The sequence below is a fragment of the uncultured Methylovirgula sp. genome, assembly GCF_947646745.1.
Taxonomy (GTDB): Bacteria; Pseudomonadota; Alphaproteobacteria; order Rhizobiales; family Beijerinckiaceae; genus Methylovirgula.
Map to the genome: position 1 here is coordinate 1 of NZ_CANSHK010000022.1, position 52117 is coordinate 52117.

Here is a 52117-nt window from a genome sequence, read left to right on the forward strand (position 1 = left end):
CCGTCGCCGCTGCCGCAGGTCAATCTATCGGCGCGCGTGGTGATCGTCGAAAACGACAAGTCGGTCGCTGCGGGCATGATCACCTTATTGCGCCAATGGGGATGTGAGACGAAAGCCGTCCGCAACTTCAGCGAAGCCAGCGATCTTACCGGCGGCCCGGCGCCGGATATCGTGCTGGCCGACTATCATCTCGACAATGGCGAAACGGGGCTGAAGTCCGTGCGGCTGATGCGCAGGGTCTTCGGCGCCAAGCTGCCGGTCATCGTCTTGACCGCGGACCGGACGCGCGACGTCGCCGCAGCCGCGCAAGAGGCCCGCTGCGAATTCATGCTCAAGCCCGTCAAGCCGGCTGAGCTGCGATCGCTCATGGTGCATCTCTTGCGCAAGACCTGAGAGCAAAATCCGGCGCTTTCGCCTGGGCGGAAATGGCCGAAAGTCCAATGGCGGCCGGAATGGCGGCTTCTATGATCGGCCAACGTCAGCGCGGCCAAATCCCGCCTCCCGGCGCCGCCTTTCTAGACAGGATTGCCTTTAATGCCCGCGACCGATGCCACATATCTCGAGGCCAAACGATTGGGACGCACGATGCTGGAACGATTTCTGATCGTCGACGATCATCCGCTGTTCCGCGAGGCACTGCAAAACGCCATCCATCTGGCTTTTCCGGTCGCCGAGATCCTCGAGGCAAGCTCCATCGAGGCGGCGCAAAAAACCCTCGACACGGAAGAAAATATCGATCTGCTTCTGCTCGATCTCTCGATGCCGGGCACGCGGGGGTTCGAAGGCCTACTGGCTTTGCGGCGGCAGCGTCCGCGACTGCCGGTCGTGGTTGTTTCGGGGCTCGAAGACAGCCGCATCGTCGCCGAGGCTTTGGCTTGCGGCGTCGCCGGGTTCATTCCGAAATCCGTACGCAAGCCGGAACTTGCCTCCGCCATCCGCAATATCATGAATGGTATGGTCTATGTGCCGGATTGGTATACGCCGGACGCGGCGGTGCCGGCCAATGATGTCACAGGCGTTGCGGCGCGCTTGAAGACGTTGACGCCGCAGCAGTTGCGCGTGCTCGAAATGTTACGGCAAGGCAAGCTCAACAAGCAGATCGCGCATGAACTCAGCGTCGGCGAGACGACGGTGAAGGCGCATATCACCGAGATTTTTCGCAAGCTCAATGTGCACAGCCGAACCATGGCGGCGATGCAGCTGGCAAACGTCGATTTCGCCGCGATCTTGGCGGATGCGGGCATTAAGCGCCCGCGCCCGGCGTCGGACGCTTAAGCGAATAAAAGCAAGAGCTTAGCGGCGGACCAATTGCGCCTGCAGGCCGGGGCGATAATCGCGATAGCAGGCAACCCAGATGCGGTGGCGCTCGACTTGCGAGATGCCGAGCCGCTGCGCCCAATAGTTCTGCTCGGCCGTGCTGAGGCCACGAACGTCATCGCAAGTAAAAGCCATCGCTGAGGATGACAAAACACAAGCGGACAGGGCCAAAGCGCCGGCGAAGGCGAGATAATTGACGATATTCTTCTTAAACGGACGGATCGTTGACGACATCATTTCTCCTCTGCGGCCGGAGGGGTCGAATCTAGCCTTCCAAAAGATTCACGAAAACGTGTGATTAACCGGCAAATTGCCGCTAAACAAGGCTCAAATTTGTCAGGAAAGGCCAATTTGCTCTTTGCCCACCATTTATGGACCAAGACCCCCTTATCGCGCTTGCCCCGGCGCTCCTGGAATAACCTTGCAATAACAGCGTGTTGACTGATTAGGCTGTCGGCACGCGGGTGGCAAATCGTCTCGTTTGGATAAGGTCGCGGTCCGTTCCGAGCGGCCCCTGCTTTCGCAGTGCGAAACCTTTCAGGCTGCGTTTGGTTAAACAATCATCCAAAGCGGAGGTGCCGAATGAAAAAACTGCGCATTCTCATTGTTGAGGACGATGTCATGGCCAGGATGGCGCTGGAGACTATTCTGACGGACATAGCGCCGGTGGCCGTGATTGCCCAACGTTCGGTGCGCGACGCGACTGGCATCCTCGGCGAAAGATTCGATTTCGCCTTCCTCGACACCGAGGTCGCCGATGGCGAGACATTCGGCCTGGCTTATGCGCTCGCGGCGCGGGGCGTGCCCTTCGCGTTCATGACTGACCGGCGCCGGGATGAGTTGCCGTGGGCTTGGCTCAGCCATCCCGTCATCGCGAAGCCGCCGCGCCGCGCCGCCGTGCGCCAAGCCCTGCTGCACGCCGAAGATTATCCTTTGGTCGCCTAATCACAGCGCCATCGCCGCGGCCCGTTCTCGCGATCGGGCTGCGTGCCGCTGATGAGCCTCATCGCATCGACCTCATCGCACTTGCGCCTCGGCGGCAGCTTTCCCTCATTTTTTCTTATGGTCAGCGGGTGTCCCGACGCTGGTTTCCGGCTGGGTCTGGGATGGCGGATCGCTGGCCGGAAAAGATTCCTCCAGCGCTTCGTTGAGGTCTCTATCCTCATCTTCGGCTTTGTTACCCGGGAGTTTGCTGTCGGGCGCTTTATGCTGCGGCTTGTTCGTCGGTTGAGAAAGTTTCGAATCTTTCATCGGAACACCTCCACGCCTGTTCAATGCTCGGACAGAGCCAAGGTTGCGGGGTCTGCATTCGAATATCGTTAGCGCCGCACGTGCCGGATGGCGAGCGTTCAAACCATATAACCCACTCCCGTTTGGTACCGCAGCGATCCTGCAATGGTGGTCCTCTGTCAGAGTGCTCCAGCGCACCGCGCACGCGTGGCGTCGCATGACAACGTGTCATCCAATGCCGCGCGGTTCATGCGTCACAATAACGAAATGATCTGCTGCGCAGAGTCTTACACCTTGAACACGCCATGTAATTGGCGCGACGATCTTCGATGCTTTTAAATACATTGCTTGATAACGATCTTGGTCGAATGAAAAGCCTTTAGGAAAATTATTGAAAACACCGGGCTCTCGCAGTTGCGAGACCTTTCATCGCAAATAAGGCCGCGAGAAAATTGCTGGCGTGCCGCGCTTTATCGGAATAGGTTCAACGCGGCTGTTGAATGTTGATACCTCGATATTTCAGGAGGTGAACATGAAACCCAATGCTTTCACACTCGCTCTCGCGTTCTGTGCGGCGACGATGCTGATCGCGCCTGACGCGCAAGCTTTCCGCGGCGGAGGTGGCCGTGGATTTCACGGCGGCGGTTTCCATGGCGGCGGTCGTTGGGCTGGCGGCGGTGGCCGCTGGCATGGCGGTGGCGGCCGTTGGGCCGGCGGCGGCCATTGGCATGGTGGATATTGGCGAGGCGGGCGTTGGTACGGCGGCGGATATGGATGGGGCGCGGCTGCGGTCGGCGCGGCTGCCGGTGCGGCCGCCGTCGGCGCCGCGGCCTACGGCTCGTGCTATCGCCAGCAGACCTTCTGGAACGGCTATCAATATGTCACGCAATGGGTGAGGGTTTGCTAAGGCGCCACCAACAGGTGCGCCGGCGGATCGTTTCGGTTTCTCCATAGCTTCGATTGCGGAGCTGGAACGTGGGGACGATATCCGATGTCCGAGCCAATCGCCGGATGTGACGTAGAAAGCTGCGCCGCCCCGCCCGGCATGATCTTCATTCCGGGCGGAACGTTTCGCATGGGCTCGGATCGTCATTACCCGGAAGAAGCGCCGGTCCACCGCGTCACTGTCGATGGATTTTGGATCGATGCAAAACCCGTCACCAATCTGCAATTTGACGCGTTCGTTCGTGCCACCGGTCACGTCACCTTCGCCGAGATTCCGCCGGATCCCAAGGATTATCCGGGCGCGCTGCCGCACATGCTCTATGCGGGCTCGCTTGTCTTCACGCCGCCGTCTCACTCCGTCGATCTCCGCCATTGGGGCGAATGGTGGCGGTTCCTGAAAGCTGCCGACTGGCGTCATCCATATGGGCCGCAAAGCCACATCGATGGTCTCGACGATCATCCTGTCGTTCATGTCGCGCATAGTGACGCGCTCGCTTATGCCAAATGGGCGGCTAAGGACCTGCCGACGGAAGCGGAGTGGGAATTCGCGGCGCGCGGCGGGCTCGATGGCGCCGAATATGCCTGGGGCGACGAATTCAACCCCAGCGGAAAATTCATGGCCAACACTTGGTACGGGGAATTTCCGCGCGAGAACCTCAAGCTCGATGGCTACGAACGCACGTCCCCGGCTGGAGCCTTTCCGCCCAACGGCTATGGCCTCTACGATATGATCGGCAATGTCTGGGAATGGACCGATGATTGGTTCTCCCAGAAACATCGGCCGGATGCGCAGAAGGCCTGTTGCATTCCGCAAAATCCCCGCGGCGCACGCTTGGAAGACAGTTTCGATCCGAGCCAGCCGGAGATCAAAATCCCGCGCAAGGTGATCAAGGGCGGCTCTCACCTTTGCGCGCCGAACTATTGCCGTCGCTATCGGCCGGCGGCCCGCCACGCGGAGCCCGTCGATACATCGACGAGCCATCTCGGGTTCCGGTGCGTTGTGCGAAGGGGAGCTGAATCATGAGTTCCAGCGAGGAGAAATCGGGTCGCGCCAGAAAGCAGCACGAAGGGCCAAGCCGCCGCAGCCTCTTGATGTCGGGAACGGCGCTCGCCGCGGCCACGGCGATGGGGCCGGGCACGACCGTCGCGCAGGCCCAGCAACAGACGGCGCCGTCACCGAGCGGCAAACAACCGAACATTCTCGTCATCATGGGCGACGACGTCGGCTGGTTCAACATCGGCGCCTATCATCAGGGCATCATGTCCGGAAAGACGCCGAATCTCGACAAGCTTGCCGCCGATGGCATGCGGTTCACGGATTATTACGCCGAAGCGAGTTGCACGGCGGGCCGCGCGAATTTTATCACCGGCCAGATTCCATTGCGGACAGGTATGACGACGGTCGGGCAGGCGGGCGCCGATATCGGCTTGCCGGACCAATCCGTCACCATCGCGACGGTTCTCAAATCCATGGGTTACGCGACCGGGCAGTTCGGCAAGAACCACCTGGGCGACAAGAACAAATATCTGCCGACGCTGCATGGCTTCGACGAGTTCTTCGGCTATTTGTATCATCTCGACGCGATGTCCGACCCTTATTGGTTCGACTATCCGCAGGATTGGATCGACAAATATGGGCCACGCAATCTGGTCCATTGCTTCGCTACGGACACCGATGACCCGACGGACATGCCGCGCTGGGGCAAAGTCGGGAAACAGCGAATTACGGACGAAGGCCCGCTGGCGCCTTTCCCCCAGATGGGCGGTGACCGGCAATATTGGCAAAAGGGCCGCCCGGCCAAATACGATATGGAGACTTTCGACCAAGTGCTCGTCGAGCACGCGAACGGGTTCATGGACAAGGCGAAACAAGACGGCAAACCGTTTTTCATCTGGCACAATACGACACGCATGCATGTCTTTACTTATTTGCCTGAAAAATATCAGGCGATGATGAACTACCAGAGCAATTACAATGTCTATGAAGCCGGCATGGCACAGATGGACGATTGCATCGGCGCCTTGCTGAAGCATCTCGAGGAGATCGGCGAAGCCGACAATACGATCGTGATCTTCACCACCGATAACGGCGCCGAAGTTTTCACGTGGCCCGACGGCGGCATGACGCCCTTCCGCGCAACGAAGGGAACGGTGTTCGAAGGCGGTTTCCGGGTCCCGGCGATCATCCGTTGGCCGGGAAAGGTCAAGCCCGGCTCGGTCGAGAACGGTATTTTCTCGGGCCTCGATTGGTTGCCGACGCTCGCTGCCGCGGCCGGCAATCCGAACATCACGGAGCAGCTTTTGAGCGGGGTGAAACTTGGTGAGCGCACCTACAAAAACCATTTGGACGGGTACAACCAACTGGACCTGTTGACCGGAAACGGAGCCTCGGCGCGGCACGAGATCTTCTACTTCGGCGAGGCGCAACTCGGCGCGATCCGGATCGACGACTTTAAATTCCAATTCATTCAGCAGCCCTACGGCTGGCCCGGCGAGAAGGTCACGACGGATATGCCGACGATCGTCAACCTACGCCAGGATCCGTTCGAGCGGACGCCTTCAGTTCGCGGCGAATCGCTTAATGATGCGGGCGGAGGCTATGTCAACGACTTCCTGGCCCGCGAATTCTGGCGCTTCGTGGAGGTTCAGCAGAAGGTCGCGGCCTTGGCGCAGACGGCGATCGAATATCCGCCGATGCAAGCTCCTGCGTCCTTCAATCTTCAGGCGGTCAAGGCAAAGATCGAGGCCGTGATCAAGAGTCGCGAAGGACAATGAGGCTCGCTCGTCCGCTGGCGCGCGACCGAAGACGGGAACAAACCGTGGCGCCGAGATTAGGAACCTATGCGCTCGTGATCGCTCTCTTCCTCGGCGCTGCAAGCGGCCGGGCGCTCGCCGCGTCGCGCTTTGTCTGTAAGGATGCAGGCCCCTGCTTCTGTCTGTCTTCGACAATGCAATATTTTTCGCAGTCGAATGGCCCGTTGACCATCACCTGCATCAACAGCCGCACCTATAGCCGCACGTATTATGACTCAGTCAGCCAAGCGGAATGGCTGGCGGCGCGGGCAGCCGGTCCGCCTTAAGCTTTCACTTTTCGCGGCTTGCCAGCGCCGAAGTTCCGTGGAATCTTTCCTGTGCAAAGAATTTCCATGGGAGGAAATCTAATGAAAAAACTGATCTTGGCGCTCGTCTTTACCACCGCGGTTGCGGCTCCGGCGCTCGCCGATGACACTTATAGCCTCGTGAAGGATACGGTCGGCAATTGTTCGGCGGCCGTTACGTCGACGGAATATCCGGGAATGACCATCGTCGGCGATAAAACCTACTCGTCGCTGCAAGATGCTAATAAAGCCCTTGACGATGTGAAGGACTGCGCCGGCTTGGTTCGCTAAGAAGGTGGCTTGTCGCGCCAGCCTCGCCTGAGGCTGGCGCGTTTTTTGGAAGGTTCTGTCGCGGTTCCTGCGTCCCCTCTCGGTTGAGCGCGCCTGCTCCTGAGGGGTGGTATTTTTATTGTTCGGACCGCCCGGACCGCGATGCCGCGCGGAGGCGCCCGCGATCCCGCGATCAAATCAGCCGCGCCGCTGCGCCAGCCAAGAATTTGACGCTTTTCGGGGTCAGCTTGCGGCCAAGCTTATTGCGCATGGGGCCAATATGAACAGATTCAAGGTGAAATTGTTCAGCAGCGGTCTTTGGAAGAAGCAGGACTACGTCAGCGTGGAAGCGCCAGATCCAAAGACGGCAGCGGAATTTTTGAGCGGATTGAAGCTCATCGACAAGGGGCCGCCGGGCCGTTTGGTTGCGCTTGTCAGGCCGGATTTCGTCCTCTCGGGGGCCTCGGCGATGGCGTTTTACGCAGCCGCTTAAGTAGGCCGCTTCACTCTGCCTCCGGCACTGTCGGAGCATCATCGCGGACGCCGGTGCGAATTGATCCGCCGATCGCCGCTCGCGCCAAGTTCGATCCGCCGCGGAACGCAATTGGTTGGCTTCGATCTCGGTTGACCTGCGTTCAATGTCGAACTGCCGCGATAGGGCCAGCCTCGCTGGGTGATACGGCAGTAATCCAACGCCTCGGCTCAGTTACGATCAACGTGCAAAGCACGGTCAGCGGTTGACGACGGCGCCTGCGCTCCCAGATGTTCGCCAGGGTTGGCTGGCCTTCGCCGTCGAAGCATGATCGATCGCAGCCGGAGGGGAGATGATTGCATGTCGAAAGTCAGCACATGTCTCTGGTTCAATAACGATGCCGAGGAAGCCGTAGCCTTCTACATTTCACTGCTGCCCAATTCCCGCATCGATCACATCCTGCACGCACCGGGTCCTTGGCCGGGAGGGAAGGCCGGCGAAATCATTCTGATAAAATTCGTCCTCAACGGGCAAAACTACCAAGCCCTCAACGGTGGAACGGCCGCAGATTATGGCACGGCGGCGTCGATTGCCGTGGAATGCGCCGATCAGGCAGAGATTGACCGGCTTTGGGCGGCCTTGAGCATGAACGGCGGTGCGGGAATCGCCTGCGGCTGGCTTCGCGACCGCTGGGGCGTGCCGGGGCAGATCGTGCCCGAGGTTCTCCCGCGCCTCCTCGCCGATCCCGACCCGGCTGTATCGAGCAGGGCCTTCACTGCGATGCAGAGCATGATCAAGCTTGACGCTGCCGCCCTGCAAAACGCGGCTTTAGGGTGAGCCGACGCGAGGACCAGAGTCGATCGAGGGCTTTTAATCTCAACGGGATCGGCGCGTCTCGTCTTTGCCCGGCGCGCGCCAAAGAAATAACCGGCAACGTCGCATCAAGGCGCGAACGAAACGTCGTCGGCGCGCTTGCAATAACTTTCGTGAAAGATGCAACAAGCCGGCGTGGCTCGCATTCCGTTCGATCCCTGCATTCGAAAGGAAGCGACCATGCAAAACACCTTGAAGAAAGCGATCATCGCAGGCGCGACGGCGCTCATCATCGTTGGCGGCGCCGCAACGGTGCCGGGGGCGGCATTCGCCGTTGGCAAAGGCACGAGCACGTTTGGCGATGGCTTTTATGGCAGTGGCTACGGCTGGAGCGGCTATGCGCAGGACGGCTATGCGGAGGTCGGCAGTTACGGCGCGTGTGGCCCCTACGGTTATGGCTATGGCGAAGGCTATCGCGATGGCTACGCGCCGGGAAACTGGGACGGCTGCGGCGAAGCGCCGTACGGATATTACAGATGAGACCACGAAAGCGGCTCCCCGGAGCCGCTTTCCGCTTTGCAAACAAAAATGCGATGCGGGCCAGATTCCGTGCTCTCATGAGCGCCCTATGACGAGGGGCTCGATGATCCGCTTGCACCCGAACTCCCAACCGCCGCGCCGGAGGTTCCCGCCTGTGCAAAGGCTGCGCTGGCGGAGCCAAAGGAAAGCGCCACGATCAACGCCACCATCTTCCGGATTTCATCGGAATTCTCCTGCCTTCAGAGTATTCCGCGCTTAATCGGGCGATCCGTCGCTTGTTCCTCTCTCGTCAAGAAACTAATTCTCGCGATAGGATGAAACCTTCCAGCGTCGGTTCCGTTGCGTTTGGCGTGCGTCCCGTACTTCGCACAGGAAAGCCCCGCTCAGCCCTTCCTCCCGCTGGCGGGGCTTTTTTGCGAGTCGGTGACTCGTCCCCTGTGAAGGGCGCTCGGCCGACGGCACCCCCTTGCTGCCGCCAAAAAAACGTGCATTTTGCCCGCTTGATAAGCATGTGTTCCGGAGCATGCGAAGAGCGGGGGCAGGATGATCGACGGCGGGGATACGGCATGGCTTCTAACTTCCAGCGCCCTCGTTCTTCTTATGACGCTTCCAGCGCTTGGCCTTTTCTATGCCGGCTTGGTCCAAGCGAAGAACATACTCTCCGTCCTGATTCAGTGCATTGCGCTGACGGCTTTGATTTCTCTGCTGTGGTATGCTGGCGTCTATAGCGAGGCCTTTTCCGGCCATGGCGCGCTGATCGGCGATATGAACGCCGCGATGCTGGGACATCTCAGTCGCAGCGCAGTCCATCCGGGCACGCGCATTCCAGAATCCGTTTTTGTAATGTTTCAAATGACCTTCGCCGTCATCACGCCCGCGTTGATGATCGGCGCTTATGCGGAGCGCATGCGATTTGGCCCCGTGCTGATTTTCTCCGGCCTTTGGCTCGTCTTCGTCTATGCGCCCGTGACGCATTGGGTGTGGGGCGGCGGGTGGCTTGCCGCGCGCGGCGTGATGGATTTTGCCGGCGGCATCGTCGTGCATGTCACGGCAGGCGTATCGGCGCTCATGATCGCCTGGATGCTCGGGCCGCGGGAAGGATATCCTAGCGCCTTGCGTCCGCCGCACGCGCCCTGGATGGTTATGGTCGGCGCTTCGCTCTTGTGGGTTGGCTGGTTTGGCTTCAATGCCGGAAGCGCGCTGGCGGCGGGTGCCGACGCCGGCATGACAATGCTTGCAACGCATCTGTCCGCCGCGACGGCAACGCTGACCTGGATTGTCATCGAGCGCGTCAACTTTGGAAAATCGAGCCTCGTCGGAGCTGTCACGGGTTCGGTGGCCGGTCTCGCAGCCATTACACCGGCGGCCGGCTATGTCGGCCCGACGGCGGCGATCGTGATAGGCCTCACAGCCTCGCTTGTCTGTTACGGCGCCGTTCTTATCGTAAAGCGTCGGCTGCGCGTTGATGATGCTCTCGACGTTCTCGGCGTGCATGGGGTCGGCGGCGCGCTCGGCACCCTTTTGCTTCCCTTTCTGGTCTCCTTTGGCCCAGGTGGCGTTTCGTTATCGCGCCCGGTCTTCGCCCAATTTCTGGTACAGCTCGAGGGCGTGTTGAGCGTCGCCGTCTGGTCGGCGCTCGCAACCTTCATCATCGTAAAGCTGATTGCGATCGCCGTCGGTCTGCGCGTCGACCAAAGGGTGGAGATCCAAGGGCTCGACTTCGCGTTACATGGCGAAACCGGCTACAACGTCGAGTAGGAGTCGCACCGTGAAATTGATCGTTGCAATCATTCAACCCTTCCGGATCAACGACGTGCGTGAGGCGCTGATGAAAGTCGGGGTTGACGGCATGACCGTCAGTGAAGTGCGCGGCTATGGCCGACAGAAGGGTCATAAGGAAATCTATCGCGGTGCCGAATATTCGATCTCTTTCGTTCCCAAGCTCAAGATCGAAGTGGCCGTCCCGGACGACCGCGCCGCTTCTGCGGCGACGGCGATTCGCGAGGCGGCGCATTCCGGCCAGATCGGCGATGGGAAAATATTCGTGCTTCCGCTCGATGACGCGACGCGCATTCGCACCGGCGAATCCGGCGACGCCGCGCTCTGATCGCCCTCGATGCGGTTGAGGCACGGCTGGGGAAGGGCACGCGATTCGACGTTGCCGGCACGAAGAGACATCGCGTGAATGACCGCGTGGCTTCCACGCGCAAGTTTCGCGCCGTTCGCGTCTTTTTCAGCTAAATCAGTCGATTAAAATGGTGGGCGCGACAGGGATTGAACCTGTGACCCCTCCCGTGTGAAGGGAGTGCTCTCCCGCTGAGCTACGCGCCCGAGCCGGCCCGCGGCCGGATTCGACGGCTACGCAAACCGGCTTTTGACCGGCAAGTCAAGGCCGCCTGCCGGGCTTCGCCGCCATCAGCGGCTCCAGACCGCCTTGGCGATATCGTCCACCGCATCCCAGAGCGCATCGAAATGCGAGATGACCCGGTTCGGCTTGTAGGTCGCCACCGGCTGGTCGGAATAGCCGAAATCGACCGCGACGACGGGAACTTTCGCGTTCTGCGCCGTCTCGATGTCGGTTTTCGAATCGCCGACCATGATGGTGCGGTCGCGGTGGCCGCGGGCCTTGTCGATCGTCATCAAGAGCGCGCCTGCATCCGGCTTGCTGACCGGGAACGTGTTCTTGCCGCAGATTGCCGCGAAGCGATCCGCCACGCCGAGCGCCTTGAGCAGCAGGACGGAGGATTTGTCGATTTTGTTGGTGCAGACGGCGAAGCGCCAGCCCGCCGCCTCGAACTGATCGAGCGCCGCGATCACGCCCGGAAAGAGCGTCGAGGCATCGGCGATATGGGCGTCGTAATGGACGAGGAAATCCTCGAACATGGCGTCGATCTCCGGCTTCGGGAGCAAGACGCCGGCATGGGCCAGGGCGCGCTCGATCATCAGCCGTGCGCCGCCGCCGACCATGGCGCGCGCCGCGTCATAGTTCACGGGCGCGACGCCGATCCCGGCGAGCACTTGATTGAGCGTCGAAACGAGATCCGGCGCGGTTTCGGCAAGCGTGCCGTCGAGATCGAAGACGAGAAGGGGGGCGGTCATGGCGAGGGCATAAGCGCCTCGCGTCGCAGGATCAAGTTCGCCGCCCGTGCCCTCGCGTCGCAGTTTTGGCCGCCCTGGCTTATAAACAAGAGCCCGATTCGCCGGAGCGTGCCATGCCGAGATTCGCTTTTTTCCCTTGCGCCTTCGCCTTGCTCAGCCTCGGCTTGAACACCGGCGTTGCCCTGGCGGCGAGTTACGATTTTCTCGCCGCGCCGGAGCGGGATTTGAATCGCGTCTACCGGCTCGATCGCACCACGGGCGAGATCGGCGCCTGCCAATATGGGCTCAAGGAAGGCGCCGCCGTCGGCATCACCCTTTGCTATGAGCCGGGCGAAGGCGCCGGGCCCCAGCCGGCCAGCGATTATGCCCTCGTCGCCTCGAGCCATGAACGCGAGGGCGGCGTTTTCCGCGTCGACCGGCGCACCGGGCTCATGTCGATCTGCTACGTCCTCAACGACAAGGTCGTCTGCACGCCGCCGGCCAAATAGGTGCGGCGATGACGATCCGTCCGGTTGACGGCGGCGGGGCGAGAGCCTAGCTGGCCAGCATGAGCAACGCCGATGATCTGAAGCGGCAGGCCGCCGCGAAAGCACTGGATCTGGTTGAGCCCGGCATGCGGCTCGGCCTCGGCACCGGCAGCACCGCGGCGCATTTCGTCGATCTGCTCGGTCAGCGCGTCGTGCAGGGGCTTGAAGTCCTGTGCGTGCCGACCTCCGAGCGCACCCGCGCTCAGGCGCAATCGCGCGGCATTCCGCTCGCTGAATTCGACGCGCTGCCGGAGCTTGATCTCACCGTTGACGGGACCGACGAATTCGACCCGCATTTGCGCCTCATCAAGGGCGGCGGCGGCGCCTTGCTGCGCGAAAAGATCGTCGCCGCCGCTTCGCATCGAATGGTGGTCATCACCGATGCCTCGAAGGCGGTTGCGAGGCTTGGCCGATTTCCCTTGCCGGTCGAAGTCAACCGCTTCGGCCTTGACGCGACGCGCCGCCTGATCCTGCGCGAAGCGGCACGCGCCGGCTGCGAGGGGCCGCTGAGCTTGCGCGGCGGCGACAAGGGCGCGCCGTTCGTGACCGACGGCGGCCATTACATTATCGACTGCGCCTTTGGCGCCATTCCGGCGCCGGAGGATTTGGCGGCGCGCCTCATCGCCATCCCCGGCGTCGTCGAGCATGGGCTGTTCATCGGCTATGCGCGCGCCGTGATTTCCGCCGGCTCGCAGGGGATCGAAATTTTCGGGAGCCTCGGATGAGCACGGATTACGACGTCGATCTCTTCGTCATCGGCGCCGGGTCCGGCGGCGTGCGCGCGGCGCGGATCGCGGCCGGCTACGGTGCCAAAGTCATGGTGGCGGAGGAATACCGCATCGGCGGCACCTGCGTCATTCGCGGCTGCGTGCCGAAAAAGCTGATGGTCTATGCGAGCCGGTTTGCCGATGCCTTTGCCGATTCAGAAGGGTTCGGCTGGACGCTTGGGTCCGTCTCTTTCGATTGGGGGAAGCTCGTCGCCGCGAAGGAAAAGGAGATTTCGCGGCTCTCGGCAATCTATCGGACCAATCTGGAAAAAGCCGGCGTCACGCTTGTCGAAAGCCGCGCCTTGGTCGAAGGCCCGCACCAGGTGCGTCTCCTCGCGCACGATCGCACCGTCAGCGCCCGCGTCATCCTGATCGCCACGGGCGCGGCGCCGTTCCTCGGGCCGGAGGTGCCCGGCCGTGACTTGGCGATCACCTCGAACGAGATCTTCGATCTTCCGGAACAACCGAAACGGATCCTGATCGTCGGCGGCGGCTATATTGCCGTCGAATTTGCCGCGCTGCTGCGGCGTCTCGGCAGCGACGTGACGGTCGCGCTGCGCGGCGACAACATTCTGCGCGGCTTTGACGAGGATGTGCGCTGCTGTTTGCGCGACGCTTTAACCGGTAGCGGAATCGCCTTCAAATTCAGCGATATGCCCAGAGGATTCGAGAAGAAGGGCAAGGCGATCGAAGTGACGCTTGCAAACGGCGAGAGGTTCGCGGTCGATCAGGTCATGCTGGCGACGGGGCGCCATCCCAACACGCATGGGCTCGGCCTTGAGACAATCGGCGTCCGTCTCGACGGCGTCGGTGCGGTTTGCGTCGATCCTTATTCGCAATCGTCGGTGCCGTCGATCTATGCCGTGGGCGATGTCACCAACCGCGTCGCCCTGACCCCGGTGGCGATCCGCGAGGGACATGCATTCGCCGACACGGTTTTCGGCGGCAAGCCGGTGGCGGTCGATCACGCGGGGATTCCGACGGCCGTGTTCGCGACGCCGGAACTTGGGACGGTCGGCCTCACCGAAGCCGAGGCACGGCTGAAACATGCTATCGTCGATGTCTTCAAGGCGCAGTTCCGGCCGCTCAAGGCGACCTTGTCGGGCAGCAGCGAAAAGGTCTTCATGAAGATCGTCGTTGATGGCGAGACGGATCGCGTGCTCGGCGTCCACATTGTCGGCGACGATGCGGGCGAAATGGCGCAACTCCTCGGGATCGCCGTGAAACTGGGAGCGACCAAGGCGGCTTTCGACGCGACGGTCGCGGTGCATCCGACCTCGGCCGAGGAATTGGTGACGCTGCATACGCGCACCGCCCGCTATGAGCAGGTCCAGCTCGATCCGGGCGAGGCAGCGGCGCTCATGGACGAGGAGAGGACGCCTTAACGCCTTTTAAATCAACGCGATCCGTCGGGTGCTCGCGTCCGGTTGAAGGATATCGCAAAGCGTCACATATCATGTTACAGCAACGGGGAAATTCCGTTGTTCAAGCTGTTTTGCGCCAAGATTTCCGGCGCGTTGGATCGTGTTATGCCTCTCGAACCCTGGTCGCCGAAAACCTGGCGGACAAAGCCCATTGAACAAGCGCCGGTTTATCCGGACAGCGCCGCGCTCGCCGATGTGGAGCGCCAGCTTGCGTCATTTCCGCCGCTCGTCTTTGCCGGCGAGGCGCGCAAACTGAAGGCGTTGCTCGCCAAGGCTTCGAAGGGCGAGGCGTTCCTGTTCCAGGGCGGCGATTGCGCCGAGAGTTTCGCCGAGCACGCGGCCGACAACATCCGCGATTTCTTCCGCGTCTTCCTGCAGATGGCGGTGGTGATGACCTTTGGCGCGGCGTTGCCGGTGGTCAAGGTCGGCCGCATCGCCGGCCAGTTCGCCAAGCCGCGCTCCGAGCCGTTTGAGAAAAAGGGCGATGTTTCGCTGCCGAGCTATCGCGGCGACATCGTCAACGACATCGCCTTCACCGAGGCGGCGCGGGTGCCCGATCCGCAACGCCAGCTCGATGCCTATCGTCAGTCGGCGGCGACGCTCAACCTGATCCGCGCCTTCGCCTCGGGCGGTTACGCCAATCTCGAAAACGCGCATCGCTGGATGCTGGGCTTCATCAAGGACAGCCCGCAGTCGGCCCGCTATCAGGAACTCGCCGACCGCATCACCGAGACGCTCGGCTTCATGCGCGCGATCGGGCTCGATCCCGAGTCGCACCAGGAATTGCGGCAGACCGATTTCTACACCTCGCATGAGGCGTTGCTGCTCGGCTTCGAGGAGGCGCTGACCCGCGTCGATTCGACGACCGGCGATTATTACGCGACCTCGGGCCACATGCTCTGGGTCGGCGACCGCACGCGCCAGCTCGATCACGCGCATATCGAATATTTGCGCGGCATCGAAAATCCGCTGGGCCTCAAATGCGGCCCGTCGCTGACGCCGGATAACATGCTTCAGCTCATCGACCGGCTCGATCCGGCCAATGAGCCCGGCCGGCTAACGCTCATTTGCCGCTTCGGCGCCGACAAGGTGGGCGAGCATCTGCCGAAGCTGATCCGCGCCGTGCAGCGCGAAGGCCGCAACGTGCTTTGGGCCTGCGACCCGATGCATGGCAACACGATCAAGGCGGCGAGCGGCTACAAGACGCGGCCATTCGACCGGATCATGAGCGAAATCCGCAGTTTCTTCGCCGTGCATCACGCCGAAGGCACCTATGCCGGGGGGGTGCATTTGGAGATGACGGGCAAGAACGTCACCGAATGCACCGGCGGCGCGCGGGCGATCTCGGAAGCGGATCTGTCCGACCGCTACCACACCTATTGCGATCCGCGCCTCAATGCCGAGCAGGCGATCGAGGTCGCATTCCTCGTCGCGGAACTGCTGAAGGCCGAACGCCTGCAACGCCCGCCGGCCGTCGCCGCCGCGGAATAGCGCCAAAAAGTTTTTGTTTGCAAGGGGTTGGCGGGCTTGCCGTCGGGCGGCCCGCGCCGCCCGTTCGTCTCTGCTTGCTGGCGCCCTATATCCTCCTCGTTCGCGCAGCCGAAAAGCGCTGCGGGCAGAGGAGGAACTCGAATGAGGTGGAGCCTTACGATCGCGCCGCTCGCCGCGGCATTGGCATTTTCAGCGCCGGCATTCGCAACCGACATGATGACCGGTCATCACGCCTGCGCCTCAGGCGGAAAGAAAGGTGGCTGCGTGGCGCACCACTCGATGGAGCACTATGCGGGGCATCACGCCTGTGCCTCCGGCGGCAAGAAAGGCGGCTGCGTCATTCATCACCCCATGGGTCACCATGCGACGCCATCGGGCGACAAAAAGAGCGGCGATATGAAATAGCGGCTGTTTGCGTTTTTGAGCGGCCGTGAGCCCTTCAGGTGCTCGGCCGCTCCTTTTCACGCATGGTCATTTCCGTGCCGCGCCAGACGAAATCATTGACGAGCCAGGCGTCGACATAGACCACCGGCAGCATGGCATCGCGCAGCAGGAAGAGCAGCGGCATGCGCCAAGAGAAATACCAGCGGTTGGAGCGGGCGAGCGCCGTTTCGCCACTGTAGAGCACGGCGAGGACGAGGGCGGCGGCGAGCAGCGGATTGAAGCCCAGGAGACCGCCGGCATAAGCACCGATGACCGCCGGTGTCGCCGACCCGGAAAGAATCTCCGGCAGGAAATGCAGCGGGAAGGTCTTGCGCCGCATGCGCGCCCAGCGGATCTGCCGGTTCCAGATGTCCCGCAGCGTCCGCTTGCCGAGCGGCTGCGGAAACGGGCTATCGACAAGGTTGATATTGAGGCCGGCCGAACGCACGACTTTGGTCGAGGCGGCATCTTCGGCGATCTCGGCGGCCAGCGCCCGGATGCCGCCGCCGGCTTCCAGAATGTCGCGCCGCCAGAGCATGTTCTTGCCCTGGGCAAAACCGGTGCCGACGCCGTCGGCGGCATATTGCCAGCGCGCCTGATAAGTGTTGAGGAAGGCGATCTCGAGTTCCGCCCAGACGTTCGTCGGATGCGAGCCCTGCGGCATGGAACAGACGAGGCCGGTCGCGGGCTTCCAGGCGGCGAGCAGCCGTTGGATATAGTCGCGCGGCATCAACACATTGGAATCGGCGAGAATGATCCAATCGTAGCGAGCAGCATCCCAGCCGCGCACGCAATTGTTGAGTTTCGGGTTGGCGCTGACGCGCTCATCGCCGATGATCAGCCGGGCGGGGACGCCGGCATTGGCGGCGATCAGCTTCTGCAGCACCGGAACGACGGGATCGTTGCCGCGGGCAACGCAGAAGATCACCTCGTAATGCGGATAATCGAGCCGAAAGCTCGATCCGAGCGTTTCCTCACAGAAATTGTCGATGCCGCAGCAGGGGCGCACGATGCTGATGGGCGGTGCGTCAGCCGGAGGCGGCAGGGGAGTCGCCCGCGGCTTCGAATGCCGAATCGCAATCGCGACGCTGATCAGATTGAGGATGACCAGGATAAGACATGTAAGGGCCAAGGCCCAGGCTAGCGTCATCAGCGGCGCCTCCGCACCTTTCCAGTTTGCTTACATTGGCCCAAGAACGCAATCCAGCGGCGAGGAAACGGGTGACCGAGCATCAGCCTTGCAGCCTCGCGGCTGCGAGGGTAGGCGTAAATGAAGGGAAGATCATGCCGCCTATTGTCCGTTTTGCTCCATCACCGACCGGCCGAATTCATATCGGTAATGCCCGGACGGCGCTCATCAATTTTCTTTTCGTAACGAGAGACCGTGGCCGATTCATTTTGCGTTTCGATGACACTGACGTCGCGCGCTCCCGAAAGGACTACGCCGAGGCGATCGAGGCGGACCTCGAATGGCTCGGCATCGTGCCGGATGCGGTCGTCCACCAATCCCAACGATTCGGGCTCTATGACGCCGCCGCGGCAAAGTTGCGCGCCGCCGGACGGCTTTATCCCGCCTACGAAACGGCCGATGAGCTTGAGCGGCGCCGTAAGCGCCAGCAGGCGCGCGGTCTGCCGCCGATCTACGACCGGGCGGCGCTCCATCTGACTGCCGAAGACCGGGCGGCGCTCGAGGCCGAGGGTCGCCGGCCGCATTGGCGTTTCCGGCTCGATCCAGCGGTCATGCGTTGGGATGATCTTGTCCGCGGCGAAAGCCACATCGATGCAGCCTCGCTTTCCGATCCGGTGCTGATCCGCGAAGACGGCACCTATCTCTACACCTTGCCGTCGGTGGTGGACGATCTCGATCTCTCAATCAGCCATATCATCCGTGGCGAGGATCATGTGACGAACACCGCAGTCCAGATCCAGCTTTTCGAGGCGCTTGCCGGTTCCGGCGCCGCGCCGGTCTTTGGCCATCATAACCTGCTGACGACGGCCTCCGGCGAGGGATTGTCGAAGCGCAGCGGCGCCCTATCGATTGGCACTTTGCGCGAGGAGGGGATCGAAGCGCTGGCCGTTGCCGCCTGTGCCGTCCTGACGGGTACATCGGATGCGGTTCATCCGGTCCAGTCGCTCGAGGCGCTCGCCGCGCAATTCGATTTTTCACATGTCAGCCGCAACCAGGCGAAATTCGATCCGGCCGAGCTCAAAACCTTGTCGGCGCGCACTCTGCACCAAATGCCTTTCGAGGCGGCGCAGGCGCGACTCGCGGCGTTCGGCATTGCCGGCCCGAAAGCCGAGGCGTTTTGGCATGCCACGCGCGCCAATTTGGAGACGTTCCATGACGTCGCCGGATGGTGGGGCGTGGTTGCCGGCGAGATCGCCCCGCTCATCGAAGAAGCCGACTTCATCGCCGCAGCGCGCCGCGCCTTGCCCGCCGAGCCTTGGGATCAGGCGACTTGGGGGCAATGGACAAATCTGTTGAAAACAGAGACCGGCCGGAAGGGCCGGGCGCTTTTCCATCCGCTCCGGCTGGCTTTGACCGGGCGTGAGCAGGGCCCGGAACTCGCCGGCCTGCTGCCTCTGATCGGCCGGGCTAAGGCTGAGGCCCGACTATCCGGACGCGCCGCGTGACGCCGTCAGCGCCGGTAACCTGGGTCGTCTGACCGGCACCTTGCGGATAAGACGTCTGGTTGTTGACGCCGCCGGCGGAGATGCCGGCCGTGTCGGTGCTTGCCGTCGGCACTTGTGCCGCCGCGGCGGCGTCCTGGTTGATGATATCGTCATTGTTGTCGGTCGCATCGGTGTCGTCGGCCGCGGGCTTACGGCCCTTTCTGCCCGATGCGGCGGCGGTTGCCGGCCGCGCCATTTCGTCTGACTTTTCTTGCGTGACGACGATTTCGCCTTTCTTGCTGTGGCTCAGCATGGCTTCGGCGTTGGCCAGCGTGTCGGCCCAGGTCGCACCGGCGGCGCGGCATGAGCAGGAGGCATCCAGGCTCTTCTGATACTTCAGCGCGGTCGGCAGGCTCATATAGGGCTTGCCGTCGAGACCCACCGCCGTCTGGATCGCTTGGCCCGGCACACGCGTATAGACGCTGGTCTCGGCATTGGGGCAGGAGGCCTTGCAGAAATCGGTCAGCGTTTCCTGATCGCGTCCCGGCGCATAGGCGATCGGGAAAAAGGCGCCATCGCAATGACGAACGCATAAAATTTCCGAGCCGCCTGTCGGCGTCCCGGCGACATCCTGTTGGGGAACGGCGTCGAGCGGCGGCGGCGCGAGATCGGACGGCGCCGGGTTCGGATTCGGGCCGCCGAACAGGCCGCCCAAAAATCCGCCCTGTGTTGCGGTCTGCTGGCGGCAATAAGCGTTATAGCTTGCGACCATCTGCTGGCGCTGCGGCGAATCGACGAAGTGGCGGGCGCTGGCTTCGAGCTGCCCGAGGCTTGCACGCAATTGCTCGATCTGCGCGTTGACCTGGCCACATTGCGGCGGCGGCGCCGAGCCGAAAAAGAAGAATTGTTGGCGGTCACAGCCGAGCCGGTGGCCATAGGCTTCGGTGCGCGCCAAGCCCGCGCGCTGGCTGCGGATCGTACCGGCGTAGGGATTGGCGCGCGTGTTGGCGCGATCGAGCGCGGCGAGCTGCGTGCGTATCGCGGCGCAGTCGGCGCCTTGCGCCGAAGCAGTCCGCGACGCGTCCGCAAAGGCCGCGAACAAAGCCAGCGCCGCGGCGATGCCCGTAACGCCGGCGGCGCGGGGAATGGTGTATCCGAAAGCGAAAACCTGGCGCGAAAGACGCGTCATTCCAACCTCGTCAGGCGGAACCGCCGGCGGCACAGCCGGGTAACGGCTGATCGAGGCCTCGGCCTGCGGCTAAAACCAAAGTGCCTGTATGCACTTACCGCCTTTAGCCATGCGACCGCGACCTTTTCAAGGCCGCTCTAACGCGTTTGCGTGAAGAAACGCGTCGGGCCCAACTCGTGCAGCCTTCAATGCAGCAGCCGCTTGAGGCCGGAAATGCCCTGTTCGACAAGCGCGTCGCCATAGGCGCCCTTGGCCTGCGATTTGAGCACGATCTCCGAGGCTTTGGTCGCTGCATCGGCGGCCGCGTCGCGGACCTGCGCAAGCGCTTGGGTTTCAGCCGAGGCGATTTTGTCTTCGGCCTGCTTGGTGCGCCGCTGGACGAAATCGGCGACGCGCTCATGCGCGTCCTTGGCGATGAGTTCGGCCTCGACCTGCGCTTGGGCGATGATCGCCTTGGCCTCGTCCTCCGCCTCTTTTTTCTTGCGCACGAACGAGGCGAGCAATTCCTCCGCCTCCTTGCGCAAGGCGATCGCTTCGTCGATCTGGGCCTTCACCCGCGCGCCGCGGGCGTCAAGCGCGATACCCATCTTCTTGTACAGGCCGAAATAGCCGAGCAGGCCGATGAAGGTGATGAAGGCAACGAAATCCCAGAACTCGGCATCGAAATGCATGGCGCGGCTCCGCTTTTGAGCATGTTCCGAAAAAGTTGCAGACTTTTTCGATCAGAACATGCTCCAACGTTATCGATTGGCGCGATTTCTTAGCGGCCGGATGAACCCATCCGGACAGAAAGCGCGCTAGGCTTTCAGCTTGGCAATGGCATCGGCAATCGTGGCCGGATCGGCCGGCTTGCCGGTGATATGTTCGAGGATCGCCGCGGCGGTATCCTGTGCGATCTGGTCGACGCTCGCCATGGCTTTGGCCTTGGTCGCTTCGATCTGCTTTTCCGCGGCCACGAGCCGGGCATTCAATTCGGCTTCGAGCGCATGGCGCTTTGCATCGGCCTCGGCGGCGAGGCGCGCGTGTGTCTCCTGCGCCAAGCTCTGCGCATTGCTGCGCGCGTCGGCCAGCGTCTTCTGATAATCGGCGGCGGCCTGATCGGCCTCCTTACGCTTGACATGCGCGGCCAGCACATCGGCGTTGATCTTGTTATGCCGCGCTTCGAGGATACCGGAAACGCGCGGCAGCGCGACGCGCGACATCAGCCAATAGAGCAGGCCGAAGGTCAGCGCGAGCCAGATCAGCAGTGAACCGAAATTGGTCGAATCGAACGGCGGAAACACTTCTTTGGCCGGCGCCGGCTGGGCCTGGGTGGTTGCCGTATGTTCGAGGCTGCTTGCCATTTTTCAAATCCGCCAAATGAATGGGGCGCGAGCCGCCGGAAGCAGCCCGCGCCGTTGAGATCAATGAATTGCGAACAACAGCAGCAGTGCGACGAGGAAGGCAAAAAGCCCCAGAGCTTCCGCCAAAGCGGCGCCGACGAAGGCGCGGCCGAACTGCGCGTCGGAAGCCGTCGGATTGCGCAGCGCGCCTGACAGGAAGTGGCCGAAAACCAAACCGACGCCGATAGCGGCGGCGCCCGTTCCGATCGCCGCGAGGCCCGCGCCGATATATTTCCCTGCGGTCACGATTTCGCCAGGGCTTGCGAGTGCATCTGCCATATTTAAAACTCCTGCCTATTTTGAAGGGCGACCGATCTGTTGTTGCGCTCTTTATTCAGTGGCCCGGATGAAATGCGTCATTGAGATAGACGCAAGAAAGAATGGTGAAGATGTAGGCTTGCAGAACCGCAACGAAGAGTTCGAAGCCCAAGAGGACGACATTGGCGAGAAACGGCAGCGGCGCGACGATCCATGTGGCAACACCGGCGCCGAGCAGCGCGGCGACGAAACCCGCCATGACCTTCAGCGTGATATGGCCGGCCAGCATGTTGGCGAAGAGACGGACGGAAAGGGTGATCGGCCGGATGAGGAAGGAAATCACCTCGATGACGACGATGAACGGCAATAGCCATATCGTGACGCCCGACGGCACAAACAGTTTCAGAAAGTGCAGCCCGTGCCGGGAGAAGCCGACAGCGAGCACGACGAGGATGACCACGATCGCCAGCGCGAAGGTGATGACGAGCTGACTGGTGATCGAGAAGCTGAACGGCAGCAGCCCCAGGAGGTTGCAAGCCAAGATGAACATGAAGACGGTGAAGATCAGCGGGAAGAACTTCATGCCCTCGGTGCCGGCGCTCATCTTTACGGTCGAGGCGACGAATTCGTAGGACATTTCCGCCGCCGATTGCAGCCGCCCCGGGACGATCGAGCGCTGCGAGGTGCCAATCAGCATGACGATGCTGACGACGCCGACGACCAGCAGCATGAAAAGCGAGGCATTGGTGAAGCTGACGTCGAGCCCGAAGAGGTGAAAGGGCACGAAAGGCTGGACGGCAAACTGATGAATGGGATCCATTGCTAAACCCGTACCCTATAATCCTGCGGTGCCGTGGCACCAGTTTAAGCTTCAATCGCGTTTGCGCGCCGGCCCGGCCGCGATCTTGTAGATGTTCACCATCCCCGCTGCCATCCCCAACAGAAGGAAGAGGATGAGAAGAATCGGCCCGGTATGCAGCCATTTGTCGATCTGCCAGCCGATGAGCGCCCCGACGACGATCGCCGAGACGAATTCGACGAGCACTCGGAAGCCGAGATTGCCCGCCTCAAGCGACTGGCCGGAAAGTTCCGGCACATCCGGCTCGGTCGGGTCCCGATGCTGCTGAAGCGCGTTGGATAATTTGGAAAGCCGTTCCCGTAGGACGGCGTCTTCCTCGGCGCTTCGCCCCTCGTTGGTGTGATCGGCTCCCCCCTGGCCGCCCGAACCCTCGCCTTGTACCATCGCCATTCCGCCTTCTGCGTAGCGGGTTTGGCGCTCTATAAAGTGCCGCGGCGTAAAAAGCGAGCACGACCAGGAACGAAACCTCTGGCCGAAACGCTCTATGCCCCGGAAAGCGGCGGCAACATAAAAATGCCGTCTGCCACTGTCAAGCTACACAGGGCGTATTCTAAGGCCATGAAAGCGCAAGAATTTTCGCCATGCTTGCCGCCGCGAAGCCGGATGTGACAAAAGGCCGGGTGGGGATCAGGCAAAAGTCGGGCGATCGCTGCGCATGGCCTCAATCGATTGCGCCGGCAGCCAGGGAAATTCCCGTCCGGCAAAGTGAAAGCGCTCCGTGACCGACGCCTCTTCCAGCCCGCAAGAAACTTTGGTGGTAAGTCCAGAGGATCGGCTGTTCGACTTCGCCGATCCGTTCTGGCGCGCCGCGCGGCGTCGGTTTCCGCATCTGCTCGTTGCGGTTCTGCTGCTGCATCTGACGGTGCTTGCGCTGCTGATTCTCATCGATCAGCCGGACAAGGAGGCGGCCCCGGCAGAAAAAGAAATCCCCGTCCAGGTAATCGTCCAGCCGCCACCCCCACCGCCGCCGCCGCCGCCAAAACCGGAGCAGAAGAAGCCCGAGCCGAAGCCGAAACAGCCGCCGCCAAAGCCGCAATACGAGAAGGAGGAAAAACCCGCCTTCGACGCCCCGCGCGCGGCCAATCAGGAAACGATCAAGCGGGAGGCGCTTGACGATCGAACGCGCTCGCCCCTGAAGGCTCCGCCGACGCCCGCCAACGACACCAAACCGACGCCGAATGCGCCGAAGCCGGCGCAGGACGCCGCGCCGGAGGCGGCCGACCAGACGACCTCGCCCGAAGTGCCGAAGGACGAGAAGGATGCCGAGGCTCTGAACAAAGCCGCACCGATCAAGGACAAGAAAGCCGCGATGCGGATGCGCAAGACCAAGCATCGCGCGACTTTGCCGGACGACGAGCGCGGCGCCGTCGCGCGCGAACTTGCTTCACTTGAACCTTCGCCGAATTTCACCTTCGCCGCCAAAACCGAAGTCTCCCCGGTTTCCGGCGGCACGGAGGATATGCGCTATCTGTCGGTTCTGTTCGGGTTGATCATGCGGCAGCGGCACTTTCCGACGCGCGTCCTGCACACGGATGTCCAAGTCGTGGTCGGCTTCTGGATCGACGACAGCGGCGCGCTGGTTCAAACCGAGATTTATCGCACGAGCGGCTATCCGGAATTCGATCATGAAGCAGTCGCCGCGGTCCGCCGCGCGGCGCCGTTTCCGCAGCCGCCCTATGGCGAGCCGCATGGTTTCATCGCGAAGATGGAATTTCCGGCGCGCTGACGCTTAGAGCGGGATGCGAAAAAGAGTCAGCGGTTTTTTCGCAAAAAAAATCCTGTTCGAAATGATGAGAATCGATCACGTTTATGATTTCGGGTCGGTTCGATCCGAAATCATCGTGATCTAGAATCAAAAAGGCAGCCTCTTGCAGCAACAAGAGACCGCCCGGCGGGAATGACGTCGCTGCAAGGAACCGACAGCGACGTCAGAATACGGCGCTCTATTTCGCGAGCGCGTCGGCGCCGTCTTTGTAGATGCCGTCGATGATCTTCTTGGCGGCGTCGTCGGTCGTGCCCTTCACGGCCTTGTACTTGCCCGACCAAATGATGTCGGAACCCGACCCGTCGGCGACGACCTTGATCGTCGAAATATAGTTTTTGATCGGCAGCGGGCTCTTGACGATCCGGTAGGTGTAGCTGTGGCCCGTCTTGTCCCAATCCATGAGGCGTTCGACGATTGTGCCGCCGCCCTTCAAGGTGAGCGTGCGGATTTTATTACCGTACGACAATTCGCATTTGGCAACGGCGGGATGCCAATTTCCGATGCCGCAGAAATTTCCCACCTTCGCCCAGACGTCGGCGACCGAATGCGTGGACGTAGCCTTGTATTCCGACTCAATGGCGAAGGCAGACACGCAGGACATCAACAGCGCGGCCGAACCGGCGGCAAATACTAGAACTCTCTTCATCGGGCGTTTCTCCGTTTATTCCCATCAGCTCAGCTCTGGGCCTTTTCACCTTAGCCTCGGGCGCCGGGCCGTGGCAATCCTGCAAGGGTTCTTTATTCTTGGGGCGCTTCGGCAAAAAATCGCGCCGGGCAGGCCGGCGCGACGGTGGCGAATTCGCCGCCTCAGACGATCGGCTCAGTCGTGGTCGTGGTGGTGATGGACGACGACATAATGACGATGGTGCATATCGTGCCAATGACCGCCGTGATGAATGACCACGACATGGTGGTGGTGGTATTCGTCCGCCATTGCCCCCGCAGGCGCAAAGGCCACAGCCGAAGCCAGCACAATCGCCGCGATTACTTTCTTCAACATCGAGCTTCCCTTATTCGTTATGAGACTCGCGGCCGCGCCGCGGTTCTCTCGGCGCACTATCGAAATCGCGCCATTAACCGCGGCTGAACTTGGCCGTTCGCAATCGGCCTGGGCGGCACCGATGACGCGAATGTGAGCGTGCCGCTTTGGCCTTGGACAATCCGAGCCCGAATGTTATGCGAGCACCAAAGCTTAGGGGTGACGATATGAGCGAGATTTGGTTACGCACCGGTGAGGCGACGGTTCTGGCCGCCGAAGGGCAATTTACCGACGCCATGCCCGAGGTCTTGATCGGCGACATTCGCGGTCCGGTCGGTCAGGCCTTTGCCGCGATGGCAGGACAGGTCGCCGGCCATCCGCGCATGTTCGTCATCCGCGATCTCAATCAGCAGGTGCGGCCGGCGACGATGATGACCACCAAAATGACCGTGCGCTCGGAGGCCTATGTGGAACTGCTCGGCGGCATCGTCCAGGCCGCGACGGGGGATGCCATCGTCGATTGCCTTGCCGAAGGGATTTTGCCGAAGGATAAGGCCGACGATCTTTGCATGATCATCATGATCTGGCTCGATCCGCGCTGTGCGACAGATGAGACGCTCGACCGGCGCGACCTCCATCGCACCAATTACGAGGCGACCAAGCTCGCCATCTCGCGCGCCATGAAGGGCGAGCCGACGGCCGAGCAATTGATTGCCAACCGCAAGACGGTGAGCCATTACGCGCTTGAGGGCGTATTCGACGATTGAACGTCAGACGGCTTCGAGGAAACCCTCGACCTCGGCCAATTCGACGGACACCAACTGGCTGACGCCGCGCTCGGCCATGGTCACGCCGAAGAGGCGGTCCATCCGGGCCATCGTGATCGGATTATGGGTGATGGTAACGAAGCGCGTATCGGTGCGCTTCGCCATCTGATCGAGCAGATCGCAGAAGCGTTCGACATTGGCATCGTCGAGCGGCGCATCGACCTCGTCGAGCACGCAGATCGGCGACGGATTGGTGAGGAAGACGGCGAAGATCAGCGACAGCGCAGTCAGCGCTTGCTCGCCGCCTGACAGCAGCGTCAGCACCTGCATTTTCTTGCCCGGCGGCTGGGCGAGAATTTCCAGGCCGGCCTCCAGCGGGTCTTCGGATTCGACGAGCTTCAATTCCGCCGCGCCGCCGCCGAACAGCGTCGTGAACAAGTCCTTGAAATGCGTGTTGACCGCATCGAAGGCGCCAAGCAGGCGTTCGCGGCCTTCCTTGTTCAGGCTGTGGATGGCCTGACGCAGACGGCGGATCGCTTCGGTCAGATCTTCGCGCTCGGTCGTCAGGTTCGAGCGACGCGTCTCGGCCTCGATGAGTTCCTCATCCGCGCGCAGATTGACATTGCCGAGCCGTTCGCGTTCGGCCTTCAAATGTTCAAGCTTGGATTCGACGCTTGCGGCGTCCGGCAGGTCTGCATCGCGCTCGATCTTGGCCAGCGCGGCGAGGCCGGCAGGCTCGCACTGCAGCTCCATTTCGATGTGGCGGATGATTGCGGCGAAGCGCTCGCGCGCGGCGCCCAGTCGCTCTTCGCTGCGCGCCTTTTCCTCGCGCGCGGTGCTCATCGCGTCAAGCGCGCCGCGAGCTGCCCGATCGGCTTCGGCGAGACGCTCTTCGGCGGCGGCACGCGCATCGGCGGCGGTGCGGCGCGCGTTTTCGGCCGTCTCGATCTGGTCCATCAGATTGCGGCGCAGGCGCAAAAACTCGTTCGGCGCTTCGGTCAGGTTTTCCTGTTCGGCCGCAGCCTCTTTAAGACGCGAATCCAATTCGCCGATCTGCGATAAAGCGCGTTCGCGGCGCGTCTGCCAGGACTGGCGCTCCGCGCCGATGGCAGCAAGGCGCTTCGCCCGCGCCTGGGTTTCATGCACATGCGCTTGCAAATGCGCGCGTGCCTCGGCGGCCGCGGTGCGGTCCTGCGCGGCCTTGGCGCGCGCGGCTTCGAGTGCCATCGCAAGCTCGGGGGCGGCGACCAATTCGGCCAATGCCGCTTCCGCTTTGGCTTGGCTGGCGCGGGCCTCGTCGCGGTTTGCGGTCAGGCGCTGTGTCGCTTCCTCGCGGCCGGAGAGGCGCGCCGTGACCTGGGCTTTCTTGCGCTCGGCTTCCGCGGCAGCCTCACGGGCATGCTCGACGGCGCGTAAGGCCTCACGGTGCGCCTGCCGTGCCTGAGCCTCTGTCTCGGCTTTGAGCCGCAGATCCGCTTGCGCGGCTTCGGCTCTGGCCTTCGCCCCATCGGCTATCCGCCGCGCCGCCTCGGCGTCGCGGGTCAGGTCGCCGAGCCGGTTTTTTTCCGCCAGACGCCGCGCCGCGGGTGTCGGCGCCTCCGCCGCAAGGCAGAAGCCGTCCCAACGCCAGAGATCGCCTTCGACCGAGACAAGTCTCTGGCCCGGCCGCAATTGCGCTTGCAAAACCTTGCCGGCGTCATGCGCGACGACGCCGATTTGCGCCAGGCGACGCGCCAACGCCGGCGGCGCGGTCACATGCAAGGCGAGCGATTCGACGCCCTCGGGCAGGGCAGGGTCGCCGGTCGCCGCCAGCAGATCCCAATGCGCCGGCGCAGCGACGTCGATCGAGGCATCGAGGTCGTCGCCGAGCGCCGCCCCCAGCGCCGCCTCGTAACCCTTGGCGACACTGATCTCTTCGACGACCGAAGGCCAGCGGCTGCCGCTGGGCGCCGAGAGCAATTTCGCGAGCGTCTGCGCTTCGGTTGCGAGACTCTGCGCTTTGCGCTCGGCCTCCTGCCAAGGCGCCCGCGTCTCCGCTTCGATCCGCCGCGCCTCAGCATGTGCGGCCTCGGCCGCAAGCATGTCTTTTTCAGCCGTCTCAACCGCGGCGCGGGCCGCCTCGAAGGCGGCGCCGAGCCCGTCATCGGCGCTCGCGCTTTCGATCTCCGCGCGCAGCGCGGCGAGCTCGGCGCTGACCTTTGCGAGCTCGGTCTCGAATTGCGATAACCTCTGTGTTTCGTCGCGCAGGCTTTTGTTCAGCGCATTGCGCTCAGCTTCGGCGTTGGAGAAGGCGCTTTGCGCCGCCCCGAGCGCGGCCTCGGACTCTGCCAGCGCCGCTTCTGCGTCGGCCAATCTGGCGCGCGCCGCAGCCTCGACTTCAGCATCGTTGCCGCCGAGTGCGGCGAGTTCCTCGGCCTCGCCATCAAGCCGCGCCAGTACCGAAGCCGCATCCTCGATTAAAGTTTGTTCGCGCCCCAAGTCGGCATTCATCTGCGCGATACGCCGCTCGAGCTCGGCGAGCCGAGCCTTGGCCCGGCGCTCCTCGCCGTCGAGCGTTTCGCGTGCCAGCATCAGTTTCTGTAACTCACCGCCGGCTTGGGCTTCGGCCTCGCGCAGCGGCGGCAATTGGTGCGCGGCGACGGCCTGCAGGCGCGCCGTCTCGGCCTGGTGCAGAGTCACATCGGCGACGCGCTTGAGATCGGCCTCGGCCTTTTCGGCGGCGGTCCCCACTTGCGCATTGGCCTCACGGAAATTGACCAATGCCAGAAGCGCTTCGTTGCGCTTGATGTCGCCCGCAAGGTTGCGGTAGCGGGTCGCCTGGCGCGCTTGGCGTTTCAAGGCGTCGATTTGCGCCTCGATCTGCTTCACCACGTCTTCGAGCCGGACGAGATTGTCTTCCGCCGCCTTCAGGCGCAGTTCGGCCTCGTGCCGGCGGGAATAAAGCCCGGCGATGCCGGCGGCCTCTTCGAGAATGCGGCGGCGCTGCTGCGGCTTGACCGAAATCAGCTCGCTGATCTGCCCTTGCCGGACCATGGCCGGCGAACGCGATCCGGTTGAAGCGTCGGCGAACAGCAATTGGACGTCGCGGGCGCGGACTTCGCGGCCATTGACGCGAAAGCTCGAGCCCGCCTCGCGCTCGATGCGGCGGGCGACCTCGATCACTTCGTTGTCATTAAAGGCCGCGGGCGCCGTGCGGCTGCCATTGTCGAGCGTCAGCCGCACCTCGGCCATGTTGCGGCCGGGGCGGTTGCCGCTGCCCGAGAAGATCACGTCGTCCATTTCGGCGCCGCGCATGTTCTTGGACGAGCTTTCGCCCATGACCCAGCGCAGGGCGTCGACGAGATTGGACTTGCCGCAGCCGTTCGGCCCGACGATGCCGGTCAGCCCCGGTTCGATCAGGAAATCCGTCGGTTCGACGAATGTTTTGAACCCGGCGATGTGAAGTTTTTGGAATTTCATCGCCGTATCATGCTTTCGCTGTCACGCCGTCCTCTTGCCGGCCAAACCTTTTGCTGGCCGAATGGTCAGAATCAAGGATTCTCCGCCGCGATTACGCCGGGAGCCGGCGCCGCTGTGCAAGGCAGAGCGGCGCTTTTCCTGTGCGCAAGGCCGCTTTGCACGGCGGATCGGCCCGAAAATACTTCGCATGGCTCGGTCCGACAGGCGATTTTTTCATCGCATCGGATGGATACGGAAACCGTTTTGCACTTTCCGGTCCGATGCTTAGGCGTTGGCCGGGACGATGATCTTGCCGATTGGCCAAAGCGCCAGCCCGGCGAGCTTCAAATGCGCCCAGGCGAACGGCAGGCCGATAATCGTAATCGCCCAGAGCGCCGCCGTTATGACATGGCCGAGCGACAGCCACCAGCCGGCGAGCACGAGCCACAGAATATTGCCGAGAAGGCCGAGCGGTCCGGTGCCCAGATCTTCCCGGCCGGCGAACTCCGCCCGCGGCACGGCGCGGCTGCCGAACGGCAGCAACGTATAGGCGGCGATGCGAAAGGCAGCCGGCGTCCAGGGAAGGCCGATAATCGTCAGCGCCATAATGATACCGGCGATGACCCAGGCGACCGACATCCAGATGCCGCCGAGGGCAATCCACGCCACGTTGAGAAGAAGCTGCAGCAGGTTCATGAAAACCTCCTGTCCCTGCGATCCTGCGCCATCCTACTTCTTTGCGACGAGCGGATCGAGGATTTTGGAGAGCGCGGCGACCGACATCTCGCCGCTATATTTCACGCCGTTGATGAAAAAGGTCGGCGTTGCGTCGATGCTGAAATCCTTACCGGCATCATCGCGTTCCTTGACGACCTTGTTGTAGAGCTTCTGGTCGTTGAGGCAGGCTTCGAAGTCTTTGCTGCTCATGCCCGTCTGTTTCATGAGATTGGCGAGCGCATCGAGCGGCTTGTCGGAATAGGCCCAGGATTCCTGTGCGTTGAAGAGAAGGTCGATCACCGCGGTGCGCTTGTCGCCGTCGCCGGCGCAGCGGGCCAGCATGAATGCGGCCGCGGCACGCGGATCGAGCGGGAACTCGCGCAGGATGAAACGCACTTTCCCGGTATTGATGTATTTGTCGCGCAGCGTCGGATAGGTCTCGGCATGGAAGCGGGCGCAATGCGGGCAGGTCATCGAGGCATATTCGATGATCGTCACCGGCGCATCGGCCTTGCCTTGGACGATATCGGGGAGCGCTTGCGGCGCATTCAATTTTTCCATCGGAATGGTGACGCTTTGCGCCTCGGCGGCGCAAAGTTCGGCGGCAAAAAATCCTCCCGCCGCCAGGGCCAGCATGATCCCGAACGCTTTGAGTGCGGAGCGCCGCTGATTTTGAAACATGAGTTCTCCCGGGGAAAGGTTTGATCGAGACCGCGCCCGCGCATCAGGACGGTCTCCGATCATGTAGCAGCCTTGCGGTCAAGTGAATGTTCAATAATGTGCGCGCCCAGGCGTTCGAGTGCGGCGCGCAGCGGGGCTTCGCCGATATCGCAAACCATTGACGCAGCGGCGGCGATGGCATCCGGCGAGGGCGTTCGGCGGGGTCGCTTCGCCGCATTTTGCCGCGTAAGCGGGCCTTGCCGCAGAGCAAGGCGATCGATGCAGGCAAAACCGAGATAGCCGTTGACACGCTCGATCACGGTGGCGGCAAGATGCTGCAATTCGAGCGCGAAACCGCTTTCGACGCGGATGACGAGCGTGGCTGGTGCGTGGCCCGTCCGCGCCGCGCCGCGCGGCGGCCATTTGAGCGCCAGCGGTTCGGAGCTTGCCGCCAAGCGCTCGCCGACAATATCTTCCCAATAGAGGACGATTTGCGACTCGCCAAAACCTTGGCGCGCCAGAACGGGGTCGATCGCCGCATCGACGAGATCGGCAAGGGGACGCGACCAAGGAGCGTGGGGCGAGCCTTTTGACATGCGCCTTTATAGCCCACGGCGCTTGCGGATCAAAGATTGTGGTGCGCTTGCGAAGGCGCTACCAAAACGGCCGGAGCGGGACGCGATTTTCGCGCAAATCCCGTTTTGGCTATTGGACCCGTTCTGGCTATTGGAATTGACAGTCTGGTTAAGAAAATGACGCAGCCTTCCGACCCGCGCCGCAGGCGGGCCTTGTTCCGGTCGTGGCATCGCGGCATGCGCGAGACGGACCTTTTGATGGGCCGGTTCGCCGATGCCGAGATCGGCGGCCTGAGCGAGGCGGACCTTGCCGACTACGAGGCGCTTCTCGAGGCGCAGGACCGCGACATCCTTGGCTGGCTGACGGGCGAGGCCGAAATTCCATCGCATTACGATACGCCGGTGCTGCGAAAGCTGCGGCAGTTCCACACCCATGCCGGGCCGATCCATATCTGAGGCGCCGGCCCATCCGAATGATTTGACCTGTGACAGACCTTAAACGCGCGACCGCCGAACTTGCCAAAAAGGGCACGCTTGTCCTTGCCTCCCTGCCGGACGGGTTTGACGCCTTTTGCATCGCTGATTTAAGCCGCGCGCTGGCGTCTTCGGCGGAAGAGCGCGCCGTCGTGCTGGTCCATGTCGCGCGCGATGAGCAGCGGGCGCGCGCCTTCAATGAGGCGCTCGGCTTTGCCGCGCCGGACATCGAAATCCTCGAATTCCCCGGCTGGGACTGCCAGCCCTATGATCGCGTCTCGCCCAATGCGGCGATCGCCGCGCGGCGGATGACGGTCCTGTCGCGGCTTGCGCGCTCGCGCACGGCGGCGCAGAAGCCGCGCATCCTTTCGACGACGATCAACGCCATTCTGCAACGGGTGCCGCCGCGCGAGAAGGTAGCGGCCGAATCCTTTTCCGCCGCGCCCGGCAATGCGGTCAATATGACGAGCCTCACCGAATGGCTCGAGAACAACGGCTTCGCCCGCGCCTCGGCCGTGCGCGACACGGGCGAATATGCGGTGCGCGGCGGCATTCTCGACCTTTTCGCGCCGTCGATGCCCGAGCCGATCCGGCTCGATTTCTTCGGCGATACGCTCGAATCGATCCGCACCTTCGATCCGGAGACGCAACGCACGGTCGCGACCTTGCGCGGCGTCGATCTCGTCCCGGTGAGCGAAGTGCAATTGACTTCGGATGCGATGCGCCGCTTCCGCCAGGGTTATGTAGCGGAATTCGGCGGCGGCCTGCGCGGCGATACGCTTTATGAGGCGGTGAGCGAAGGCCGCCGCCATCCGGGCCTCGAACATTGGCTGCCCCTCTTCTACGACGGGCTCGACACTGTGTTCGATTACATCGGCGATGCGCCGCTGGTGCTCGACCCGTTGACGGACGAAGCCGCGACCGAGCGGTTGGCGCAGATCCGCGACTATTACGACGCGCGCAAAAGCGCGCACGACGCGGATCCTTCGAACGCGCCTTATAAGCCGCTGCCGCCGGATACGCTTTATCTGCCTGCGGATGAATGGGCGAAGCGGCTCGCCGCGCAGGGCACCGCCCGCGTCACGCCGTTCGCGCCGCCGGAAGGCAGCAAGACGCTGATCGTGGATTGCGCCGGCAAGATCGGCCGCAATTTCGCGGCCGAGCGCGCTGACGAAGGCGCCAATGTCTTTCATGCCGCGGCCGAGCATGTGCAGGCCTTACAGGCGCAGGGCAAGCGCGTCGTCGTCGCCGGCTGGTCGGAAGGCTCGCGCGAGCGTCTCGGCCATGTGCTGAAGGATTTCGGCCTGCGGGCGCTGGAGCCGGTTTCGTCCTTCAGCGAGGCTTTGCGCACGCCGAAGACGGCCGTTGCGCTGGCCGTGATCGGGCTCGAAACGGGTTTCGAAGCGCCGGACCTGGCCGTTATCGGCGAGCAGGACATTCTCGGCGACCGCCTCATCCGCGGCCGCAAAAAGGCGCGCCGCGCGCAGGATTTCATCGCCGAGGTCGGCGTGCTGACGGCGGGCGATCTCGTCGTCCATGTCGATCATGGCATCGGTCGCTTTCACGGGTTGACGCCGATCGAGGCTGCCGGCGCGCCGCATGATTGCCTCGAAATCCACTATGCCGACGGCGACAAACTATTCCTGCCGGTCGAAAATCTCGAACTGCTTTCGCGCTACGGTTCCGAGGATGCCAATGTCGAGCTCGACAAGCTCGGCGGCGCCGGCTGGCAGAAACGCAAGGCGCGGATGCGCAAGCGCGTGCTCGAAATGGCGGCAGGCTTGCTGCGCATTGCCGCGGCGCGGCAGACACGCGAAGCCCCCAAGCTCGTGCCGCCCGAACCGCTTTATGAAGCCTTTTGCGCCGGCTTTCCTTATGACGAGACGGAGGATCAGGCGGCGACGATCGAGGCCGTGCTCGACGATCTCGCCTCGGGCAGGCCGATGGACCGGCTTGTCTGCGGCGACGTCGGCTTCGGCAAGACGGAAGTTGCGCTGCGCGCGGCTTTTGTCGCGGCGATCAACGGCAAACAGGTCGCAGTCGTCGTGCCGACGACCTTGCTCGCGCGCCAGCATGCGAAGAATTTCACCGCGCGCTTTGCCGGCCTGCCGGTCAAGGTCGCGCAACTTTCCCGCATGGTCGGCGCCGCGGACTTACGGGCCGTGAAAGCAGGGCTTGCTTCCGGCGATATCGACATCGTCGTCGGCACCCATGCCTTGCTTGGCAAACAGATCGCGTTCAAGGATCTCGGTCTCGTCATCATCGACGAGGAGCAGCATTTCGGCGTCAAGCACAAGGAGCGGCTGAAGGAGCTGCGCGCCGAAGTGCATGTGCTCACCCTCTCGGCGACGCCGATCCCGCGCACCTTGCAGCTTGCGCTGACCGGCGTGCGCGAGCTTTCGATCATCGCGACGCCGCCGGTCGACCGGTTGGCGGTGCGGACCTCGATCTCGCCCTTCGATCCGCTGCTCGTGCGCGAAGCGCTGCTGCGCGAGCGCTATCGCGGCGGCCAGAGCTTTTATGTCTGCCCACGCATCGAAGACATCGAAGAGGCCGGTGCCTTCCTGCGCCAGAATGTGCCGGAGGCCAAATATGTCATCGCCAACGGTCAGCTTCCCGCCTCCGAGCTCGAAGCGCGCATGTCGGCCTTCTATGACGGGAAGTACGATATTCTCCTCTCGACGGCGATCGTCGAATCCGGCCTCGATATTCCCACCGCGAACACGTTGATCGTGCATCGTGCCGATATGTTCGGCTTGGCGCAGCTTTACCAATTGCGCGGCCGGGTCGGGCGTTCGAAGACGCGCGCCTATGCGTATTTCACCACGCCGCTCAACAAAAAGCTGACGCCGCAGGCCGAGAAGCGGTTGAGCGTTCTGCAATCGCTCGATACGCTCGGTGCCGGCTTCCAGCTTGCGTCGCATGACCTCGATCTGCGCGGCGCCGGCAATCTCCTCGGCGAGGATCAGTCGGGTCACATCAAGGAGGTCGGCTACGAGCTCTATCAGCAGATGCTGGAAGAGGCGGTGCTGGCGCTGAAGTCGGGGATCGAGGAGCCGGTCGAAGAGGCTTGGTCACCGACGATCACGCTTGGCACGGCAGTGACGATCCCCGAGGACTATGTCGCCGATCTCGATCTGCGGCTCGGGCTCTATCGGCGCCTTTCGACGCTTGAAACCGATGCCGAGATCGAGGCCATGGCGGCCGAGATGATCGACCGTTTCGGCCCGCTGCCGCGCGAGGTCGAGCAGTTGCTGGCGCTCGTCGCCATCAAGGCGCTCTGCCGCAAGGCCAATGTCGAGAAGCTCGACGCCGGGCCGAAGGGCGTCACCTTGAGCTTCCGCGAAAACCAGTTCGCCAATCCGCAGGGCCTCGTGCGCTATGTTGCGGAACAGGGGCCGCAGGCGCGCGTGCGGCCCGACATGCGCGTCGTCTTCATCCGCGATTTCGAGAAGACGTCCGAGCGGCTCGAAGGCACGGCGACCATTCTGCGTGCGCTCGCTGCCATGGCGGCGAGAAAGGCGGCCTGAGCCGGCTTTTCTTTCCCGCTGCAGGACGGGCGAAAGGGGGTTATTTGGCTGCCGCGATCACCGCATCGAGCAGCGCGGTCAGCTTGCCTGGCTCCTCAGGAAAGCCGGCATCGATCCAGTGAACTTCCAGAAGCGTCAGCGCGTCGCCTATGGCCTTGCCGCTGGCGAGGCCGCGGTTGAGAAGCTCCTCGCCGGAGAAGGGCAAGCGCGGCTCTTTGGCTTCGCGCAAAAAGCCGAGCGCCTTGTGCCATTGTGCGATGTTGCCGCGCGCCTCTGCCGCGGCGAGCATCAGCGCATCGCAGGCGGCGCGGCGGCCGGATTGGTAGAGCAGCTTCAGAAGGCCGTGCGCCTCAGGCGGTGCTTCGAGACCGTGCAGCGTCTCGAACGCTTCCGCCGCTTTCACCAGGCGTTGATGTTCCGGATTGGAAAGGCGCAGCTTTTCGCGCAGGCGATGCGCATCCTCCGGCAGATTGAGGCAGAGCGCGGCGAGGTTCAGAACCGGATCGGGCTCTTCGCCGGCAAGAAAATGCAGCAGGTTTTCCAGCCGCAGCGGATTGGGAGCCGAGGCGATCAGCGGCCCGAGCAGCCCGGACAACGACATTTCGCGCGTGACTTCGCCCGCGCGAGGGGCACTCAGCAATTTCAGCAATTCGTTGCGCACCCGTTCGCGCGACAGGCGCGCGAGTCCGTCACGGGCGCGGATGCAAGCAAGGAGGCCGACCGCGTCGAGCGGGCCCTCGGCATAGCCGGCGGAAAAACGGAAGAAACGCAGGATGCGCAGATAATCTTCTTTGATGCGTGCTGCCGGATCGCCGATGAAGCGCAGCTTTTTCGCGGCGATGTCGTTGAGGCCGCCGACATAATCGTAGAGGCGCCCGGCGCGGCTCAACGACAGGGCGTTGATGGTGAAATCGCGCCGCTGTGCATCGGCGGCAAAATCGCGGCTGAAGCGCACGACCGCATGGCGGCCGTCCGTCTCGATATCTTCACGCAGGCTCGTCACTTCAAAGGGGTGACCATCGATGATCACGGTGACCGTGCCATGCGCAAGGCCGGTCGGCACGGCGCGCAGATTGGCGGCCTGCGCCCGGGCGGCGACGGTTTCCGGCGTCGCCGTTGTCGCAATGTCGAATTCCTTCACCGGGCGGCCGAGAAGGGCGTTGCGCACCGCGCCGCCGACGACGCGGGCTTCTTCGCCATCGGCATCGAGCAATGCCAGAATGCGCAGCAATTCCGGGCTTTGCAGCAAAGCCCGCGCGGACGCCGGCGCTGCGGTCTCGATCACGCTCATTGCACGCTCATTGCATATGACCCGGCACGACGACCCCGTTCTCGATATGGGCCGGGACATAGGCGCCAAGGTGTCGGTCGGCAAAAATTCCAAAGGCAAGCATTCCCGACACCGCGGCAACAAGTCCCAAAAGCGTCAAGGTCGAAACGACGCCTCGGCCCCAATGATCGCGGGCAAAAGGCGTCGTCCGGCGCAGAAGAAGCCAGACCGCATAGAGCAGGAAGGGCAAGAGGAACAGAAGCGCCGGTCTTAAGACGACGCGCCACATCACAAAGCTCTCGCAGAAAAAATCGGCCGGACGGCTATGGTAGGGCGACCCGAGGCGTTTGCAAAGTCGCGTCGCCGCCAGCGCGGCGATTGCGCAACCGAGGCGGAATCCACATATCCCTCTCGGTTTTCAAGTTCCCGACGATGATGCTAGGGAGATGGCGCCGATTCCGGCAGGATGTGACGTGACGGCAAAGCTGGACGGACTGTGGATCCATGAGCTCGCATGGCGCGAGCCGCTCGATGTCGCGCGCGCCTTCGCCGAGCGGCCGGGCTTTGCTTTTCTCGATAGTGCCATGTTCGAGCCGAAGCTCGGGCGCTATTCCTTCATCGGCTTGGAGCCATTCGGTACTTTTACCGCGATCAAGGGCCGCGCGGCTTGGAACGGTGCGGCCCTCGACGTCGCACCGCAGCGGGCCTTGCGCGATCTGCTGGCGCGCTTCTCCTTTGTTGCCGATCAAGCCCTGCCGCCATTTCAGGGCGGGGTGATCGGCGCGCTGCCTTATGAGTTCGGCTGGGATTTCGACGGCCTCAGCGGCGGCCGGCATGCGATTGCGCAAGAGGAGCCGGTCTCGCTCGGCTTTTACGATCTTGTGCTTGCCTTCGATCATCTGCTGCGGCGCGCTTATGTTTTTTCGTCCGGCTTGCCGGAGACCGATCCCGCCGCGCGTGCGGCACGGGCGACGGCGCGGATCGATCATGTGCTTGGCCTTCTCGATCGTTCTACGCGCAACGCGGCCGAAACGCCGGCCATCCGCGGCTGGACGTCGAATTTCGCGCCGAGCGCCTATCATGCGGCGATCGAGGCGGTGCAGGCGCATATTTTCGCCGGCGATATTTATCAGGCGAATATTGCGCAAAGATTTTCCGCCCCCCTGCCGGAAGATTTCTCGGCTTTCGGCTTTTACGAGAAATTGCGCGCCGCCAATCCGGCGCCTTTCGCCGCCTATCTCAATCTCGGCGAAACCGCGATCGCCTCGTCCTCGCCCGAACTGCTGCTGCGCAAGCGCGGTCGCGCGATCGAGACGCGGCCGATCAAGGGCACGATCAACCGCTCGCCCGATCCCGCCAAGGATGCGCGCCGCGCCGAGGCGCTTCTCAAGTCCGAGAAGGACCGTGCGGAAAACATCATGATCGTCGATCTCTTGCGCAACGACCTCTCGCGCGTCAGCGAGCCACGTTCGGTTGACGTGCCGGTGCTGTGCGGCCTTGAGTCCTATGCCAATGTCCACCATCTCGTGTCGGTCGTGACCGGCGAATTGGCGCGCGGGCACGATATCGTCGATCTCATCGCGGCGACTTTTCCCGGCGGTTCGGTGACCGGCGCGCCCAAGCGCCGCGCCATGGAGATCATCGATGCAATCGAAAAGGTCTCGCGCGGCTATTATTGCGGCTCGATTCTCTATATCGGCTTTGACGGCACGCTGGATATGAACATCGCTATCCGTACCGCGGTGCTGAAACCTGGCTATGCGTCCATGCATGCCGGCGGCGGCATTACGAGCCTTTCCGATCCGGTTGCCGAATATGCCGAGACGGAGGTGAAGGTGAAGCGCCTGTTCGAGGCGTTCGGCGCCGCCGAGGAATTGGAAGAAGCAGCGCAATGAGCGGTCAGGTTCTCGTCATCGACAATTACGATTCTTTCGTCTTCAACGTCGCGCGCTATTTCGAGGAGCTCGGCCGCGATGTCGTCGTGCGGCGCAATGACGAGATCGACACGGCCGCGATCCGCCGCGCCGCACCGGCCGCGGTCGTGCTGTCGCCGGGTCCCGGAACGCCGCGCGATGCCGGCATTTCGGAGGCGGTCGTCGAAGAATTGACCGGGGAAATTCCAATTCTCGGCGTCTGCCTTGGCCACCAGGCGATCGGTGAAGTGTTCGGCGGCCGGATCGCACCGGCCAAGCGGCCGCTTTATGGCCGCACGTCACGGCTGACGCATAGCGGCAAGGGGCTTTTTGAGGGATTGCCGCAGCCTCTGGTTGTCGGGCGCTACCATTCGTTGATTGTGGAAGGCACGCCGGCTCTCGAAACCCAACTTTCGGTTGATGCTTTATCCGAGGAAGGCGAGATTATGGCGCTTTCGCATCGCTCAGCGCCTGTCTATGGCGTGCAGTTTCATCCGGAATCGATCTTGACTGAATTTGGCCACGCTCTTTTCGCTAATTTCTTGCGCCTTGCAGTGGAAAGAAAACCGCGTGTTCTGGTTTGATGGCGCGTTACGCGAGCGGTCGGTCGTTCCTTTCGATTTGACGGATCGCGGCCTTAATCTCGGCGATGGGATTTTCGACACGTCGCTGGCGCGCAACGGTCGCATCTTCCGCCGTAAGTCGCATATCGACCGCATGGCGGATGCGGCCGAAATCCTCGGCATTCCATTCGATGAGACGATCGCCGAGACCGCCTTGGACGCGCTCGCCGCGGCGATCGGCGACGGGGCGGTGCGCCTGACGCTCACGCGCGGACCGGGCCCGCGCGGGCTGTCGTTTCCGAAAAATCCGCAGCCCTTTCTCTTTGGCGCCGCGGCATCGCTTCGCGGTCCGCTGTTTCCGGTCCTCAAGCTCGGCACGACCTCGATCCGGCGCAACGAGACGTCGCCGGTTTCGCGCATCAAGGCCTTGCCCTATCTCGATTCGGTCCTCGCGTTGGAGCAGGCGTCTGCCCGCGGCGCCGATGAAGTCTTGTTCGAGAATACCCATAGCCGCGTGGCCTGCCTCGCGAGCGCCAATATCTTTGCCGTCTTCGGCCGCCAGCTCGTGACGCCGCCGCTCAGCGACGGTGCGCTTGCCGGGACGACACGCGCCTATGTCTTGTCCAAGGCGCACGGCCTGCATTTCGACGTCGCCGAGCGCTCCCTGCCGCTGGAGAAATTTTCGCGCGCCGACGCCTTATTCGCGACCAGCAGTCTGCGGCTGATTGCCCCGTGCAACCAGCTCGACGCGACGACCTTTCCCTCCGAGAGCAATGAAATTGTGATCGAATTGCAGGCTTCGATCCGCGAGGCGATTGCTGGCGAATGCGGCCGCTTCTGAGCCCGGCGCGGGCGCGGCTTTGCAACCCGCCCGCGGTAGGGGATAATAGGGGTGCCGGGCGACCGGCTCTTGTTCACGCCCCGGTCTCCCCATGCTGCGATTAGCAATCTTGCGCCATGCCGAAGCGGTTCCGCTCACCGACGAATCCGACGCGGACCGGGAACTGACCCCCGGAGGCTGGGAAATGGCCGAAAAGATGGGTCGCTATTTCCGCGATGCGGGATTGCGGCCCGATCTCGCCTGGGTGTCGCCGGCCAAGCGCGCCAAGGAGACTTTCGCTGGCCTCGAACGCGGCGCCGGCGAGACCTTCACGGTCGATTATGTGCCGCGGCTCTACAGCGCCGATCTGCGCACGCTGGAGGAGGTTGTGACCGAGGCGCCGGCGGATGCGAAATTCCTGTTGATCGTCGGTCACAATCCCGGCCTTGCGGAACTCGCGCATGTGCTCGCGGCGCATGGCAACAAGGCGGAACTCGTGCGCATGCGCGGCCACTTTCCGGCCCCGGCGCTCGCCGTGATCGATTTCGACGTCGACACGTGGCAAAAGGCCCGGCGCGGCGGCGGTCAGCTCGAATACTTTGTTCCGCGCCAGGCGCTGGCCAAATGAACCCGCGGCAAGATTGAGGATTGGCCCTTGCCCTCTCTCGCTGATTTTCTCTTCGATGCGGGGCTCGCGATCCAGAACTTGGCGGAATCGCTGTCCGGGCGGCCGCTGCGACTTGGCGTGACGGGTCTTTCGGGCGCCGGCAAAACGATCTTCGTCACCGCACTGGTCGAGCACCTGACACTCGCGGCGCGCGTCGCAGCGCTCGGCGGCAAAAATGCGCTGCCGGTTTTTCGCGTCCATGCCGAAGGGCGTCTGATGCGCGGCACGCTCGAACCACAGCCGGATGACGCCGTGCCGCGCTTCGCTTATGAGGAGCATATCGCGACGCTGACCGGCCCCGGTGGCGACGCCGACAAACGTGCATGGCCGGAATCGACGCGGCGCATCTCCGAATTGCGGCTGACGCTCGAATTTGAGCGCGACACCGGCTTCGGCCGGCGCCGTTCGCAGCTCACGATCGATCTCATCGATTATCCAGGCGAATGGCTGCTTGATCTGCCGCTGCTCGACAAATCCTATTTGCGTTGGTCGCAGGATACGTTCGACGCGAGTCTCGCGCCGGCGCGTGCGCCGCTTGCGGCGGAATGGCGTGCCTATGTCATGGGGCTCGACGCAGCGGCCAAGGCCGACGAAAGCGTCGCGCAGAAGGCGGCGGTGCTGTTCACCGCCTATCTGCGCGCCTGCCGCGCCGAACCGATTTCGGCCTCGGCGCTGCCGCCGGGGCGTTTCCTGATGCCCGGCGACCTCGAAGGCTCGCCGCTGCTCACCTTCTCGCCGCTGCCGCTCAACGAAGCCAGCGAGATCGATCCGCAATCGCTCGCCGGCATGATGGCGCGCCGCTACGACGCCTATCGCAATCATGTCGTGCGGCCGTTCTTTCGCGATCATTTTGCAAGGCTCGACCGGCAGGTCGTCCTGGTCGATGTGCTTGCCGCTTTGAATGCAGGCGTTTCGGCCGTGCGCGACTTGGAACAGGCGCTTGGCGAGGTTTTGAACGCATTCCGCACCGGCAAGAACACGCTTTTGACGACGCTGCTGCGGCCGCGGATCGACAAGATCCTGTTCGCCGCCACCAAGGCCGATCATCTCAACCACGTGAGTCACGATCGACTCGAGGCGATCTTGCGCCGGTTGACGGCGCGTGCCATCGCGCGTTCGGAGGATGTCGGCGCCATGATCGACGTCGTCGCACTTGCCGCGGTGCGGGCGACGCACGAGGCCAATGTCGGGCGCGGCGGCGCGGCGCTGCCCGCCGTCGTCGGCATTCCGATGGCGGGCGAGCGCATCGGCGACGAGATTTTCGACGGCGGCACCGAGGCGGCGATCTTTCCGGGCGAATTGCCGCGCGATCCGGACGCAGTCTTCTTGGGCGATATGGGCGTCGTCGATCCGCGCGCGGCGGATTACCGTTTCGTGCGCTTCCGGCCGCCGATCGCGCAGCGCGATGCCGCCGGGACGGCCCTGCCGTTGCCGCACATCCGTCTCGACCGCGCCTTGCAATTCCTGCTTGGCGACAAATTTGAATAAGCATCGGACCGAAAAGTGCGAGGCGGTTTTCGGGTCGATCCGATGCGATGAAAGGGACACCATCGGACCGAAAAGTGCGAGGCGGTTTTCGGGTCGATCCGATGCGATGAAAGGGACACCATCGGACCGAAAGGTGCGAAGCCGTTTTTCGGGTGCGATGAAATGATCGAGGGCGCAACGTGGCGACCGAAGCACGCATAAAGCCGCAGGCCTTTCGCCTCGACAAAGGTCAGGGCGCTGCCGAGCCCGCGCGCGAGACGTTCACGCTCGAGCCGGTCGAGGATTTTGTCGAGGCTGAAGCCGCGAAGTCCGGCGCGCCACTCGACCCGGCCGAACGTGCCGTTGAATCGGCGCAGCGGCGCGGCATTACGCAAAGCGCGCTTCTGTCCTGGGGTGGGCTGTTCGTTTCGGCGGCGGGCGGATTCATTCTCCTCGCCTTGAGCAATTGGCTCATCGCGCTTGTCGCCGAGCTTTTTTCCCGCTCGAAGGCTTTGGGCTATGCGGCGCTCGGCCTCGGGGGCCTGGCGCTTTTGGCGCTTGCGGTCATGGCCGGGCGCGAGATTTGGAGCATCGCCCGACAAAGCAAGATCGCCCACATGCATATCGGCTTTGCCGCAGCCCGCGCGGCCGACGACCGCGATGCGGCACGCCGGCTTGTCGCGGCGCTCGTCTCCTTGCAAGCCAAGCGCGGATCGAGTGCTGCAGTGCGCGCCAATCTCATCGGTCTCACCAAGGAGATCGTCGATGGGCGCGACCTCATCGATATCGCCGAGCGCGATCTCGTGCTGCCGCTTGACCGCGAGGTCGCGCGCGAGATCGCCAATGCCGCCAAGCGCGTCTCCATGGTCACGGCAATTTCGCCGCGGGCACTGGTCGATGTCGCCTTTGTCGCCGCGCAGGCGCTGCGGCTGGTGCGGCGGATTTCGGAAGTCTATGGCGGCCGGCCGGGCTTTTTCGGCTTTCTCAAGCTGATCCGTTCGGTCGGCGCGCATCTCGCCATTACCGGCGGCGTCGCGGTCGGTGATTCTTTGATTCAGCAGGTCGTCGGCCATGGTATTGCCGCGCGATTGTCGGCGCGCCTCGGCGAGGGCGTCCTCAACGGCATGCTGACAGCGCGCGTCGGTCTTTCCGCCATGGCCGTCTGCCGCCCCATGCCGTTCGCGATCGAGCCGCCGCCCGGCATCGGCGATGTCGCGCCGTTCTTGTTCCAGTCGGACAAGAAGCGCGAGGATAAGCGCAAGGATTAAGCGCTTTCAGCGATCTCCGTGAGCCGCCGCAGGTCGAGGAAATCGATGCCGCGCTTGGCGACGCTGATGATCGCGTCGCGGGCGAAGCGCGCCAGCGTGCGATTCACCGTTTCGACCGTCATGCCGAGAAAGTCGGCGATATCGGCTTGTGGCACACGCACCGGCACATGCGTCGTTTCATTGTTCGATCGTGCATAGCTTTCGTGCAAGGCGAGAAGGAATTGCGCGACTTTCGGCTCGGCGCGTCTTTGGCCGAGTAGCGCGACCTGGCGGCGCGCCCGCAGGAGTTCGTCGTGCATGGCCGTTGCCAAGGCGGCCCAGAATTCCGGATCTTGCCGCAGAAATCCGATGAAATCCTGGCGTCGGAATTGGCAGAGATAAACCGAGTCGAGCGCATCCGCGCCGTAATCGTTGCGCTCGGTCAAGGGGAAGAGAAGCAGATCGCCCGGCTTGGCGAAGCCGATCACCTGGCGTCGCCCGTCGAGCAGCCGTTGATAGAGCCGCAGCAGCCCATTGCGGACGACATAGACGTGATCCGTCTCGTCGCCCTGGCGAAACAAAGTTTTGTGCGCGTCGAGGGTCGCCAGCCGCGACCGTGCGGCAAGAAGGGATTGCTGCGCCTCGCTAAGGCGGCTGCAAAAACCGCGATTGCGCAATTCGCAATAATCGCAAGCGCGGCCTTTGTCGGTGATATTTTTTGCCAAATCCCTCGATGTTTGCGCGCTTGGCTCGCGGCTCGATGTCATTGTGTGTCCTCGCCGGCGCTGAGCAGCTCGAATAAAGGCGCAAAGCGTGGCGCGGAATGGCGCGAGGGAAATTGATCTGGATCATGCCGGGTCGAGACAATTTGCCGCGAACTCCCGTTGCCGTTGATTGATCCCCATCAGCCGCGATGGGCGCGGCCGGTGCGATTCTCCCGCGACTGGTAACCGAGGGGGCTCGCATGAAACCATCGACGATAAGATTTGCCCACATATCCGCGGCTCTGGCCGCGGCTCTTTTTATTTGCAAAGCACCCGCCTTCGCCGATCCGGTGAGTCCCGCGGGTTGGACGATGAACCTGCCGGTCGCCGTGCCGCTGCCTGGCGGTCTCTACTTCGCCGACACCGGTTATTACATGGAGCGCCAGACCAAGGGCGCCGGGCTCGTGCAGGGCGAGGTCAATCTGCCGGCCTTCATCTGGTCGACTCCGTTCGATTTTCTCGGCGGTCACGTCGAGGCGATCGCGGCGGTCCCCGAGCTCAGCATCGGCGATCATACCGCCGGCATCAGCGCCACGTCGTTTTACAATTCAGCCGCGCTGATCGGCGAAGTCTGGAATCTCGGCGGCGGCTGGAGCGTGTCGGAATTCGTCGGAACCTTCTTTCCGGTCAAGACCTATAACGGCGAAACGCTCGGCATCGGCGGCAATTTCTGGACCTTCACCGACCTTGCCGGCATCGCTTACAACAGTGCGGATGGGTGGAGCCTCGGCGCCAATCTCACCTTCGGCCTCAGCGGCAATGACCCGGCGTTCGGCTTTCAGACTCAGCCAGATGTGCTCGATGTCGATTTCTCGGCCATCAAACATATCGGCAAGTGGGAATTGGGCTTCATTGGCAATGCGTCAGGCGATGTGAGCAAAGCCTATCGCAACGGTTGGGGCGCGCATCCCTACAGCCAAGTCGCGCTCGGCGGCCTCGTTGGCTATACGTTCGGGACGGTGACTGCGGAAGTGTTCGCCACGCGCAGTGTCGAAGCGCGCGATCAGGCGCCTTATCTCGGCAATGTCTCGCCGGGGCTCGGCCAATACGACACGCGGGTCTGGGGCCGCATCATCATTCCGCTGTGGAATCCGCCGGCGCCGGCCGCCCCGGTCGTCGCCAAATATTAGAGCGGCCAGATAGGCGCGGGACGCGAAAAAGGAGACCGGTTTTTCGCGCAGATCCCGCTCTCGGCTTTAGACTTCAGCGTGGTCCCGTCCAGGGCATGTGACTGGACCGGCCTTGTGCCGGTCCTTTTTTATTGCACGCCGAGCTTCTTCTGCAGGCTCGTCGAAGAGGTTGTGTATTGGAAGGTGAGCTTCTTCTCCGGATAGACGTAGCGATGCACCTTTTGCGCGGCGAGCGAGCCTTCGTGGAAGCCGCAAAGGATGAGCTTCAACTTGCCCGGATAATAATTGATGTCGCCGATGGCGAAGATGCCGGGGACATTGGTCTCGAATTGCGCCGTATCGACCGGGATCAGGTTTTCCTCGAGGTTCAGACCCCATTCGGCGATCGGGCCGAGCTTCATCGTCAGGCCGAAGAAGGGGATGAGCCGCTCCACCGGGATTTCGACCGGCTCGTCCTTGCCGGCCTTGAAATGGGCGCCGGCGAGTTCGCCGTCGGCGCCGGCGAGGCCGACGATTTGGCCGATCCGCAGATCCATTTTGCCCGCGGCAACGAGCTCGCGCATCGCATTGACCGAATGCGGCGCGGCGCGGAATTCGTCGCGACGATGGACGAGCGTCAGCGTCTTGGCGATCGGCTGCAGGTTCAGCGTCCAGTCGAGCGCGGAATCGCCGCCGCCGACGATCATCACGTTCTTATCGCGGAAGGCTTCCATCTTCCGCACCGCATAGAAGACCGATTTGTCTTCATAGGCTTCTATGCCGTCGATCGGCGGCTTCTTCGGCTGGAATGAGCCGCCGCCCGCCGCGACGATCACCGCTTTGCAGGTGAAGGTCGTGCCGGCATCCGTCTTAACGCGGAACTTGGGCGCTTCGGCCGTGCCGAGCGTTTCGAGCTCCGTCACCAATTGATCGAAGTGGAATGTCGGGCGAAAGGGTTCGATCTGCGCCAAGAGGTTGTCGACGAGACCGGCGCCCGTGACCATCGGATGGCCGGGAATGTCATAGATCGGCTTTTCCGGATAAAGCTCGGAGCATTGGCCGCCGGCGCGCGGCAGAATGTCGATCAGATGGCAGCGGATGTCGAGCAGGCCAAGCTCGAACACGGTGAAGAGAGCGGATGGTCCCGCGCCGACAATGACAACGTCGGTCTCTATGTTGTCTACCATAAAAGGCTCCTTGAAAATTCGCGTCTTCGCCGGCGCTGTGCGCTCGGCGGTTACGTGACTGCGGCGATCGTCGCGGGAGGCGCGAGGAAATGATCCTCGCAGGGATTATCCTTGGCGCGGCGGCGTCACGACGACCAGGCCGTCAATCTCGGGCGTGACTTTGATTTGACACGACAGCCGCGAATTCGGCTGCACGGCATAGGCAAAATCAAGCATGTCCTCTTCCTGCGGGCTGGCCTCGCCCGTCAAGGGAACAAACGCTTCATCGACATAGACGTGACAGGTGGCGCAGGCGCAAGCCCCGCCGCATTCGGCGGTGATCTCGGGAATCGAATTGCGGATCGCCGCCTCCATCACGGTCGAGCCTTCTTCGGCCTCGACCTTTCGCTTTTCGCCAGACGAATCGATGAAGGTGAGATGGACCATTGATGCTTTCTCTGTGGACGGTTCTAGGTGGGATTGCGCGCCTTCTTAATGAAGAGCTTGCGCGATGAACAGCCTTGTCTTTGCGGCGCTTGAAATTTTGCTTCGAAATGCTGGGTTTCGGCAGCGGTTTTGCTGCGCTGCAACAATTTGCCGCTAATCGCCGTGTCGGGGCACGATAGCCAGATAGTCGCGGGCTGCGACGAGGGCTCGGTCAGCGGCAGCCGGCAAGGTTTGCAGGGCGCGCGATGGCGGATGTCCCGCCCGAAGCGCGAGGTCCGCCGTTTCCGCCGCCGCCACCAGTTCGAAGGCGCCGATGGCCCGGGCGGAGCCGATGAGCTTGTGGAGGAGATCGGCGTGGCGGCTGGGCAGGGCGGCCGGGTCTGCGAGCGCGGCGAGGATTTCGGCTGTCTGATCGATAAAGAGCGTCAGAATTTCGTGCTGAAGCGCCAGATCGCCAAAGGTTTGGGCCGAAAGATGGGGGATATCGAGCCCGGGCGCCGGTTCGGGCGTGCTCTCGGCGTTGGCGAAGGTGCCGCCGGCGGTCGGCCTAAGGCTGCTCATCCCGATTCCATCCCCAGGAATTATCCACCAATCCTCTGTACCGCTTGCCATCGTACGGATTTTGTTGACAAGTTGAGAGGCGGCGCAGGCAGCGCCGGCCGCGCGGCAAATCTTTCCGATTATGGTGAAGGCCGCGTTAACGACGTTTCCAAACCTTTGGCAGCCGCGGTTTCCATCGCCTAAGCGTGGATGTAGACTGCCCTTGGTTAATGGAATGTTTGCGTTTTTGCCGCCGGGCGGGCGGCATTGGCGCGGGTGCGTTCCGTGTCGGGTGCGTATTTCCCCGTTTGCGTAAGAGGTTATCATGGCGACGTCTAACAAGGCGCAAGATCCGGCGGCTGCGGCGCTGTCGGCAATCGAGGAGGCGTTGAACCTTTCCTCAAGCGCGCCCGCGGCCGACGAAGACAAAGCGCCGGAGATTTCGACGCCGGTCTTTCCCAAGGCTTCTGACCCCGACAAGACGCCCAAGATCATGAAGCGCTATCCGGAGGGGCCGTCGCTCGATTCGGCCGGGGCGCCTCCCGCCGATCTCGATCGCCCGGCGCCGCGCCTGCCGGAAGTCGAGGAGCATCCGCTGTTCGCCCCGAAACGGTCCGAATCGAAGCCCGCTGGCGGGCAGGGAGAGTTCAGCGCCAATCGATCCAATCTCCAGCCCTCGTCCACGCCGGCGAACGACGACCGTCATTCTGTCGGCGCCATTCTGCGCGCCCTCAACCAGAAGCCGAGCCCGGCGCCGCTTGTCATTGCCGGCGTGCTGTCGTTCGTTTGGTTGATCGTTGCCGGGCTCTATTTCGGTGCGCATCGCGCCCAGTTCCTGGCGCCCGGCGTCTCGGCGCTGCGGCCGGAGATGGGCATTTTCGCGCTGATCGCGCTCGGGCCTGTCGTTTTCTTCGTCGTCACCGCGCTTCTGGCGCGCCGGGCGCAGGAAATGCGCCTGACGGCGCGCTCGATGGTCGAGATCGCCGTGCGCCTTTCGGCGCCGGAGACGATTGCCAGCGACCAGATGGTGACGCTGTCGCAGGCGATCCGCCGCGAGATCGTTTCGATGGGCGACGGGATCGAGCGCGCCCTCGCCCGCGCCGGCGAGCTTGAAACGCTCGTCCGCTCCGAGGTCTCCAACCTCGAACGCTCCTATTCCGAGAACGAGCGCCGTATCCGCTCTCTCGTCGATGAATTGCACACCGAGCGCGAGTCCATGCTGGCCAATAGCGAGCGGATGCGCTCGGCGATCGGCGGCGCGCAGGATTCCTTTACCCAGGAATTGGACGTCGCGACGGGGCGCCTGACGGAAAGCCTCAATGGCGCCGGCAATCGCATTACGGGGTCGCTTGGCGCGACCGCCGAGGAAATCCGTCTATCGATTGCGCGCGCGGCGGAAGACCTGCTCGGCACGCTTGCTTCGCATGGCGGCGATATTCTCAGCCGGCTCGAAGAGACGCGCGCCTCCGTCGATGCGACGATCGCCCGCGCCAGCGAGGAACTGGCGCAAGGATTTAGCCAGCGTCTTGGCGAGGTTGACGAACATTTGCGCGGCTCGGGCGAGGCGGTCATTGCCAATATCGTCCGCGAACTCGACGAAGCGACCGGACGTGCCGCCGCGCAACTCGCCGGGACGACCTCATCTTTCGACGAAATCGCCCAGGGCCTGACGCTGAAGTTGGCCGACGTCGATAGCAATCTGCGCAACAGCAGCGAAACGGTCGCTGCCGAAATGGCGCAGAAGCTCGAGGATGCCGGTGCCCGCATCGCGGCTGTCTTGGAGGACTCTTCGACGGCTTTGGCCGGACATGCTGACAAAATGCATGAACGGCTTGCCGCGACGGCACAGGAATCTTTCGACACGTTCGCCTATCATGCCGGCACGCTCAATGATCGGTTCGCCGAAACCGCCAGCGATGCAATCAGTGCCATCGCGACGCATGGCGACCGCATCAACGAGACGCTGGCGGAACGGCTTTCGCGGTTTGAGGACGCGATCGCCGGCCAGGGCAATGATATCGCCGAACGGCTCGGCCAGAACGCCGATGCGCTGGCGACCCGGCTTGGCGCGCATTTCGAGACCTTGCAGAGCGTGCTCGACAACCAAGGCGGCGAACTCGATCGCAAGCTCGCAGAGCACACCGACCGCACGGCGGATGTCTTTGCCCTGCATACGCAAAATCTCGACGATCGCACCTCGGCCAAAGTGCAGCAGGTGGCGGAATCGCTTGAGGGCCTGCTCGGCCGCATCGATTCGGCGCTCGACGGTCGCGCCCGCACGCTGCACGAAACGCTCGCGGCGCGGACGCTTGAGATCGCCCGCGTTCTCAGCGACGGCAATCGCGATGTGACCCAGGCGCTCGACGCACGCGCCGAAGCGATCAATGCCGATCTCGTCCAGCACGTTGCGGCCTTTACCGAAAGCTTCACGGAAAGGGCGGACGAAGTGCGGCATCTGCTGAACGCCAGCACCGCCGACCTCGGCGAGACGCTTGCAGTGCGCGCCGAAGCGATCAATGCGGAACTCGTCCAGCATGTTGCGGCCTTTACCGAAAGCTTCACGGAAAAGGCCGAAGAAGCCCGGCAATTGTTGAGCGCCAGCACCACCGATATCGGCGAGACGCTCGCGGCACGGGCCGAAGAGCTGAGCGCAACGCTCGGCGCGCAAGCGAGCGAAATCAATACGGCTTTCGACGTCCGCGCCGGCGAGATCAACACGACACTCGGCAGCCGCGCGGCGGAGATCGCGCTGCTTTTGGCCGCTAAGGCCGACGAGGTCGATCAATTGCTCGGCACGCGCACGACCGAGATCGCCCAGACGCTGGCGGTCAAGGCCGATGAAGTCAACCGCCTGCTCGGCGGCCGCTCGGTCGAGATCGCGCAGACCCTGTCCGATCAGGCGCAGGATGTGAACGAAGTGCTTGGCGCGCGCGCCAACGAGATCGCCGAAACGCTCGATGGCCGCATCGCGCGCTTTGAGGAGCATATCGTCGGCCGGCTTGACCTGGTCACGTCGGATCTCGATCAGCGCGGTCGCGAATTGTCGGAGAATCTGGCGACACGGGCGCGCGAGATCGATCAGACGCTCGCGCATCACACCGGCACGATCAGTGCGGCGCTCGATCATGAATCGGGGCAACTCGAGGGCCTGCTCAGCGGCCGTGCCGAGGCTCTGCGCGCCTTGCTTGGCCAGGCCTCGCAGGACCTCGATACGACGCTCGCCGGCCGCATCGCCGAGATCGGCACCGTCCTTGCCGGCCGGGTCAACGAGATCGGCGCGACGCTGGCAAGCCGGCTTGTCGAGCTGCAGGCATCGCTCGACGAGCGCCAGGGCACCTTGCACGACACGCTGAGTGCACGCTCGGAGGCGATCCACGGCGTGCTCGACACCAAGGGCTCCGACCTCGTCGAAAAGCTGGGGCAGAAACAGACGGAATTGGCGGCTGCTATCGAGCAGTCGACGCGGGGCCTCAACAATGCGCTGGCTGCCGGCGCCACGGCATCGGTCAATGCGCTGGTTTCGACGCATCAACAGGTCCGCGCCGGCATGGGCGAGGCGATCGGCGCCCTCGACGAGAAAAGCACGGCCGTGCAGCAGACCGTCGAAAACGCGCAAGCCGCCTTCGCGGCGATCGAATCCGCCTTGGCGGCGCGCGTCGCCGAGTTCGAACAAGCGACCTTGGCCATCAACCGGCAGATCGAGACGCTTGGCGCCAATGCCGGCACCACCATCGGCAGCGCGCAGGCGCTTTATGAGACGATCGCGCATCAGCAGGAGGCCCTTGCCGCCGCCGCCGTCGATCTGTCGCGTTCGCAGACGGAACTCGACCGCAGCCTCAACGAGCGCCGCTCGGCACTCGAAAGCCTGCTGGCGAATGTGCAGGCTCGGCGCGAGGAATTCGATGCGGTGATGACGTCGTTCTCGGCGCTCGTCGAAGAAGCCTTCCGCCGTGCCGAAGCACGGGCGCATGAGATCGGTTCCTTCCTGGCCGATACGTCGCAATCGACGGCGAGCCAGGTCGAGCGCCAGTTCGGCGGCATCCGCGCCTCAATCAGCAGCGAGCGCGACCGCACGACCCAGCTTCTGCAATCGGCCTATGAGCAGGCGAGCACCGAGATCGAAGAAATCTTCGGCCAATCGACCGCGCGCTTCCAAGCCGCTGCGACGGAAATGCGCGGCTTGGCGCGCGAAATTCAACGCGAACTCGAAACGACCCGCGAGGAATTGCGCCGTAATGCCGTGAGCCTGCCGCAGGAGACCGCCGAGCAGACGGCGGCGATGCGCCGCGTCGTTGCCGATCAGATCAAGGCATTGAACGAACTGACCGACATCGTCGCGCGGTCAGGCCATGCCTATGATCTCTCCGATCCGTTGGCATCGCCTTCCAGCCGCGAGACTTCGCAGCGGCGTCTGGAGTCCTCACGATCGGAGCCGCCGCGCTTCGCCGAGCCGGCGCGCGAATCGCGTCCCGATCCGCTGCGTCCGTCGCGGCCCGCGGCCGCGCCGCCACGCCCAGCGGCG

The 52117-nt window shown here is 63.0% G+C and carries 53 protein-coding genes and 1 tRNA gene; 31 read left to right on the forward strand and 23 right to left on the reverse strand.

The window, feature by feature from the left end:
• Both Q0025_RS08035 and Q0025_RS08040 read left to right on the forward strand, forming a co-directional pair.
• Positions 1–393, forward strand: a 393-nt coding sequence (locus Q0025_RS08035) for a response regulator (protein WP_297297775.1), incomplete at its 5' end; no start/stop codon positions are given.
• A gap of 141 nt (positions 394–534) precedes the next feature.
• Complete coding sequence (locus Q0025_RS08040; RefSeq protein WP_297297777.1) at positions 535–1275, forward strand: response regulator transcription factor; 741 nt, start codon at positions 535–537, stop codon at positions 1273–1275.
• Between the two features lie 18 nt (positions 1276–1293).
• On the opposite strand, the gene Q0025_RS08045 is transcribed toward Q0025_RS08040, so the two are convergent.
• Complete coding sequence (locus Q0025_RS08045; RefSeq protein ID WP_297297779.1) at positions 1294–1551, reverse strand: hypothetical protein; 258 nt, start codon at positions 1549–1551, stop codon at positions 1294–1296.
• A 348-nt stretch (positions 1552–1899) separates the two neighbouring features.
• On the opposite strand from Q0025_RS08045, the gene Q0025_RS08050 reads away from it, so the two are divergent.
• Positions 1900–2262 carry a response regulator gene (locus Q0025_RS08050; RefSeq protein ID WP_297297781.1) on the forward strand — a complete coding sequence of 121 codons (363 nt, stop codon included), beginning with the start codon at positions 1900–1902 and terminating at the stop codon, positions 2260–2262.
• Between the two features lie 105 nt (positions 2263–2367).
• Here Q0025_RS08050 and Q0025_RS08055 read toward each other — a convergent pair whose 3' ends face one another.
• Positions 2368–2568 (reverse strand): hypothetical protein, encoded by a 201-nt coding sequence (locus tag Q0025_RS08055; protein ID WP_297297783.1) that lies wholly within the window; start codon positions 2566–2568, stop codon positions 2368–2370.
• Between the two features lie 511 nt (positions 2569–3079).
• On the opposite strand from Q0025_RS08055, the gene Q0025_RS08060 reads away from it, so the two are divergent.
• The 10 genes from Q0025_RS08060 (at position 3080) to Q0025_RS08105 (ending at position 10792) form a co-directional block, all read left to right on the forward strand.
• Positions 3080–3454: a hypothetical protein gene (locus Q0025_RS08060; RefSeq protein ID WP_297297785.1), complete on the forward strand. Its 375-nt coding sequence runs from the start codon at positions 3080–3082 to the stop codon at positions 3452–3454.
• 84 nt (positions 3455–3538) lie between these two features.
• Complete coding sequence (locus tag Q0025_RS08065) at positions 3539–4516, forward strand: formylglycine-generating enzyme family protein (RefSeq protein WP_297297786.1); 978 nt, start codon at positions 3539–3541, stop codon at positions 4514–4516.
• Positions 4517–4617: 101 nt separating this feature from the next.
• Entirely contained in the window at positions 4618–6267 is a 1650-nt protein-coding gene (locus tag Q0025_RS08070; protein ID WP_297297887.1) for an arylsulfatase, read from the forward strand.
• Positions 6268–6311: 44 nt separating this feature from the next.
• Positions 6312–6572 (forward strand): hypothetical protein, encoded by a 261-nt coding sequence (locus tag Q0025_RS08075; protein ID WP_297297788.1) that lies wholly within the window; start codon positions 6312–6314, stop codon positions 6570–6572.
• Between the two features lie 81 nt (positions 6573–6653).
• Positions 6654–6881 (forward strand): hypothetical protein, encoded by a 228-nt coding sequence (locus Q0025_RS08080; RefSeq protein WP_297297790.1) that lies wholly within the window; start codon positions 6654–6656, stop codon positions 6879–6881.
• A gap of 259 nt (positions 6882–7140) precedes the next feature.
• Positions 7141–7353 (forward strand): hypothetical protein, encoded by a 213-nt coding sequence (locus Q0025_RS08085; RefSeq protein ID WP_297297792.1) that lies wholly within the window; start codon positions 7141–7143, stop codon positions 7351–7353.
• 339 nt (positions 7354–7692) lie between these two features.
• Positions 7693–8169 carry a VOC family protein gene (locus Q0025_RS08090; protein WP_297297794.1) on the forward strand — a complete coding sequence of 159 codons (477 nt, stop codon included), beginning with the start codon at positions 7693–7695 and terminating at the stop codon, positions 8167–8169.
• A gap of 216 nt (positions 8170–8385) precedes the next feature.
• The gene (locus Q0025_RS08095; RefSeq protein WP_297297796.1) at positions 8386–8685 is read left to right on the forward strand and encodes a hypothetical protein; all 300 of its coding nucleotides are present in this window, start codon (positions 8386–8388) and stop codon (positions 8683–8685) included.
• Between the two features lie 543 nt (positions 8686–9228).
• The gene (locus Q0025_RS08100) at positions 9229–10443 is read left to right on the forward strand and encodes an ammonium transporter (RefSeq protein WP_297297797.1); all 1215 of its coding nucleotides are present in this window, start codon (positions 9229–9231) and stop codon (positions 10441–10443) included.
• Between the two features lie 10 nt (positions 10444–10453).
• Positions 10454–10792, forward strand: coding sequence for a P-II family nitrogen regulator (locus Q0025_RS08105; protein ID WP_297297799.1), 339 nt, complete (start codon positions 10454–10456; stop codon positions 10790–10792).
• Positions 10793–10941: 149 nt separating this feature from the next.
• On the opposite strand, the gene Q0025_RS08110 is transcribed toward Q0025_RS08105, so the two are convergent.
• Both Q0025_RS08110 and Q0025_RS08115 read right to left on the reverse strand, forming a co-directional pair.
• Positions 10942–11016 (reverse strand) — tRNA-Val (locus Q0025_RS08110).
• 84 nt (positions 11017–11100) lie between these two features.
• Positions 11101–11784 carry an HAD-IA family hydrolase gene (locus Q0025_RS08115; protein WP_297297801.1) on the reverse strand — a complete coding sequence of 228 codons (684 nt, stop codon included), beginning with the start codon at positions 11782–11784 and terminating at the stop codon, positions 11101–11103.
• Between the two features lie 113 nt (positions 11785–11897).
• Between Q0025_RS08115 and Q0025_RS08120 the strand changes: the two genes are divergently transcribed.
• From Q0025_RS08120 to Q0025_RS08140, 5 genes are all read left to right on the forward strand, one after another.
• On the forward strand, positions 11898–12272 hold the full coding sequence (locus tag Q0025_RS08120; protein ID WP_297297802.1) for a hypothetical protein: 375 nt from the start codon (positions 11898–11900) through the stop codon (positions 12270–12272).
• Positions 12273–12331: 59 nt separating this feature from the next.
• Positions 12332–13036: a ribose-5-phosphate isomerase RpiA gene (gene rpiA / locus Q0025_RS08125; RefSeq protein ID WP_297297804.1), complete on the forward strand. Its 705-nt coding sequence runs from the start codon at positions 12332–12334 to the stop codon at positions 13034–13036.
• Entirely contained in the window at positions 13033–14463 is a 1431-nt protein-coding gene (gor, locus tag Q0025_RS08130) for a glutathione-disulfide reductase (protein WP_297297806.1), read from the forward strand. Before rpiA ends, gor begins: the two co-directional genes overlap by 4 nt.
• 144 nt (positions 14464–14607) lie before the next feature.
• A complete protein-coding gene (locus Q0025_RS08135) occupies positions 14608–15993 on the forward strand; it encodes a class II 3-deoxy-7-phosphoheptulonate synthase (RefSeq protein WP_297297808.1) in 1386 nt (461 codons plus the stop codon).
• A 141-nt stretch (positions 15994–16134) separates the two neighbouring features.
• Entirely contained in the window at positions 16135–16398 is a 264-nt protein-coding gene (locus Q0025_RS08140; protein ID WP_297297810.1) for a hypothetical protein, read from the forward strand.
• A 34-nt stretch (positions 16399–16432) separates the two neighbouring features.
• Here Q0025_RS08140 and Q0025_RS08145 read toward each other — a convergent pair whose 3' ends face one another.
• On the reverse strand, positions 16433–17566 hold the full coding sequence (locus Q0025_RS08145) for a ceramide glucosyltransferase (protein WP_297297812.1): 1134 nt from the start codon (positions 17564–17566) through the stop codon (positions 16433–16435).
• Positions 17567–17697: 131 nt separating this feature from the next.
• On the opposite strand from Q0025_RS08145, the gene Q0025_RS08150 reads away from it, so the two are divergent.
• Positions 17698–19050 (forward strand): glutamate--tRNA ligase, encoded by a 1353-nt coding sequence (locus tag Q0025_RS08150; RefSeq protein WP_297297889.1) that lies wholly within the window; start codon positions 17698–17700, stop codon positions 19048–19050.
• Here Q0025_RS08150 and Q0025_RS08155 read toward each other — a convergent pair.
• The 6 genes from Q0025_RS08155 to Q0025_RS08180 form a co-directional block, all read right to left on the reverse strand.
• On the reverse strand, positions 19013–20218 hold the full coding sequence (locus Q0025_RS08155; protein ID WP_297297813.1) for a DUF2865 domain-containing protein: 1206 nt from the start codon (positions 20216–20218) through the stop codon (positions 19013–19015). The genes Q0025_RS08150 and Q0025_RS08155 overlap by 38 nt on opposite strands.
• A 185-nt stretch (positions 20219–20403) precedes the next feature.
• A complete protein-coding gene (locus tag Q0025_RS08160; protein WP_297297815.1) occupies positions 20404–20889 on the reverse strand; it encodes an ATP F0F1 synthase subunit B in 486 nt (161 codons plus the stop codon).
• A 126-nt stretch (positions 20890–21015) separates the two neighbouring features.
• Positions 21016–21561, reverse strand: a complete 546-nt coding sequence (locus Q0025_RS08165; RefSeq protein ID WP_297297817.1) for a F0F1 ATP synthase subunit B' — start codon at positions 21559–21561, stop codon at positions 21016–21018.
• Between the two features lie 60 nt (positions 21562–21621).
• On the reverse strand, positions 21622–21879 hold the full coding sequence (locus Q0025_RS08170; protein ID WP_297297819.1) for a F0F1 ATP synthase subunit C: 258 nt from the start codon (positions 21877–21879) through the stop codon (positions 21622–21624).
• Positions 21880–21934: 55 nt separating this feature from the next.
• Positions 21935–22678: a F0F1 ATP synthase subunit A gene (locus Q0025_RS08175; protein ID WP_297297821.1), complete on the reverse strand. Its 744-nt coding sequence runs from the start codon at positions 22676–22678 to the stop codon at positions 21935–21937.
• Positions 22679–22729: 51 nt separating this feature from the next.
• Positions 22730–23107: an AtpZ/AtpI family protein gene (locus Q0025_RS08180; protein ID WP_297297823.1), complete on the reverse strand. Its 378-nt coding sequence runs from the start codon at positions 23105–23107 to the stop codon at positions 22730–22732.
• Between the two features lie 364 nt (positions 23108–23471).
• Between Q0025_RS08180 and Q0025_RS08185 the strand changes: the two genes are divergently transcribed.
• Positions 23472–24443: a TonB family protein gene (locus tag Q0025_RS08185; protein ID WP_297297824.1), complete on the forward strand. Its 972-nt coding sequence runs from the start codon at positions 23472–23474 to the stop codon at positions 24441–24443.
• A gap of 217 nt (positions 24444–24660) precedes the next feature.
• Here the strand turns inward: Q0025_RS08185 and Q0025_RS08190 are convergent, their stop codons facing one another.
• Positions 24661–25128 carry an SRPBCC family protein gene (locus Q0025_RS08190; RefSeq protein ID WP_297297826.1) on the reverse strand — a complete coding sequence of 156 codons (468 nt, stop codon included), beginning with the start codon at positions 25126–25128 and terminating at the stop codon, positions 24661–24663.
• A 174-nt stretch (positions 25129–25302) separates the two neighbouring features.
• Positions 25303–25482, reverse strand: a complete 180-nt coding sequence (locus Q0025_RS08195) for a hypothetical protein (protein ID WP_297297828.1) — start codon at positions 25480–25482, stop codon at positions 25303–25305.
• Between the two features lie 206 nt (positions 25483–25688).
• Here Q0025_RS08195 and Q0025_RS08200 point away from each other — a divergent pair, with 206 nt between their 5' ends.
• On the forward strand, positions 25689–26228 hold the full coding sequence (locus tag Q0025_RS08200) for a formaldehyde-activating enzyme (protein ID WP_297297830.1): 540 nt from the start codon (positions 25689–25691) through the stop codon (positions 26226–26228).
• A 3-nt stretch (positions 26229–26231) separates the two neighbouring features.
• Here the strand turns inward: Q0025_RS08200 and smc are convergent, their stop codons facing one another.
• The 4 genes from smc to Q0025_RS08220 all read right to left on the reverse strand — a co-directional run bounded on the left by smc (position 26232) and on the right by Q0025_RS08220 (position 31639).
• Complete coding sequence (gene smc / locus Q0025_RS08205) at positions 26232–29687, reverse strand: chromosome segregation protein SMC (protein ID WP_297297832.1); 3456 nt, start codon at positions 29685–29687, stop codon at positions 26232–26234.
• 264 nt (positions 29688–29951) lie between these two features.
• On the reverse strand, positions 29952–30362 hold the full coding sequence (locus Q0025_RS08210; RefSeq protein WP_297297834.1) for a YccF domain-containing protein: 411 nt from the start codon (positions 30360–30362) through the stop codon (positions 29952–29954).
• 33 nt (positions 30363–30395) lie between these two features.
• The gene (locus Q0025_RS08215) at positions 30396–31064 is read right to left on the reverse strand and encodes a DsbA family protein (protein WP_297297836.1); all 669 of its coding nucleotides are present in this window, start codon (positions 31062–31064) and stop codon (positions 30396–30398) included.
• 59 nt (positions 31065–31123) lie between these two features.
• Complete coding sequence (locus Q0025_RS08220; RefSeq protein WP_297297838.1) at positions 31124–31639, reverse strand: DciA family protein; 516 nt, start codon at positions 31637–31639, stop codon at positions 31124–31126.
• Between the two features lie 156 nt (positions 31640–31795).
• Here Q0025_RS08220 and Q0025_RS08225 point away from each other — a divergent pair, with 156 nt between their 5' ends.
• Positions 31796–32074 carry a succinate dehydrogenase assembly factor 2 gene (locus Q0025_RS08225; protein ID WP_297297840.1) on the forward strand — a complete coding sequence of 93 codons (279 nt, stop codon included), beginning with the start codon at positions 31796–31798 and terminating at the stop codon, positions 32072–32074.
• A gap of 29 nt (positions 32075–32103) precedes the next feature.
• The gene (gene mfd / locus Q0025_RS08230) at positions 32104–35622 is read left to right on the forward strand and encodes a transcription-repair coupling factor (protein WP_297297842.1); all 3519 of its coding nucleotides are present in this window, start codon (positions 32104–32106) and stop codon (positions 35620–35622) included.
• 40 nt (positions 35623–35662) lie between these two features.
• Here the strand turns inward: mfd and Q0025_RS08235 are convergent, their stop codons facing one another.
• Positions 35663–36913, reverse strand: coding sequence for a CCA tRNA nucleotidyltransferase (locus Q0025_RS08235; RefSeq protein WP_297297844.1), 1251 nt, complete (start codon positions 36911–36913; stop codon positions 35663–35665).
• A gap of 7 nt (positions 36914–36920) precedes the next feature.
• Positions 36921–37181 (reverse strand): DUF6111 family protein, encoded by a 261-nt coding sequence (locus tag Q0025_RS08240; RefSeq protein ID WP_297297846.1) that lies wholly within the window; start codon positions 37179–37181, stop codon positions 36921–36923.
• Between the two features lie 184 nt (positions 37182–37365).
• Between Q0025_RS08240 and Q0025_RS08245 the strand changes: the two genes are divergently transcribed.
• The 6 genes from Q0025_RS08245 to Q0025_RS08270 all read left to right on the forward strand — a co-directional run bounded on the left by Q0025_RS08245 (position 37366) and on the right by Q0025_RS08270 (position 43590).
• Positions 37366–38787, forward strand: a complete 1422-nt coding sequence (locus tag Q0025_RS08245; RefSeq protein ID WP_297297847.1) for an anthranilate synthase component I family protein — start codon at positions 37366–37368, stop codon at positions 38785–38787.
• On the forward strand, positions 38784–39389 hold the full coding sequence (locus Q0025_RS08250) for an aminodeoxychorismate/anthranilate synthase component II (RefSeq protein ID WP_297297849.1): 606 nt from the start codon (positions 38784–38786) through the stop codon (positions 39387–39389). Before Q0025_RS08245 ends, Q0025_RS08250 begins: the two co-directional genes overlap by 4 nt.
• Positions 39376–40209: an aminotransferase class IV gene (locus Q0025_RS08255; RefSeq protein ID WP_297297851.1), complete on the forward strand. Its 834-nt coding sequence runs from the start codon at positions 39376–39378 to the stop codon at positions 40207–40209. The genes Q0025_RS08250 and Q0025_RS08255 overlap by 14 nt, the downstream gene beginning before the upstream one ends.
• Before the next feature lie 91 nt (positions 40210–40300).
• On the forward strand, positions 40301–40816 hold the full coding sequence (locus tag Q0025_RS08260; protein WP_297297853.1) for a histidine phosphatase family protein: 516 nt from the start codon (positions 40301–40303) through the stop codon (positions 40814–40816).
• A 27-nt stretch (positions 40817–40843) separates the two neighbouring features.
• Positions 40844–42343, forward strand: coding sequence for a YcjX family protein (locus Q0025_RS08265; protein ID WP_297297855.1), 1500 nt, complete (start codon positions 40844–40846; stop codon positions 42341–42343).
• Between the two features lie 179 nt (positions 42344–42522).
• Positions 42523–43590: a YcjF family protein gene (locus tag Q0025_RS08270; protein WP_297297857.1), complete on the forward strand. Its 1068-nt coding sequence runs from the start codon at positions 42523–42525 to the stop codon at positions 43588–43590.
• On the opposite strand, the gene Q0025_RS08275 is transcribed toward Q0025_RS08270, so the two are convergent.
• Entirely contained in the window at positions 43587–44294 is a 708-nt protein-coding gene (locus tag Q0025_RS08275; RefSeq protein WP_297297859.1) for a Crp/Fnr family transcriptional regulator, read from the reverse strand. The genes Q0025_RS08270 and Q0025_RS08275 overlap by 4 nt on opposite strands.
• 350 nt (positions 44295–44644) lie before the next feature.
• Here Q0025_RS08275 and Q0025_RS08280 point away from each other — a divergent pair, with 350 nt between their 5' ends.
• Positions 44645–45463, forward strand: coding sequence for a transporter (locus tag Q0025_RS08280; protein WP_297297861.1), 819 nt, complete (start codon positions 44645–44647; stop codon positions 45461–45463).
• 128 nt (positions 45464–45591) lie between these two features.
• Here the strand turns inward: Q0025_RS08280 and Q0025_RS08285 are convergent, their stop codons facing one another.
• The 3 genes from Q0025_RS08285 to Q0025_RS08295 all read right to left on the reverse strand — a co-directional run bounded on the left by Q0025_RS08285 (position 45592) and on the right by Q0025_RS08295 (position 47616).
• Entirely contained in the window at positions 45592–46629 is a 1038-nt protein-coding gene (locus Q0025_RS08285) for an NAD(P)/FAD-dependent oxidoreductase (RefSeq protein WP_297297863.1), read from the reverse strand.
• Positions 46630–46734: 105 nt separating this feature from the next.
• Positions 46735–47055 (reverse strand): 2Fe-2S iron-sulfur cluster-binding protein, encoded by a 321-nt coding sequence (locus Q0025_RS08290; RefSeq protein ID WP_297297881.1) that lies wholly within the window; start codon positions 47053–47055, stop codon positions 46735–46737.
• A gap of 153 nt (positions 47056–47208) precedes the next feature.
• A complete protein-coding gene (locus Q0025_RS08295) occupies positions 47209–47616 on the reverse strand; it encodes an Hpt domain-containing protein (protein ID WP_297297883.1) in 408 nt (135 codons plus the stop codon).
• 304 nt (positions 47617–47920) lie between these two features.
• Here Q0025_RS08295 and Q0025_RS08300 point away from each other — a divergent pair.
• Positions 47921–52117: hypothetical protein (locus tag Q0025_RS08300; RefSeq protein WP_297297885.1), on the forward strand; the 4197-nt coding region annotated here is incomplete at its 3' end.

Excerpts from the sequence above, each read along its gene's own strand:
- Q0025_RS08040 (WP_297297777.1), top strand. The coding sequence starts at position 535 with ATGCCCGCGACCGATGCCACATATCTCGAGGCCAAACGATTGGGACGC.
- Q0025_RS08045 (WP_297297779.1), bottom strand. The coding sequence starts at position 1,551 with ATGTCGTCAACGATCCGTCCGTTTAAGAAGAATATCGTCAATTATCTC.
- Q0025_RS08050 (WP_297297781.1), top strand. The coding sequence starts at position 1,900 with ATGAAAAAACTGCGCATTCTCATTGTTGAGGACGATGTCATGGCCAGG.
- Q0025_RS08055 (WP_297297783.1), bottom strand. The coding sequence starts at position 2,568 with ATGAAAGATTCGAAACTTTCTCAACCGACGAACAAGCCGCAGCATAAA.
- Q0025_RS08060 (WP_297297785.1), top strand. The coding sequence starts at position 3,080 with ATGAAACCCAATGCTTTCACACTCGCTCTCGCGTTCTGTGCGGCGACG.
- Q0025_RS08065 (WP_297297786.1), top strand. The coding sequence starts at position 3,539 with ATGTCCGAGCCAATCGCCGGATGTGACGTAGAAAGCTGCGCCGCCCCG.
- Q0025_RS08070 (WP_297297887.1), top strand. The coding sequence starts at position 4,618 with ATGGGGCCGGGCACGACCGTCGCGCAGGCCCAGCAACAGACGGCGCCG.
- Q0025_RS08080 (WP_297297790.1), top strand. The coding sequence starts at position 6,654 with ATGAAAAAACTGATCTTGGCGCTCGTCTTTACCACCGCGGTTGCGGCT.
- Q0025_RS08085 (WP_297297792.1), top strand. The coding sequence starts at position 7,141 with ATGAACAGATTCAAGGTGAAATTGTTCAGCAGCGGTCTTTGGAAGAAG.
- Q0025_RS08090 (WP_297297794.1), top strand. The coding sequence starts at position 7,693 with ATGTCGAAAGTCAGCACATGTCTCTGGTTCAATAACGATGCCGAGGAA.
- Q0025_RS08095 (WP_297297796.1), top strand. The coding sequence starts at position 8,386 with ATGCAAAACACCTTGAAGAAAGCGATCATCGCAGGCGCGACGGCGCTC.
- Q0025_RS08100 (WP_297297797.1), top strand. The coding sequence starts at position 9,229 with ATGATCGACGGCGGGGATACGGCATGGCTTCTAACTTCCAGCGCCCTC.
- Q0025_RS08115 (WP_297297801.1), bottom strand. The coding sequence starts at position 11,784 with ATGACCGCCCCCCTTCTCGTCTTCGATCTCGACGGCACGCTTGCCGAA.
- Q0025_RS08120 (WP_297297802.1), top strand. The coding sequence starts at position 11,898 with ATGCCGAGATTCGCTTTTTTCCCTTGCGCCTTCGCCTTGCTCAGCCTC.
- rpiA (WP_297297804.1), top strand. The coding sequence starts at position 12,332 with ATGAGCAACGCCGATGATCTGAAGCGGCAGGCCGCCGCGAAAGCACTG.
- gor (WP_297297806.1), top strand. The coding sequence starts at position 13,033 with ATGAGCACGGATTACGACGTCGATCTCTTCGTCATCGGCGCCGGGTCC.
- Q0025_RS08135 (WP_297297808.1), top strand. The coding sequence starts at position 14,608 with ATGCCTCTCGAACCCTGGTCGCCGAAAACCTGGCGGACAAAGCCCATT.
- Q0025_RS08140 (WP_297297810.1), top strand. The coding sequence starts at position 16,135 with ATGAGGTGGAGCCTTACGATCGCGCCGCTCGCCGCGGCATTGGCATTT.
- Q0025_RS08145 (WP_297297812.1), bottom strand. The coding sequence starts at position 17,566 with ATGACGCTAGCCTGGGCCTTGGCCCTTACATGTCTTATCCTGGTCATC.
- Q0025_RS08155 (WP_297297813.1), bottom strand. The coding sequence starts at position 20,218 with ATGACGCGTCTTTCGCGCCAGGTTTTCGCTTTCGGATACACCATTCCC.
- Q0025_RS08160 (WP_297297815.1), bottom strand. The coding sequence starts at position 20,889 with ATGCATTTCGATGCCGAGTTCTGGGATTTCGTTGCCTTCATCACCTTC.
- Q0025_RS08165 (WP_297297817.1), bottom strand. The coding sequence starts at position 21,561 with ATGGCAAGCAGCCTCGAACATACGGCAACCACCCAGGCCCAGCCGGCG.
- Q0025_RS08170 (WP_297297819.1), bottom strand. The coding sequence starts at position 21,879 with ATGGCAGATGCACTCGCAAGCCCTGGCGAAATCGTGACCGCAGGGAAA.
- Q0025_RS08175 (WP_297297821.1), bottom strand. The coding sequence starts at position 22,678 with ATGGATCCCATTCATCAGTTTGCCGTCCAGCCTTTCGTGCCCTTTCAC.
- Q0025_RS08180 (WP_297297823.1), bottom strand. The coding sequence starts at position 23,107 with ATGGCGATGGTACAAGGCGAGGGTTCGGGCGGCCAGGGGGGAGCCGAT.
- Q0025_RS08190 (WP_297297826.1), bottom strand. The coding sequence starts at position 25,128 with ATGAAGAGAGTTCTAGTATTTGCCGCCGGTTCGGCCGCGCTGTTGATG.
- Q0025_RS08195 (WP_297297828.1), bottom strand. The coding sequence starts at position 25,482 with ATGTTGAAGAAAGTAATCGCGGCGATTGTGCTGGCTTCGGCTGTGGCC.
- Q0025_RS08200 (WP_297297830.1), top strand. The coding sequence starts at position 25,689 with ATGAGCGAGATTTGGTTACGCACCGGTGAGGCGACGGTTCTGGCCGCC.
- smc (WP_297297832.1), bottom strand. The coding sequence starts at position 29,687 with ATGAAATTCCAAAAACTTCACATCGCCGGGTTCAAAACATTCGTCGAA.
- Q0025_RS08210 (WP_297297834.1), bottom strand. The coding sequence starts at position 30,362 with ATGAACCTGCTGCAGCTTCTTCTCAACGTGGCGTGGATTGCCCTCGGC.
- Q0025_RS08215 (WP_297297836.1), bottom strand. The coding sequence starts at position 31,064 with ATGTTTCAAAATCAGCGGCGCTCCGCACTCAAAGCGTTCGGGATCATG.
- Q0025_RS08220 (WP_297297838.1), bottom strand. The coding sequence starts at position 31,639 with ATGTCAAAAGGCTCGCCCCACGCTCCTTGGTCGCGTCCCCTTGCCGAT.
- Q0025_RS08225 (WP_297297840.1), top strand. The coding sequence starts at position 31,796 with ATGACGCAGCCTTCCGACCCGCGCCGCAGGCGGGCCTTGTTCCGGTCG.
- Q0025_RS08235 (WP_297297844.1), bottom strand. The coding sequence starts at position 36,913 with ATGAGCGTGATCGAGACCGCAGCGCCGGCGTCCGCGCGGGCTTTGCTG.
- Q0025_RS08240 (WP_297297846.1), bottom strand. The coding sequence starts at position 37,181 with ATGTGGCGCGTCGTCTTAAGACCGGCGCTTCTGTTCCTCTTGCCCTTC.
- Q0025_RS08250 (WP_297297849.1), top strand. The coding sequence starts at position 38,784 with ATGAGCGGTCAGGTTCTCGTCATCGACAATTACGATTCTTTCGTCTTC.
- Q0025_RS08260 (WP_297297853.1), top strand. The coding sequence starts at position 40,301 with ATGCTGCGATTAGCAATCTTGCGCCATGCCGAAGCGGTTCCGCTCACC.
- Q0025_RS08280 (WP_297297861.1), top strand. The coding sequence starts at position 44,645 with ATGAACCTGCCGGTCGCCGTGCCGCTGCCTGGCGGTCTCTACTTCGCC.
- Q0025_RS08285 (WP_297297863.1), bottom strand. The coding sequence starts at position 46,629 with ATGGTAGACAACATAGAGACCGACGTTGTCATTGTCGGCGCGGGACCA.
- Q0025_RS08290 (WP_297297881.1), bottom strand. The coding sequence starts at position 47,055 with ATGGTCCATCTCACCTTCATCGATTCGTCTGGCGAAAAGCGAAAGGTC.
- Q0025_RS08295 (WP_297297883.1), bottom strand. The coding sequence starts at position 47,616 with ATGAGCAGCCTTAGGCCGACCGCCGGCGGCACCTTCGCCAACGCCGAG.